Genomic DNA, 47,191 nt, shown 5'->3' on the forward strand with positions numbered 1-47,191 from the left:
TGGCGGAAAGCAGTCTTTCGCTGCGGCAGCCAAAATCGTGAATCGGACCGAGAAACCCGGACGTTCGCAGTAAGGTCTCGAACTGTTTTGTCGCACCTCCAACCCATCCTGGCATCGTGCCATTTCCGCCCAGCGTCCTTCACATCAAGCGTCAAAATCGGTGGCGCTCGTCGCAATACTTCGCTACAGTTTCACGAAAAACAGGTGGTTGCATGGCTCGTGGAGAACTGATGAAGAAGCTGTTGTCGAGCTACGGGCGCGACGACGACTTCCGTGCTGTGGTTGAACAGATTATCGCCGAAGAAGAAAACAAGAATAACCGCGTTTTGGCAAAGTCGCTGCGCAAAACACTGGATGGTCTAACAACGCGCCCGCAGGCCAAGGGCCTTTCTCCGTTGTTGCCGTTCCCGGACGAGGCTGGAGATTTCATCCAGCGGATTGAACCAGTTCATACGCCCAACGACATCATCCTGACACACGAAAACATCGAGTTGTTCACCGGGCTTCTGGACGAATTCCGAAAGTCTGAAACGATCAAGCGACACGGGCTGCCGGTGCGGTCCAAGCTGTTGTTCTGTGGGCCGCCGGGAACGGGAAAAACACTGTGTGCAGAGGTCTTTGCAGGACAGCTCGGATTGCCTTTTTTCTACGTCAAACTTGATAGCCTGATTTCATCCTTTCTTGGCGAGACAGCCACCAATATTCGCAAAACCTTCGAGTTTGCGCGCCGTCAGCCGTGTGTTTTGTTCTTTGATGAATTTGACGCGATCGCCCGGTCGCGGGAAGAAGGCAATGATCACAGCGAGCTTCGCCGCGTGGTCAACAGCCTTCTGATCTTCATAGACCAGATCCAGCCGGGCGGCTTTCTGATTGCAGCAACCAACTTGGACGCTCATCTTGATCCCGCTATCTGGCGGCGCTTTGATGAAGTTGTCTGGTTCGATCATCCCGATGAAGCAATGGTGCGCAGATACCTTGCCAATGCGCTGAAAAATACCGAGACGGAATTCGAAGCAGAGGATTTTGTTCAGAGCCTTGCGGATTATTCCTATGCCGAGCTCGAAAAAATCTGCAACCAAGCCAAGAAAATTTCTCTTCTTGATCGCCGAAAAAGCATTTCCAAGAAAGACTTTCGCGATGCCATCCGTTACGCTGAACGCCGCAGGATGCGACTAAGAAAATTTTCGAACAACCAGTGAGGCCCTAGTTGGCGCAATATGATCATCTGCAACTAATCAGAGCGAAGGAACCTTTTGCCCGCAGAAAAGACGGCAGGCCTCCTCCGGTACCGAAGCCGGGAAAAGGTCATGGCGGGCAGATACGGCGCGAAACCGATGATGCCGTCGCGCGACAACGCGCCATTCGTCCCCCTCAAATTGTCGATCCATCCCTGATCCTGAAGGTCCATATGCACGGACTTGCCATGGAAGGCGACTGGGAACAGCTTGGGCTGACCCTGTTAAATACAGATGATGACAACAATATCATTCTGTTTTCCTCCACTGATGAATTGACCGATTTTCGCAGTCGGCTCGATGCCTATGAAGGGCCAACACCTGCCGGTCAAAAACATCCGAGCTACTCCGGCTTCATCAACCGCATAGGCAGTGTAAGCACATTGGAGCCGTGCGATCGGCTCGGTGTCAGGATCAAAGAAGCCGGCTTTGCTGAGGTCTCTGATTTTCAAGACGGGCAAGAGTACGTGCTCGATATCGAACTTTGGGAATTTGGATCACAGGCGGCGCGGCGCAGGAAAGCAGAAGAAATCATCGCATTTGTCGAGGAGCGGGGCGGTGAGGTGTATGACCACTATTCCGGGCCCTCGATCACGATGATCCGCGTCAATGCTCCCGGGCAGGCAATCAGGCCGGTCCTCTCAGTGCCTGAAGTAGCGTTCATTGACCTCCCGCCCGAACCGGATATCGAGGCCAATCAGATCGTGCAGTTTGCACTGGATGATGTGCCGCCTGTCGCGCCGCTCGATCCCGATCTTCCACTCGTTGCGGTGCTGGATACGGGTGTCAACGATCATCCGTTTCTGGCGGATGCGATTGTCGCGCGGGAGGCATTTCCGAATGAGCTCGGGGAGTCAGATGTTGCCGGGCACGGTACGGCTGTTGCCGGTGTTGCAGCGCTTGGTGATGTAAGGGCTCAGCTCGCCGGAGCGTCTCTACAACGTGTGGCGAGGATAATTTCTGCGAAGGTGGTTACGGACGACCGCAAGTTTTTTGATCGCCGAACGCTCCCGACCCAGATGAGGCAAACGATCCAGAACCTGCATGCGAACTATGGCTGCCGGATTTTTGTTATTTCTCTGGGAGATACGAAGGCGAACTTTGAGCAGGGGCGTGTCGGCCCTTGGGCCATGACACTCGATGAGCTGGCGCGTGAGCTGAACATCCTGATCTTTGTATCAGCGGGAAATCGGTCTCCTCGTGGTGGCACGTCGGTTGAACAAGGCGTGACCCAATATCCGGACTATCTGCTCGAAGTCGCGAACCGGGTATGTGAACCCGCTGGGGGCGCGAACATCGTGACGGTTGGTGCATTGGCACATTCCAACGGCATTGGTCCACAGCATGAGTTTGATGCGCATATTCAGCCCATTGCCGAGCAAGACGAACCTGCGCCTTTCACACGCACCGGACCAGGTGCCGGAGGTCTGACCAAACCGGATTTCGTCGACTATGGCGGGACAATGGTTTTCGACGCCGTGGCGCGGCGTTTGCAGACAGCCCCGCATCTGCCAACGGCAGGTCTTATTACAACAAATCATGATTTCTTACGACAGTTACTTACCAGCAAAAGCGGCACCTCCTTCGCCGCGCCGATGTTAGCGAACAGAGCTGCGCAGTTGGTCAGGCGCTTTCCTGATGTTTCAGCCAATCTGATCAAGGCACTTTTGGCGAACTCGGCGACTGTTCCAGAGGCTTCCACTCAGCGGCTGGCGGGTTTTTATGCGCGCGACCAGTCCAGAGTCCACGGAAATGGCCTTGTGGATACCTCACGCGCAGCGTTCTCGGACGATCACAGGGTCGTCTACTTTGCCGAAGATAATCTGGAGATGGACCATTTCGCAGTCTATCGGGTACCGATACCGGCTGAGTTCCAGACGGGTGGGAAACGAACTATTCGAGTTTCTCTGGCATATGATCCACCGGTGAAAAGAACCCGCGCCGAGTATACCGGTACGCGCATGAATTTCCGCCTCATTCGGGGATGCCCGGTCGATCACGTTTTCGAACGCTTTCGCTCGCGTGTGGGGGAGGGGACCGTTCCACCGGAGATGGCAAAAAAATACGATTGTGAATTGGTGCCCAAGAAGAACGCTCGTGACAAAAATACAATCCAGAGTGCCGCAATCTCGTTTACCGCCGACACAACCCAATATGGCGAAGAGTATCATCTGGTAGTGCGTTGCGTAGGTGGCTGGGCTATGGACCAGGAGATCCGACAAAACTTCGCGCTGGTTGTCGAGCTGGAGCACCAAGCTCAGGTGCAGCTCTATGCAAGGCTAAGGCCAAGATTGCGGACCTAAAAACCCCAATTTTCCTCCGGATTGCTGCGCGTCAATCCCTAGTCTGCAGCCTAACGAACGTCAGCTTCGTGATAGCTGCGCTGCAGCGAAATTCGCGCTCACCGAACGACCGGTTTGGGCCGGAAACGACACCAGTGGAGTCGAGCGGACACGGAAGGCCGATCGTGCCGCCGCATGACTGCTTTGAGCCCAAGCTACCCTCTGCCGCGATAGGGGGGCACGCCTTGGTCTGGGATCCACACACCTTCTGGCATGGGCCCGGTTTGCCAAAAAACATCGATCGGGATTCCGCCGCGCGGATACCAGTAACCACCGATCCGCAGCCATTGCGGATTCAGAAGATCGACCAAACGCCGCGCAATCGAGATGGTACAATCTTCGTGGAATGCGCCGTGGTTGCGAAATGACCCCAGAAAAAGTTTGAGCGATTTGGACTCGACGAGAAACTCGCCCGGTACATAATCAATGACCAAATGTGCGAAATCGGGCTGGCTCGTCATGGGGCATAGCGATGTAAACTCGGGAGCGGTAAAGCGTACGCAATAGGCCACGTCGGCTTGCGGGTTTGACACCCGTTCCAGAACCGCCTCTTCGGGGGAGGACGGCAAATCGGTCTGGCCGCCCAGCTGTTTCAAGTCACTGTAAATCGTTTCCACTCTAGTCTCCTTGAACGGGTCAGACCCCGCGCTTGTTTCCCCAAAGCAGGACATGCAATTGCGGCAAGACCCGCGGTGCAAACCAGCTATCTTGAATTGTCTTTTCGACCAGCCACAGCAGTTTATCGGCCAGTATTTGCGGATCGACTGCGACGGCAGGATCGACCTTGAGGTTTCCGGGCTGAAGGTAGAGCGGCAAGTCAGGGTATTTCTCAGCTGCTGCGCGTGCCCAAGCATAGTCCGCATCGTCGAAGATCACGATTTTCATAACGATCTTGCCTGCACCTTTTGCGACCAGCAGGCAGGTATCAAAGGCCGCCCAATCGACGTTTTCTGTGCTGGAGGGCGGCTTGGGGCTTAGTACCAGAGTGTCGAGGTCGCCGAACCAAGACTTTGCAATCGACCCTTGGGTTTCGCATGCAAAGCGGTAGCCCTGCGCGTGGCCAAGCGCAATCAGTTGCGTGAAATCCTGGATGGCCGGGTTGCCGCCGGACAAAGACACCGTCAACGGATTGCCCTTGGACAGGCGCTGGACTTCTGTCCAAACGGCATCCGTGGACATTGCAACCCAAGTGTGGCGATGGGCCGTATCGACGGCATGCAGGCTATCGCACCATGCGCAGCGATAATCACAGCCACCGGTGCGCACAAAGACGGTGGGCTCTCCAATCAGCGCCCCTTCGCCTTGGATCGTCGGCCCGAATATTTCAGCAATACGCAATTGGCTCATGGCCGGTATTCCGCCCATGTCTTGGGCGTTTCGCTGACTTTAACGGCGCTGGTTTCAGGCCAGCGCGCGACACACCATTCATAGAAATGCCGCGCCATATTTTCGCCGGTCGAGGCCTCGCACATGACGTCATTGAGATGGCGATGGTCGAACGTGTCGTCGATATAAGTCTTAAGCAGTTTTAGCTCGCCGTAGTCGCGTACAAATCCGTCAGGATCTAATGAGGCCGATGCTAATTCAACAACGACGACATAGTTGTGACCGTGCAGCCTTGCGCATTGATGGTCGTCGGGCAGGTAAGAGAGTTGGTGCGAGGCCGAAAAGTGGAATTCTTTTGTAATCCGATACATCAGCCACGGTCCTTTCTTGCGATTGCAGCGATCCAATAATCCGGATCTGCGTATGTTGTGGGATCGGCAACATTTGCCAAATGAAAGGCTTCGCGCCGCTCGACACAGGTGCCGCAACACCCGCAATGAGTCTTGCCACCTTTGTAACAGGACCACGTTTCTGCGAAGGGCGTGTTATAGCGCGCGCCATCCGTGACGATGTCAGCTTTGGTCCGATGCACGAAAGGCGTGTAGAGCGACACATCTGCATAGCCATCCAGCGCCGCCTTTTGCATAGCTTCGAACGCCTGCGTAAAGGCGGGACGGCAGTCGGGATAGATAAAATGGTCGCCGCCATGGACTGCGGCTGCCACGGCCCGGTCGCCCTGTGCCGCCGCCACACCAAAGGCCACGGCCAGCATGATGGCGTTGCGGTTTGGCACGACGGTGATGCGCATGCTTTCTTCGGCATAATGCCCGTCGGGGACGTCGATATCATCGGTCAAAGCCGATCCTGTCAGTGCCGCACCGATACCGCGCAGATCGATAATGTCATGAGGTACATCCAGCCGCTTTGCACACAGGGTTGCGTAGTCCAGTTCCTTGCGGTGACGTTGTCCATAGTCGAAAGACACAAGGCGGGTCAGCTGTCGTTCTTGCGCAACCATGTGCGCGAGTGAAACAGAATCGAGCCCGCCGGAGCAGATGACGATAGTCTTCATTTTATGACCCTTGTTTTGTTATCCGGGTAGGCTGCGACCGGAAAATCGTCTGTACATCCTTTCTGATAGGAGGCCAAGGTGCAGACCGCGCAACAGTAATGTTTTCTCCCGTTTCAGGTTCAGTGCGGCAAGCCGATCTAAATTAAAATAGAAACCGAAAGACGCGCGCGGGCATGCAGCGATGATCGAAGCGCTGAAACTGAAGTTGATCTTTCTAACGGCAGCTTCGTCCCGCACACCGGCCCTTTGACCCAGCTTTGATCACGCACCTGCGGCGAAAGTCCGGTTCGGTGAAGCTGCATTGCAGTAAGGGATGACCCGATGAACGGCAGCAATGGGCCGGAAGCACCATTCAGCCCCGCTCGGTGACCTCGCCTTTTCAAAGGCGGTACCCAGCGCATTGCTGCCTTTGGCACATGCTGCAGCGAAGGGCGGCTTCAAGCCCTTTGTGGAAGATTCTGCAAGTTGTTTAAACGGCTGCTATGTCCGCGTCACCTTTGACCGCCTTTTGGATGCCGATGGCAAAGAATACGTGGCGCATAATGCTTCCGTCCCTGTCGGTGCTTCCGTTCAATAGTTCAAACGATCGCCAGTTCCCCCACGCGATGCTTATCGATAGCGGTGCCGGTGTTCACGCCTGTGGCAGGCGCCAGCAGAACCACCTCGCAGGTTTCTGTGAGCGCGACGGGGCAATGCTCGACGCCATGCGGGACGACGATAAACTCGCCTGCTTCGATCACCTCCTCACGGTCACGGAACCGCATCAGAAGTCGCCCGTCATGGACAAGAAAAAGCTCATCGTCATGTTCGTGGAAATGCCAGGTGGAGGCTCCTTCAAGTTTCGCGAGCTTGATTTGCATGTTGTTCACCTGACCGGCGACACGCGGCGACCAGGTTTCCGAAAGCGTAGTAAAGGCCGCATCGAGCCCTTTCTTTCCAAAGGGCGACAGATGCCCGTTGAGATTGGCAACATCCCGAAGAATAGCGGTGAGTTGGGCTTCCAGTCCTCTGCCGTCGGCCGGGTATTCCTCGTCCAGCGCAGCCGTGCCGATGGTGAATCCGGCCGCTCCGGCCCCGTGAACGGCGGCGATGCGATCCTTATCCGCGATGGAGCCCGCGACGATAACAGGCTTGCCTGCGGCGTCGCAGACTGCCTCGATCAACTCAGGCACGTTCTGATCCGGTGAACGATAGGCGAGTAGATCAAGGCCATGCACGCCATTCCGGGAGGCAAGATCCCGTGCGTTCGCTACGATCTCCTCGATGGTGCCTTCCAGCACACTCGGATGCCCGGTGATTTTTCCAGGGAAGGGGTAATATTCGAGCCCGCTGCCCGCCAGCACCGGCAGAACATCATCGACACGCGTGCCGCCGAGAAGGATATCCATACCTATCTCGACCGCCGCGCGTGCCGATGCAACTTCGCTATCCCGATCGAGCGAGACGACTTCGAGATAGGACGTAGCCCCCTTGGCCTGAATCGCCTTGTTCAGCGCTTTCAACTCCTCGACCGGCAGACCGACATCCTTGAATCCGATGTGGCGCACGCCCAGTGACAGCGCCGTTTCCAGGTGCGTCATGGCATCGGTGACAGTCTTGTCGTTGCGGGTGAGCATGAAAATGAAACGCAACCCCATCAGGCGGCCTCCTCTGAGTTGTTGCGTATCGTAGCAAGCTTGAGCGCGTTGTCGATGGCCACGGACAAGCTGATCGCATCAGCGATGCCCTGACTGGCAATGTCGAACTATTCGATGAGGTCGTCGTCACCATCAGCGTAAGTTTCTTTACAAATTGCCTTACGCTTCTTTGCTTTCTGACGCTCTCGGTGTTCATCCACTAAGTCCTCGCCCCGCTCATACTCCGCCGTCCCTGGCATGAAATCTCGCAGCAAGTAGCCCAGCATCAGTTCTTTATCGTCGATCCCGATCCCGATCTCGCTCTCATTTTCGCCCGCTTGATCAAACCGCTCAAAAATCTCGACCAAACGCTCCTCGAACAGATTTTTATAAGAGCGAAGGTTTTTCTTGTATTGGTCGGTCACTTCCTCACTTTCATGCCCCATGTTCATAGACCAGGCTTTGTGCTCATCGGGCGTCTTGCAGACCTCCAAGCTAAGGCAGCCAATACAGTGCTTCGCTGCATGCGGCGTGATCTGTTTCTCCAGCGGCTTCGAGGCGACCTCAAATGCTTGAGAGATTGCATGCGTTGATGCCATAACGGGGACGCTCCTGCCCTGAACAGAAGACCCACGCACTGCGAGGAAACGCTCCTCGGGGAACATCGCATCCTCGCCAGAGAACCCAAGGCCGAGCAACTCCCCCTTCCAATCACACACGACCTTGGCAAATATCTCGGGTAGCGGGAAGAATTTGACCCGCAGGCTTTTACCGTTTTTCGTGCGGGAGGATTTTGCGTCCTGCACGACAACCCGGGCCGACCGATCAAGATGTTTGACCCGCAAGGAAGTGACAGTATCGGCCCGCAAAGCCGCCAGGAACGCGATGGCCACCATAGCACGATCCCGACGCTCTTTCAGGGTCCAAGCAGGCATTCCTTCGATCATCTCAACAGCCTCCGATACAGACGGGATGTCGCGCTCCCGTTCGCTCAAAACCGCAGCATCGAACTTCTTGGGTAGGGCAAGATAACCAGGCAGAGACTTGTTGAGGCCCTGGTATCCCTTTTGCTCAATCAGCCACTCCAGAAACGACTTGAGATGAGACGCGCGATGGCGAACGGTTGAGATGCTGAGGGGCTTGTCATTGATCACCTCAACGCTCGCTTTGAGAGTGTCGCGGAAGCCGACGACATCCTCCTTGCTGAGCTTCGAAAAGGCCTTTCCACCGCAAAAATCCTCAAACAACCGGATAGTCGCCAGCTTGGCCGAGATGGTTTTCTGATCCCAGCAACCTGCGAACTGAAGCCACTCATGCAGGATGCGGTCATTCACTTTGTTCAGGACCTGAGAGTCAGTATGGCGCTCCTTCCCAATACCAACTAGGATTTGCTCGTTTCCTTCGTCTAACGAGGCCAAGCTCGTATTGGTATCGACGCAGTTCATTATCCTGTCGTGATCCGTCTCAGTCACTCGCTTCGAAAGCGCACCACCGCAGTCAGGACACAAGCCCCAGATGCTGAATTTTCCATCCTTCGAACAGACTTGGCTGAGGGATTGGGGATCCGGAAACACCCGCCCTTTGCAGGAGAAGCATTTGAACTGACCAAGACGCAATTTGACATTGCTCTCTGCACGCCGGTGCTCATGGAAACGCTTCACTTCAGCGCCATTGAACATGTAGGGAACGCCGTTGTCGGATCTCCGCAAGCCGTCCTTCACCCAGTTCGACACCGTGTTGGGGGATACTCTGTAGAGCTTGGAAAGGCCTTCCGTCGTGTATACCCAATCCTTCTTCGGACGGATGTTCTTGTAGGAGCGGCTCATTTGGCTGCTCCCTTGCCTACCCTAGCACCAGAGACGCCTGCTTGGCCCTTGGCTTTGCTCACGCTACGCTTGGCGGCATGGCGTTCAAACGTACGGAGTTGCTCCTCACTCCAGCGGCTCGTCCCGGCGGAAAGCTTGATCGGCTCAGGGAAGTTAGGATCGTTTTTCACCCAGCGCCACACCGTCGCCTTTCCAACACGATAGCGCTGTGCAACCTCATCCACGGTCAGGAACTTGGACGCCGCGTCAGTGACGTCAGGACGTTTCTTGCGCGCGGGCTTACGCTTCTGGAGCTTAGCGACTTGCGGCGGCGGATCCGCCTGCTGGGCTTCGCCAAACATGTCCCGAACAGCGCCCTGCGGATCAATTTTGGAGCGGCCCATCGTCGTTACCCCAGCTTCTCGGGATCAACGCGGTTGGCCGCCAACCAGGCGTTCAGATCAGAACCGCGATAGATGATCTTGCGACCCAGACGGTAGAAGGCCGGGCCTTTCATCTTATGGCGCCACTGCGCCAGTTTCTGACGATCACCGATGATGTCGAGTTCAGGATCGCCAAGCAGGTAGCTGCGATCATCTTCGAAGAGTTTGGGCATCTTTGAAGTTCTTTCCACTGCGTTGAATTTGCAGTGGTCAGATGCTCAGCCGCTCACGTAGAAAGGCAGTCCCCGATTTTGAAATCGGGGACCGTAAATACTTGATTCATATACAAAAGAAATTTGCTCTTCTGGCGACACATAGGGGGTGGAAGTACCCTTCGGGCACATTTGTGAAAGCCTGCGGCGAAAATGCTCAGCCATAAGAAGCACCTCGGCCGGAGACGCGGACAGATCCTCACAAAAGTCCATTGCCATCCCCAGATGAACCACGCCGCGATAACAGCCCCAGCTCTTTCGAACCGTATCCTTGTCTTTCGCACCCCTGATATTGTGCTCCTTGCTGACCTCGGTGAGCTGGTACAGGATCCCGCTATCCGTCTGAACGCCTTCAAATTTTCCATCTTCGATCGACAGACCGATCATCTTTCCGACATGCTCGGCAACGTTCAGCCTGCGTTCGGTCCTGTCTTCATATCGCCTCGAGACCCGCGAGAACTCGTAAATGCCGTCTTCACGCTCACCGGCTGTCTTCGCCACCCATTCCACGAGTTCCCGGTTTGCCGGGTCTTCTTGCCACCCCGAAGACCTGCCTTCCGACAAGCTCTTCAACCGTGCCGCAATCACCTCATGCTTAACGCTGCGGATCGCCGTCAGCCTATCCTCGAGGGTCTCAGCACTCAGGGCGATGCGAAAGAGTTCCAGAAAAAACAGCTCCTGTTCGTTGATCGACACCCTGTGCATTACTCGGTCTCCACCGCACGACCGGATGCAACGTATTGAGACCAATCGCTCATCAATGCACGGCGCTTTTCCAGAAGGTCGGAGCGGGCATAGGCCCGTTCCACGTCATTGCCCACTGCATGGGCCAGGCTTTTCTCGGCCACCTCGCGCGGCACGTTTGCGACCTCCGCCGCCCAATCCCGAAACGTCGATCTAAACCCATGCACGGTCAAACCTTCTGCATTCATGCGGCGCAACAACATCAGCATCGCCATGTTGGACAAAGGTCGATGCCGTTTCTGGCCTTCGAACACATATTCCGACCGCATCGCCTTCAGCGGCTCAATGATCGAAAGCATCTCCTCCGTAAGCGGTACCCGGTGCTCTTCCCCAGTCTTCATGCGGTTAGCGGGACAGACCCATAGCTGGTTATCGAAATCAATCTCCTCCCAGCGCATCCCCAGCACTTCGCCAGTGCGTGATCCGGACAGGCAGGTGAACATCAAAGCTTTCGCGGCCATCGCCTTACGCCCGCGAAGATCGGCATAGAAGGAAGGCACGTCCTGCCAACGCATCGCCTTGTGGTGCTTTGGCTTGGCCTTGACCCTGGGCAGGGCATGTGAGTCCTTGACCACGGTGACGGGGTTTTCCCCAGAACGAAACCCCTTGGAGCGCGCCACATCCAGAACGATCTTGATCCGCTGGGCCAATCGCCTGGCGGTTTCGTGTTTCTCAGTCCAGATCGGTGCAAGACACATCATGACCTCAGGCTGACCAATGCTGTCGATCGGCATGCGCCCGATCTTGGGGAAAGCGTAGTCGCGCAGAGTGTTGATCCACTGCCGCCCATGTTTGGCATTCTTCCAGGTGGGCATGCGGTCGATATGCACCTGCTGAGCGACCTCCTCGAAGGTCGGCACCTCCCGTTGCGCATTGAACCGTGGGTTCAGACCTTGTTTTGCCATGCGCCGGTATTCGAGCGCACGCTCACGTGCCTGATTAAGGGTCACAAGATCTGCGCTGCCCAAACCAAAATCTGTTCGCAGCGGACCACCCTTTTTATTCTTCTGGCCTTTGACCACCACACGCACAATCCAGCGCCGCGCCCCGGATGGATCGACAACAAGATACAAGCCGTTGCCGTCCCCATGGCGTCCAGCGCCGAGATTCTCCACCAGCTTCTTGGTCAGCTTGCCAGAAAGGGCCATCGCATTCACACCACATTTCATACCACTCAAGGAACGAAAATAGATCAAACCGAAAGAAACTCAACAAAAAGCTACACGCGGAATAATTACAATAAAAACAAAGAAAAAGGTCACTCAAAGCGGCCCATTCAAATTTAACAAAATTGGATTATGGCGGAGGAGGTGGGATTCGAACCCACGGTAGACTTTCACCTACGTCGGTTTTCAAGACCGGTGCATTCAACCACTCTGCCACTCCTCCGACCAGACCGATGTAAACAGGTCGTATTGATTCTTAAAGTCTTCTTGGAAGGGAAAATCCGCCGACCGGGTTCCATTTGCTTTCCTTGTGGCGCAGTTGCGGTTAAGCTTCGCTCGAGGTATGCGCCGCCGACCAGGAAGTCAGACCGGAAAACCGGCAAATGGTCGCCCGGCGCGGGAAAAAGGCGAGAGACGGATATGGTCTTGATGACTGATCGAGAATTGAATTTCACCCGTCTGAAACAGGGACTTGTCATTGCCGGTCTGGCCATTGGACTGAGCGGCTGTGAAGACGGTGCGAATTTCAACCTGTTTCAGAAAAAACCCCAGGCCGAAGCCGATGTGGCCCCTGCCCGGTCGGTCAAGCTGATCGAGCGCGATATCGAAGCGCCGGAGGTGTTTCAGAAATCCGAAGCCGGGCTCTGGGACGGGCGGCCGTCGCTGGGTGGCGTTTGGGTGGCGCATCCCGATGTGACAGATCCCGAACGGGTGATCATCCGCAACGACGCCAACGGCAAATTCGTCATCGGCGCGCTGTTCCGGCGCGAACGGGAAATTCCCGGGCCGCGATTCCAGGTGTCGTCGGATGCCGCTGCCGCCTTGAACATGCTGGCGGGCAAACCGGTGGAACTGAGCGTGACCGCACTGCGCCGCGAAGAAGTCGCCGAAGAACCGCCGGTTCCGGCCCCTGAAATCGCCCCCGAAGCCATGGCCGCGCCTGCCGAAATCGAATCCAAGCCGCTGGACCCGGTCAGCGCCGCCAGTGCTGCCATCGCAAAGGCCGAAGCCGCCGAGCCGGCAGCAACACCCGCAGCGGCGCCAAAACCGGCGCCCAAGCCGAAAGCGTCAACCCTGTCCAAGCCGTATTTGCAGATCGGTATCTTCTCGGTCGAAGCCAATGCCAAAAACGCCGCGGCGACAATGAAACGCGCTGGCATGATTCCGACGATCAAGGAATCCAGCCTGAAAGGCAAAACCTATTGGCGGGTATTGGTCGGACCGGCGACATCGGCATCCGAACGCGGTGCGCTGCTGGAACAGATCAAGAAGAGCGGTTTCACCGACGCTTACGCCGTCAGCAACTGATCCAACTGGAAAGAGGACCCGGATGTTTGGCCTGATCCGAACTGTTTTGATCGCATGTATGGCAGTGCTGATGCTGTCGCTGCCGGTGGCGGCGTTCAGTACCAATGCAAGATCTGCCTTTGTGGTGGATCTCAGTACCGGCACAGTTCTGTTGAACAAGGATGCCGATACCCCGCTGCCGCCGGCATCAATGTCCAAGCTGATGACGCTTTACGTTGCGTTCGAAGCCTTGGGCGATGGCCGGCTGACGCTGGATGAAAAGCTGCCGGTGTCGCAACATGCGATGAGCTATGGCGGATCGACCATGTTTCTGGACACCACCGACCGGGTGCGGGTCGAAGACCTGTTGCGCGGCATCATCGTGCTGTCGGGCAATGATGCCTGCGTGGTGATTGCAGAGGCGCTGTCGCCGGACGGGACCGAAGCCGGATTTGCCCGTTACCTGACCCAGCGGGCACAGAAACTGGGGATGACCAATTCGACCTTTGCCAATGCCAATGGCTGGCCCGCCGCCGGTCATCGCATGTCGACCCGCGATCTGGCGCTGCTGGCAACCCACTTGATTCAGGATTTCCCGCAGTATTATTCCCTGTTTTCCGAACGCGAATTCGCCTTTGACGGCCGAGCGCCGCAGAATGTGCACAATCGCAATCCGCTGCTGGGTCTGGGAATCGGGGCCGACGGAATGAAGACCGGCCATACCTCGGAAGCCGGATACGGTCTGGTCGGATCTGCGAAACAAGGCGACCGCCGCATTGTTTTCGTGATTTCAGGGCTCGACAGCGCCAAGGCGCGGGCCGAGGAATCCGAGTCTATCGTCAACTGGGCCTTTCGCCAATTTACTCTCCGCCCGATCGCCAAAGCCGGAACCGTGATCGCCGAAGCCGATGTCTGGATGGGGCGCGAATCCAGTGTCGGGCTGACCGCGTCCGAGGATCTGAACGCGCTGCTGCCGGTGCTGAGCGGCGACGCCATCGGGGCCGAAGTGGTTTACAATAGCCCGATTGAAGCCCCCATCGCCAAGGGTCAGGAAATCGCCAAGCTGATCCTGAAACCCGAAGGGTTGGATGAAACCGCATTTCCGTTGGTAGCCGACCGCAATATCGCTGCGGGCGGATTCCTCACCCGGATAAAAACGGCGGCGATCACGCTGCTGCACCGGTTGCAAGAAGGACCCGAGGGCACTTGAGCGGGACCGGAACCTTTATCAGTTTCGAAGGCATTGACGGGTCCGGGAAATCCACTCAGGCCCGCCTGCTGGCTGACGCATTGCGCGCCAAGGGCCGTGACGTGGTATTGACCCGCGAACCTGGCGGGTCCCCGGGGGCCGAGGAAATCCGCGCATTGGTGCTGCAGGGCGATCCCGACCGCTGGTCGGCGGAAACCGAGATTTTGCTGTTCACTGCGGCGCGGCGCGATCACCTCGAACGTACCATTCAACCCGCTCTCGATGCGGGCAAGATCGTCATCTGTGACCGCTTTGCCGACAGCACCCGGATGTATCAGGGGCTCAGTCGCGGCGATCTGCGCGCGGTGGTGGATCAGTTGCACGCGCTGATGATCGGGCGCGAACCCGACGTGACCGTGCTGATCGACATGGACCCGGCCACCGGGCTGGACCGGGCATTGTCGCGTCAGGGCAAGGATGTGCGGTTCGAAGCCTTCGGCGCCGATTTGCAGGAAAAGATGCGCGCCGGTTTCCTTGCCTTGGCACAGGAATTCCCCGATCGTTTCCTCACCATCGACGGCGCCCGCGCAATCGACGCCGTCGCGGCAGATGTACAGCAACAGGTCGAGGCGCGGCTTTGACATGGCCGATGAACAGCTTCCAGATCCCGACCGTATCGAAGGCGCGCCGCACCCGCGCGAAACCAGCGTGCTGTACGGTCAGAAACGGGCGGAAAATGCGTTTCTCGATGCCTATAATTCAGGCCGCTTGCATCACGGCTGGCTGATCACCGGCCCCAAGGGCGTCGGCAAGGCCACGCTGGCCTGGCATATCGCGCGGTTCCTGCTGACCACACCCCCCGATACCGGTGACAGCCTGTTTGGTGCCCCGCCCAAGCCCGTCAGCCTGGCGATCCCGGCCGATCATCCGATCGAGCACCGGATACAGGCGCGGTCCGAACCGGGGCTGTTCCTGCTGCGACGCGGACCGACCGACAAGGGCGACAGGCTGGCCAGTGAAATTCTGGTTGGCGAGGTGCGTAAACTGAAAAATTTCTTCGGCCTCAGTGCAGCCGATGGCGGCCGCCGGGTGGTGATCGTGGACGCCGCCGATGAAATGAACGTCTCGGCCGCCAATGCGCTGCTCAAGGTTCTGGAAGAACCGCCCGCAAACACCACGCTGCTGCTGGTCTGCCATCAGCCCTCAAGGCTGCTGCCGACAATCCGGTCGCGCTGCCGGGAATTGCGGCTGTCCCCGCTGCAGCCCGAAGATATGGCCTTGGCGCTGGAACAGGCCGGAGCGCAGGACATTGCCGACCCCAGGGCGCTGGCCGAACTGTCCGCCGGATCGGTGGGCGAAGCCGTGCGCCTGCTCAACCTCAAGGGATTGGACATCTACCGCGAACTCATCGGTCTTTATGACAGCCTGCCCCGGCTCGACCGGGGCCGCGCGTTGCAGCTTGCCCAGACAGCGACGGCGCGCGGGGCGGAAACGCGGCTGGACCTGCTGTTCAGCCTGAACGATCTAATAATGGCGCGGCTGGCCCGTACGGGTGCGATCGGTGCGCCCCCCGCCACCGAGGCGGTGCAAGGAGAAGCGGCGCTGCTGCAACGGCTGGCCCCCAATCCGCAAAAAGGCCGGGCATGGGCCGATCTGGCGCAGGAGATCGGGTCACGAACCCGGCATGGGCGGGCGGTCAACCTTGACCCTGCCGCGCTCATCCTAGATACGGTTTTCAAGATTCAAAAAACCGCTGCCGCGTGACCTTGCCCGAGAGCTTCATGACCAAATCCATTCAGATCACCGATAGCCACTGCCACCTCGATTTCCCCGATTTCGACGAGGAACGCGATGCCGTGGTCGCCCGCGCGATCGAGGCGGGCGTGACCCGCATGGTGACCATCTGCACCAAGCTTCGGCTGGAACCCCAGGTGCGCGCCATCGCCGAAAAATATCGGTCCGTCTTCTATGCCGCAGGCACCCACCCGATGAGCGCCGCCGACGAACCGATGGCCACGGTGGAAGAACTCGAAACCCTGGCACAGCACCCGAAATTCGTCGGGATCGGTGAAACCGGGCTGGATTATCATTACAGCGCCGACAGCGCCGAGATGCAGAAACAAAGCCTCGCCATCCATATCGAAGCCGCGCGCCGCACCGGCCTGCCGCTGATCATCCATTCGCGCGATGCCGATACCGACATGGCCGATATCCTGACCGCCGAACACCGCAACGGCGCGTTTTCCTGCGTGATGCATTGCTACACCTCCGGGCCTGATCTGGCCAAGACCGCGCTGGACCTGGGGTTCTACCTGTCGATGTCGGGTATCGCCACCTTCCCCAAAAGCCAGGACGTGCGCGATATTTTCGCCGCTGCCCCGGTGGATCGGGTGCTGGTGGAAACCGACAGCCCCTACCTGGCCCCCAAACCGTTCCGCGGCAAACGCAATGAACCGGGATATACCGTCCATACCGCGGTGATCGGTGCCGAAGTGTTCGGCCTCGACTATTCCAGCTTTGCCGCCCGGACACAGGCCAATTTCGACCGCCTGTTCAGCAAGGCGGCCGCTTACAAGGCGGTGGTGTAATGGCGGAGCTGCGTTTTACCATTCTGGGCTGCGGATCGTCGGGCGGGGTGCCGCGTTTGGGCGGCCATTGGGGCGATTGCGACCCGGAAAATCCGAAAAACCGGCGCCGCCGCTGTTCGATGCTGATCGAACGGATTACCGAAACGGGCAAAACCACCGTGCTGATCGACACCACGCCGGATATGCGCCAGCAGTTGCTCGATGCCGAAGTCGGCGAGATCGACGCGGTTTTGTGGACCCATTCCCATGCCGATCACGTGCACGGGATCGACGATCTGCGCATGATCGTGTTCAACACCCGCAAACGGTTGAATGTCTGGGCCGATGGCGACACCCAGAACGCGCTTTATTCGCGCTTTGGCTATGCCTTCATCCAGCCAGAAGACAGCCCCTACCCCCCGATTCTGGATATGCACACGATCGACGGCGATGTCACAATTACCGGCAAGGGTGGCGATATCACCCTGACCCCGTTCGAGGTCGGCCACGGCTCGATCGACGCGCTTGGGTTCAGGATTGGCGATCTCGCCTATCTACCGGACGTTGTCGAAATCGAAGGCGATGCCTGGGACGTGTTGCAGGATCTGGATTGCTGGGTGCTGGACGCGTTGCGCCGCACGCCGCATCCGACACATTCGCATCTGCAACAGTCGCTGGACTGGATCGCTCAGGTCGCGCCGCGCCGCGCTGTGCTGACCAACATGCATATCGATCTGGACTATCAGACCCTCGAAGACGAAACTCCCGACCATATCACACCGGCCTTTGACGGCATGACGATTTCCTATCAGGTCTAGGACCGGCACAGCCTTTCATCTTGCCCGAAATACTCCCGCCGGAGGCGTCCCGCCCTGTTCACCCGCGCAAAAGGCCCGTTCGATGCAAGACCTTCTCAACGTCGTCCTTCCGGTCTTCCTGGTGATCGGGTTCGGCTATTTCGCGACATGGCGCGGCTACCTGAGCGCGGCGCAGATCGACGGGCTGATGAAGTTTGCACAAAATTTCGCCATCCCCTGTCTGCTGTTTTCCGCCATTGCCACGCTGGATTTGAGCCGCAGCTATCATCCCGCCCTGATGCTGTCCTTCTATATTGGCGCGGCCTCCGGGTTCACTGCTGGCATGCTGGGGGCACGGTTCCTGTTCGGACGGCCCTGGGAAGACAGCGTTTCCATTGGCTTCGTGGGGCTGTTTTCCAACTCGGTCCTGTTGGGTCTGGCGATCACTGAACGCGCCTACGGGACAGAGGCGCTGGCGGGCAATTTCGCCATCGTGTCGATCCATGCGCCGTTCTGCTATATGGTCGGGATCACGGTGATGGAAATCGTCCGCGCCCGCGGCCAGTCACCGCTGCGGGTGGCACGCACCGTGGGCACCGCGATGTTCCGCAACGCGCTGGTGGTCGGCATCGCTTTGGGCTTCATCGTCAATCTGGGCGGCATCGCGCTGCCCGAACCGGTCAGCGCGGCAGTGGACCTGATGAAACGCGCCGCGCTGCCCGCCGCGCTGTTCGGGCTGGGCGGGCTGTTGGTGCGCTATAAACCCGAAGGCGACGGCAAGATGATTGCCTATATTGTCGCCGTCAGCCTGCTGCTGCATCCCAGCATTGTTTACGGGCTGGGCCGGGCGTTCGACCTGCCGGTCAGTGACCTGCGGTCCGCGGTGCTGACCGCGGCGATGGCCCCCGGCGTCAACACCTACCTTTTCGCCAATATCTATGGCGTCGGGCGCAGGATTGCGGCGTCGTCGGTGCTGATCGCAACCGGGCTTTGCATTCTGACGGTCTGGGTCTGGCTGCAAATCCTGCCCTGATCCCCGGCCGCCCCCCGGCAATTCGCCCCATTTTCTGCTTTTTCACTGGCCCCGCCCGGCTATTCGGCTAACCTGAGGTGAATTCAACCCAAGTAGTGTTTTGACAGATCAAGCCCCGATATCGCACCCCGCCTTCACAGCCAAAGGCCTGACCAAAGTCTACGGCGAAGGAACCGCCGCCGTGCATGCGCTGCGCGGGGTGGATCTGACGATTCCGACCGGCGAATTCGTGGTGCTGCTGGGTCCGTCGGGCAGTGGCAAATCCACCCTTCTCAATATCCTTGGCGGGCTTGACCGGGCCAGTGCGGGCACCGCGCATTTCCGTGACCGTGACCTGTCGGCGATGGACGATGCCGATCTGACCCGTTACCGGCGCGACCATGTCGGGTTCGTGTTTCAGTTCTATAACCTGATGCCCAGCCTGAATGCGCGCGAAAATGTCGAACTGGTCACCGAAATCGCCCGCGATCCGATGACCGCCTCCGAAGCGCTGGCGCTGGTCGGGCTGGACAAGCGCGAAACGCATTTCCCGTCGGAAATGTCGGGGGGCGAACAGCAGCGGGTTGCGATTGCCCGGGCGGTGGCGAAACGGCCAACGGTGCTGTTTTGTGACGAACCGACCGGGGCTTTGGACAGCACCACCGGCCGCGCCGTTTTGAAAGTGCTGACAGATGTGAACGAACAACTGGGCACCACCGTGATCATCGTCACCCACGCCGCCGCCACCGCGCAGCTGGCTGACCGGGTGATCCATTTCGCCGATGGGGCAATCCGAGACGTGGTGCTGAACGACACCAAGCTCAAGGCAGAAGACATCGAATGGTAAGCCCGCTGAATCGCAAACTGATCCGCGATCTGGGCCGAATCAAGGGACAGGCGGCGGCGATCGGGCTGGTGATCGCGCTTGGCGTGATGATGCTGGTGATGATGACCGGGCTGGTCAACACGCTGGATGAGACCCGGCGCACCTATTACGACCGGTATCGTCTGGCCGAGGTATTCGCCCCGGTGACCCGCGCACCGGAACGCATGGTGGCCCGGCTGGCCGCGCTGCCCGGTGTTGCCGCAGTAGAAAGCCGGGTGGCTGGGGCGGCGTTGATCGACATGGCCAAGGGCGAATTGCCGGTCCGTGCCCGCGCGCTGTCGCTGCCGGATTTCGGCACGCCACGTCTGAACGACATCTACCTGACCGCAGGACGCCTGCCAGATCAGGGCCATAGCGACGAAATCGTGCTGCTGGAAGGTTTCGCCTCTGCGCGCGGACTGGTGCAGGGCGACCGGATCGTCGCCACGATGAACGGGGCCAAGCGGCAGTTCCGCATCGTCGGTTTCGCGCAATCTCCCGAATTCCTTTACAGCACCGCGCCAGGGGAAATCGTGCCGGACGATACCCGTTTTGCCGTGTTCTGGATGCGCCGCGCCGCGCTTGGTGCCGCCTATGACATGCAAGGCGCCTTTTCCGAAGCGCTGATATCGCTGACACGAGGCACCAATCCGCAATCCGTGATCAACGCCGCCGATCAACTGTTGGACCCTTATGGCGCGGTCGGTGCCTATAGCCTGGTCGATCTGTTTTCAAACCGGTTCATCAGCGAAGAAATCCGCGGGCTTCGGGTGACTGCCAAAAGCATCCCGCCGATTTTCCTCGGGGTGGCGGCTTTCCTGCTTTATATCGTGATTTCGCGGATGGTGCAGGCCGAACGCGAACAGATCGGGTTGCTCAAGGCGTTTGGCTACTCGTCTTGGGAAGTCAGCTTTCATTATCTGAAACTGGTGCTGGTGATCGCGGTACTGGGGGCGATTGTCGGATCTGTTGCCGGGGTCGCGGCGGGCAATTCCCTGGCGGTGCTGTATCAGGAATATTACAAGTTTCCCTTTCTGGTCTTTTCGGTCGATCCGCGCAGTTTCGTGATCGGTTTTGCCACTTCGATCCTGACCGCCTCGGTCGGCAGCCTGTTCGTGCTGCGCAAGGTGTTCAGGCTGACCCCGGCAGTGGCGATGCGCCCGCCTGCCCCGCCGGATTATTCGCGCAGCTACGATCTGGCCGGGGCGATGAAACGCTGGCTGGATCAACCCAGCCGCATGGTGCTGCGACGGCTGAGCCGTTACCCGGGCCGGATGCTGGGCGGGGTGATCGGGATCGCCGCCGGGCTGGCGCTGTCGGTGGCGACGCTGACGATGATGGCGGGGTTTCGGGAAACCATCGACCTGAGTTTCACCGTGATGGACCAGTCGGACATGACGGTGTTTTTCGTTGCCAATCAGCCCCCGAAGGCTTTGCTGGAACTGGGCCGGATGCCCGGGATCGACCATGTCGAACCGATCCGCGTCGCCTCGGCGGTTTTGCGCAACGGGACATACAGTTATCGCGGCGCTTTGGAAGGGCGGCCCGAAACACCGGTTCTGAACCGGGTCATCGGGAAGGATTTCAACCAGATATCCATGCGGCGCGAAGGGCTGATCATCTCGGAATCGCTGGCCGGGGAGCTGCATGTCGGTCCCGGCGACTGGATCGAGGCCGAAATCCGCGAAGGCCGCCGTCCGGTTCTGCGGCTGCCGGTAATCGGCACCGCGCAAACCCTGACCGGCGCGCCCGCCTTCATGGAAATCGGGGCGCTGACCCGGGCGCTGAAAGAACCGCAACAGGTGTCCGGTGCCTATCTGACGATTGATGAAGACTACACCAAGCAGATTTTCGAACAGATCAAGCGGATGCCCTGGATCGCCGGGGCGTCGTTGAAACAAGACGTGCGCAATGCGTTGGTCGAGATCATGAATACCGGCCCCGGATCGGTCCGGTTCGTGATGCTGGCGGTGGCGGCGGTGATCACGTTCGGCATCGTTTACAATTCGGCCCGGATCGCCTTTGCCGAACGCGCCCGCGATCTGGCCAGCCTGCGGGTGATGGGGTTCACCCGCAGCGAAACCAGTTTCGTCCTGTTGGGCGAATTGGCGGTGGTGACTCTGGTGGCGATCCCGCTGGGATCCGTGGCGGGCTATGGTTTGACCTATCTCATGGTCAAAGGCTTCAGTACCGATATCTACCAGATACCGGCAATCTATAGCCCCCAAAGCTATGGCTGGGGGATGATCGCGGTGCTGGTGTCGGCTGCGGTCTCGGGATGGCTGGTGAAACGTGATCTGGACCGGATCGATCTGGTCCAAGCTTTGAAAACGCGGGAGTGAACCGATGGCAGGCAAGACATATGCGCGCCGATTTATCAGCCTGGCGGCGGCGGTGACGGTCACCGGGGCGCTGACCTATGCGTTCTGGCCGCGTCCTACATTGGTCGATCTGGGCAGCGTTACCGAAGCACCGATGCGGGTCACCATCGACGAGGAGGGCCGCACACAGGTGCATGACCCCTACACCGTTTCAACCCCGATCACCGGGCGGCTTTTGCGGCTGGAGGTCGAACCGGGCGACGAGGTCACCGCGCAAAAAACCGTGGTGGCGCGGATGTTGCCGACAACGCCAACCGCATTGGATGCCCGATCGCGCGAACAGGCCCGCGGCAACGTTACCGCCGCCGAGGCCGCGCTGCGGGTGGCCGAAGCGGCAGTCAACAAGGCCCTTGCCGACCGCGATCTGGCCGAGGCCAATCTGGCGCGGACGCAGAAACTGTATGACAGCGACATTGCCAGCCATGCCGCGCTGGACAATGACGCCCGCACGGCGCGGGCGGCCAATGCCGCGTTGGACACCGCGCGGGCGGCGATTTCCATGCGGGTGGCAGAACTGAACAACGCCCGGGCCGCGCTGCAGAATTTCGATGGTCTGGGCCCGGACGGGTCGTCCAACACGCGTCAGGATGAACTCTTTCCGCTTCTCGCGCCGATTTCGGGACGCATCCTTCAGGTTCTGCAAAGATCCGAAACCACCCTACCCGCCGGCACCCAGATTCTGGAAATCGGAGATATCCGGAACGATCTGGAAGTGGTGGCGGAAATGCTGTCCACCGATGCGGTGCAGATCGCACCGGGCGATGAGGTGATCATCGACCAATGGGGCGGCGACAGGCCGTTGAACGGCGTTGTGGCGCGGATCGAACCGCGCGGCTTTACCAAAGTCTCGGCCCTTGGCGTCGAAGAACAGCGGGTACGCGTCACCATCCGGTTTACCGATCCGCCAGAGGACCGCGCCGGTTTGGGTCATGGGTTCCGGGTCGAGGTGCAGGTGGTGACCTGGGCGTCGGATAACGCCGTGACCGTGCCTGCCGGGGCGCTGTTCCGTCAGGGAACGGACTGGGCGGTGTTCACCGTCGATGGCGGTACCGCTTGGGCCCGCAAGGTAAAGATCGCGGCCAATAACGGTTTGCAGGCCGCGATTGCCGAGGGCGTCGCGGCGGGCGACACCATCGTGCTTTACCCGCCCTCGGGATTGGAAGACGGCGACCGGGTGGCCCAGCGCACGGCGTATTGAGGCAGGACATCGGGAGTAATCAGTAACACCGATCCAAAGGCGACCTTCAGCGACTTGGCAGCGAATGGCAGCTTCGAGCCCATTTTGACGGATGCTGCGCGCTGCACGAATGTCCGCACTTCAAGTGCGCGGCCAAAAACGTGACAAAATCAAGGTGAGTTTTGCCAAGGGTTTGTGTCACATGAATTTTCAATGATCTTGGTGATTAGGCCGCTCGTGACAAAAACGACCGTTTTTGCCGAATGGGTATTGTCAGGGGGTTTTTGTCAAAAGTCCTGCTGAGCTGGTCGCGGGGTATCTTCCAACGAGTTTTCTGGTAGGATCATCGGCACAAGTCGCAAGTTTCCAATGGGGCAACCTATGCCAGATTATGTAACGATACCTATTTATGATCGCCCTGATGCTCCTGCTGGAGAACGCATCGTCATAGGTGCTGGCATTTTTGATCGTGACCTAGGCGCCGGTCCTTATGGTCAGTTCCTGGGTCTGATCAGTGACTACCACCCTAACGATTACAATTTCGATGGCGAAGTCTCTCTTTGGGAACGCTTTACATCGACAATCGTCCCAGGGAACTACGCTGAGACACGCTTCACATATCAAGCTTTTACCCAATTATTAGTTGAAACAGCTGATCCGATTTTTCAGAGCCTCAGAACCGGTGTTCTGGTTCCGTACATGCAGGATTTGGCAGAGTGGGGCATCGACCAAGCCTATGGTCTTCCCCCAGATTCCGTCGAAGACCTTGTAAGCGCCCTGGGAAACAACCTCATTGGCCAAATCGTGGATCGCTCAATTAGCGGCTTCATTCCGCAGCTATTTGTTACAGCTGGTTTTGAGTATGTATTTGATCAGATTTTTTTAAACAACGTTTTTCCGGACGATTCTACGAATCTTAACTTTGAGGTTAGGTATATTGGTGACGAAGTTTTCTCGGAATCAGGAACAGAAAATTACTACGTCGTCGCGGTATATGAAAATGCTTCCATTACTATCGGCGGTGGTGATGACACCGTACATGGTCGAATCCAGCTTTCAGACTTAAACGGTGGTGCCGGGATTGATCGCCTTGTTCTGGATTATTCCGGCACATTGCATGACGGGCGGACCGTTAATAGCATATCCTTCACGCGCCTGGATTCTTCTATCCAAGAGAGCGCTACTCTGAGCGATGGAACTGTAGTCTCGTTTCGTCTCAACGGGTTTGAAGCTTTCGACATAACTGCAACCGAGGGCGACGACTGGCTTGCGGGCTTACCTTTTGTTGTTGGCCGCCCGGTTCCTGAGGGCGTCTATTTTCGAGGGTTGGGCGGAAACGACATTCTAGATGGAGGGGCCGGTGCCGATACGCTTGAAGGAGGGGCAGGGGATGATCGTCTACGTTTCATTGGCCTTGGAGACGTTGTTCGTGGCGGTACTGGCACCGACACTCTGGAATTTGACCTGTCCGACACAACCAATCCGATTTTTATCGATTTGATTTCTGGCATCGGTGCCGGAAGTGAATGGTCTGGAGTGGAAGTCGTGTCAGGTGAACTGGGAGCCGGAGACGATACCTTCATCGGAGCTGCTCAACTTTCCGACCTGAGCGGTGGTGCCGGGATTGATCGCCTTGTTCTGGATTATTCCGGCACATTGCATGACGGGCGGACCGTTAATAGCATATCCTTCACGCGCCTGGATTCTTCTATCCAAGAGAGCGCTACTCTGAGCGATGGAACTGTAGTCTCGTTTCGTCTCAACGGGTTTGAAGCTTTCGACATAACTGCAACCGAGGGCGACGACTGGCTTGCGGGCTTACCTTTTGTTGTTGGCCGCCCGGTTCCTGAGGGCGTCTATTTTCGAGGGTTGGGCGGAAACGACATTCTAGATGGAGGGGCCGGTGCCGATACGCTTGAAGGAGGGGCAGGGGATGATCTGATTTCTGGAAATGACGGCGATGATATCCTAATCTATGACGCTGGTAGCGATGGCCTAAACGGGGGGATTGGAAATGATATTGTCCAACTCCATGGAACAACCTACCACACAGCTGGCTATGTCGCTTACAATGTAAGCTCTGACACGCAAGTCGGCACTCAGGCGCGTATCAACCTTGAAGGATTAGTGCGAATTGAGGCCGTAACCGATGGTGGCGCGGATGCCGACATCGCCCAGCTTAGCGCTGAAGGCGATGCATTTTTCTTGCATGATGCCTATTCCGGGTTCCACAGTTCTATCGCTCTGACAGAAGATTATGTCGGCAACGAAAGCACCGCACGTTTTGCCAACATCGAAGAAATCCGTGGTATGGGAGGTGATGACATCATCGACCTGACCAGCCCTGACTACAGCCTTTCAGGCGTTTCCATGATTATTGATGGCGGTGAAGGAAATGACGTGATCTGGGGATCGGATGCCAACGAACATATCTCTGGTGGCAATGGCGACGACACCATTTTCGGCGGTATCGGCACGGACGTTCTGAGTGGCAATCTTGGGGCGGATGTTTTCGAGTTCACCCGCACCTCGACCAATACATCAGTGACCGATTTTGATGTTGGCGAAGGCGATATGCTGCGCTTCTATAACACAGGCGGGGCGGAATTCGACGCCTCAAGTGTGGCACTAACCGCAACCGGAATCATAATTTCCTATACGGATACGGCAACTGGCATCGAGCACGATATTTCCATCGCCCTTGCGCCAAGTGCCGCTGATTTCACAGCCACGCTGAGCGAGATTCAGAGTGCGCTAGAGATCATTTGAAGATAAATTTGATCAGCCAAGGCACGAAGGTTTGGCCAAAACTCATACGTTTTTGGCACTGTCAATAACGACCGTTTTTGACCGGCTAGATTTCCCGAAAGCAGTCCTTGGCGCAACCGCAGCGAAATAGCGCTTTGTCCGCATAATAGACGTTGGGCAATGACACGGCGAAAGGCAGGTTGCCGCCCGCGAACCCGGGCCGGAAACCGCGTCAATTTTCCCCCGCCCCCGACAGCGCGTGGCGCAGATTGGCGCCAAGGCTGATGGCGAGAAACAGCAGCGCCGCAAGGCAGACGATGGTCGGCCCGGTCGGCGTGTCGAAGATCAACGCGCCCTGCAAACCGCCCAGCACCGACACCGCCCCGATCAGCCCCGCGATCACCGCCATCGCTTCGGGTGTGCGGGCAAAGGGACGGGCGGCGGCGGGCGGCACGATCAGCATCGCCGCGATCAGCAACACCCCGACCACCTTGATCGCCACCGCCACCACCAGCGCCAGCGCCAGCGTCAGCACCATCTGTTCGCGCTTTGGGTCAATGCCGCTGGCATAGGCCAAATCGGGGTTCAGCGTCGCGGTCAACAGCGCCGACCAGCGCCATGCGACCAGCCCGACAACCAGAACCGCACCGCCCCAGATCACCACCAGATCGGCCCGCCCCACGGCCAGGATATCGCCAAACAGATAGGCCATCAGGTCGATCCGCACCCCCTGCAGGAACGACACCGCCACCAACCCGAAGGCCAGCGCAGAATGCGCCATCACCCCCAACAGCGTATCCATCGCATAGCCGCGTCCGCTCAGCGTGCTGACGGTGGTCGCCATGATCAGCGCCACGGCCAGAACACCGGCAAAGATCGAAACATTGAAACTGAGCGCCAAAGCCACGCCGAGGATCGAGGCATGGGCAGTGGCATCGCCGAAATAGGCCATCCTGCGCCAGACCACGAAACACCCCAGCGGTGCGGCAGCCAGGGCGACACCCAGTCCAGCCAGCGTGGCGCGGGTCATGAAATTGTCCAGGAAGGTCATTGTGCAGCCTCGTTGCCGTGATCGTGGGGATGGCCGTGATCATGATCGCAGCCGCCTTCGTGGCTATGGTCATGATCATGGCGGTACAGCGCCAGAGCGCCACCGGTGCCAGAACCGAACAGCGCCCGGTATTCCGGGGCCGATGCGACGATATCCGGCGTGCCGTGACAACAGACATGCCCGTTCAGGCAAACCACCCGGTCGCTGGCCGCCATCACCACATGCAATTCGTGGCTGACCATCAGCACCGCACAGCCCAGTTCGGCCCGCACCTCTTCGATCTGGCGGTAAAACGCCGCCGATCCGGGTTGGTCCAGCCCCTGTGTGGCTTCGTCGAGGATCAGCAGGTCGGGGTTATCCAGCAATGCGCGCGCCAGCAATACGCGCTGAAACTGGCCGCCGGACAGCCGCGTCATCTGCCGGTCGGCCAAATCATGCGCTCCGGCCTTGTGCAGCGCCGCTTTGGCGGCAGCGTGCGACACCCGTTTTGGCAACCCCAGAAACCGCGCCACCGTCATCGGCAGCGTCGGATCTATATGCAGAACCTGCGGCACATAACCGATCCGCAGCCCAACCGCGCGGCTGATCCGGCCCGAAACCGGTTTCAAAGCGCCGATAATGGTTTTCATCAACGTCGATTTGCCCGATCCGTTGGGACCGACAACGGTGACGATTTCGCCTTTGTCGATGTGGAAATCGACATGAGACAGCGCCAGAACATTGCCCTGCCGGACGCACAGGTCAGAAATCTCGATCAGGTGGGTCATGCGTTCCGGGGCCCTTTGTTGCGGCAGGCCGGGCACAGACCTTCGGCTTCGACCACGGTCTGTTCGATTTCGAACCCGACCTGATCCGCCGCAGCGCCCAAAGCGCCCTTGGCCGGTTCTGCCGCCGCTTCGACCACTGCGCCGCATTGGCGGCAAATCAGGAAAGCAGGTGTGTGGCTTTCTCCGGGATGGTTGCAGGCGGTGAAGGCGTTGAGCCGCTCGACCTTATGGGCAAACCCGTGCTTGACCAGAAAATCCAGCGCCCGGTAGACCACCGGCGGCTGCGACCCCAACCCTTCGGCGCGAAGCGTGTCGAGAATTTCGTAAGCCCCCATCGCCCGGTGTTCGGACAACAGGATTTCCTGCACCCGCCGCCGCACCGGGGTCAGTTGCAACCCCCTGGCCTGACAGGCCGTTGCCACTGCTTCGACCCCGTCTGCGATGCAATGCGTATGGTCGTGTTTTTCGAATCCCCAAGCCGTCATGCGCTGTTTCCCAAATGATCCGCTTTTCAGCTTGTAATGTTATATTATACCACCTACAAGGCCCATCGTTATGTTATACAATAACACGCTTGGAGGTAAGATGCTGAAACCCCTGTCCGCGCTGCCGTTGATTTTGTTGGCCCAAACCGCCTTTGCCGAGGTGCCGAAAGTGGTCGCCGATATTGCGCCGGTCCAATCGCTTGTCGCGCAAGTGATGGGCGATCTGGGTGAACCCGAAGTGATTGTTGATCCGGGTGCGTCGCCACACAGCTATGCCCTGCGACCCTCGCAGGCGCGGGCGCTGGAACAGGCCGATCTGGTGTTTTGGGTCGGTCATTCGATGACGACCTGGCTGGAAGGGCCGCTTGAACAGCTGGCAGGCAACGCCAATATCGTGGCGCTGATCGACCTGGATGGCACGATCCGCCGCGATATCCGCGATACTGCGGTTTTCGCAGCGGTTGAGGCACATGACGGCATGGAGGAAGACGGGCACGAAGATCATGATGAACATGGACACGATCATTATGGCATCGATCCCCATGCCTGGCTCGACCCCGAAAACGGCAAAACCTGGCTGGCAGCGATGGCCGAGGCGTTGGCGGCGGCCGACCCGGAACATGCCGGCATCTACCGGCAGAATGCCAAATCCGCGCAGGACGACCTGGACCTCAGGATCGGCAGGATCGAAGCGAAACTAGCCCCCGTCTCAGGCCTGCCTTTCGTGGTTTTTCACGATGCTTACCAGTATTTCGAAACCCGCTTCGGCCTGTCGGCAAGCGGTGCGATTTCTCTGAGCGACGCCACCGCCCCCAGCCCAGCGCGGATCACCGCGATCCGGCAGGAAATCAGCGACCATGGCGTGGTCTGCGTATTTTCCGAACCGCAGTTCAACCCCGGACTGGTGAAAACGGTTTTCGAAGGCAGCGCGGCCCGGACTGCGGTGATAGACCCGCTGGGGACCGCCCTGCCCCCGGGCCCTGCGCATTACGGCGCGCTGCTGGACAGCCTGGCCGATGAGATGGCAGGCTGCCTGAACGAATAACAGAGGGATTGCCGGGTGGCACCAGTGGACAAAGCGCGCTTCGTTCCGCCCGGCAATTTGGCCAAACACCAACCGCGGTCAGAGCGGATTTTCGTCAGCCGGACAGTGCGCGCACGATCATGACGACGATGACAAACAGGAACACGATAACTGCGGCGATGATGCGGATTCGGGCATATGGCCCAACCATCGAGACCGAGTCCCGGCGCGAATCGGATTGTTTATCTGTCGTTTTGTCGTCCATTGGATCACCCGTTTCAGATCGTGATCCTAGCACAGATGGAAGATCGGTTCACTATGCCGGGCACACCAAGAGGTACCTGCCTTTTCGGTTTGGACCAAACGCATAGTCCGGCAGCAATTTTCCGCCTTCCGCAAGGACCCGGACGTTTTCCCACCGGCAATGGATGGTGGTCCCGGCGCAAACCTCCTATTCTGGCGTTGAACTGGCTGTCTTAAACAATTGCGAATCCGTTGCGAAATTTTGCTGCCCTTCTGTTCTGCGCCGTCCTGGCCGCGCCCGTCCCGGCGCTGGCTTTGGAAGATGTGACATTCACCCTTGATGGCGAGGTGGAAAACGAAACCTTGCTGAAACAGTTGCGCGGCGCTTCGTTGTTGCGCACCGCACAACGCGAAGAAGTTAGCGATCCGCAGGACCTGTTTTCCACCGCTCTGGCCGATTATCAGCGGCTGGTCGAAACGCTGTATGCCCAAGGGTATTATTCCGGCATCGTCAGCATTCGCATCGACGGGCGCGAAGCGGCCCTGATCCCGGCACTGAACCCACCGAAACAAATCACAGAAATCAAAATCCGCATCGACCCGGGCAAGCCGTTCCGTTTTGACACAACCGAAATCTCTCCGCTGGCAGCGGGTACGCAATTGCCCGAAGGGTTCCGGCGCGGCGAACCCGCCCGCGCCGAGGTGGTGATCAATGCCGCACGCAGCGCGGTGGATGGTTGGCGCGATGCTGGCCACGCCAAGGCAGAGATCGCAGCACAGCGACTGGTGGCAGATCATGCCGCCCAAACGCTTGCCGCCAATATCGCCATTGCGCCGGGGCCGCAGGTCCGGTTTGGCGACCTTGTTCTGTCGGGCGACAGCAAGGTGCGGGCCGAGCGGATCAGGCGTATTGCCGGGCTGCATACCGGCGCGATCTATTCCCCTGCCGAGTTGAAGAAAGTCGCCAACCGACTGCGTCGCACCGGCGCGTTCCGGTCCGTCGCTGTGACCGAGGGCGAGCAGCTTAAACCCGGCGACCGGATGGATATCGGGGTGGCTGTTGTCGATGAAAAGCCGCGCCGCTTCGGGGCCGGGGTCGAGGTATCGACTTACGACGGGCTGACATTGTCGGGATTTTGGATGCACCGCAATCTGCTAGGCGGGGCCGAACGGTTGCGGGTCGATGCTGAAATCGCCGGGATCGAAGGGCAAAACAGTGGCGTTGATTATACGCTCGGAGCGCGGCTCGAAAGGCCGGCGGTATATGGCGCGGATACCAAGGGCTATGTCCGTTTCGATCTGGAAAGCCTTGATGAGCCGGATTACCAGTCCGACGCCGTAAGCGCCGCAATCGGCGCAACGCGAATTTTTTCGGACCATCTGCAGGGTAGCGCTGAAATCGAACTGTCCTATAGCGAAACCGATGATGTGTTCGGGCCGCGCAATTTCACCTTGGCGGCGCTGCCAATATCCTTGGTTTGGGACCGGCGCGACGATACGCTCAACCCCAGTTCGGGCCATTACCTCGATGCCGGTTTGACACCTTTTTTCGGACTGAACGGCGAAGCCCCGGGGGCCCAGTTGACCTTGGACAGCCGGATTTATCGCCGTCTGGACCCGGCTGGCCGGATGGTCGTGGCGGGGCGGCTTCAGTTGGGATCTATCGCCGGTCCTGCCCTGTCCGAGGCGTCACCGACCTATCTGTTTTACTCCGGCGGCGGCGGCACCGTGCGGGGGCAGCCGTATCAATCGCTTGGTGTCGATGTCGGCAGCGGCAGTATCGGCGGGCGCAGTTTTGTCGGGTTGTCGGCCGAACTGCGGGCAAAACTGTCGGACAAAATCAGCGTGGTTGGTTTTGCCGATACAGGTTATATCGGCGCTGAAAGCTTTTATAACGGGTCCGGAAACTGGCATTCAGGGTCCGGGATCGGGTTGCGCTATGACACCACGGTCGGACCGCTGCGACTTGACGTGGCGACGCCTGTTGGTGGCAATACCGGTGACGGGGTGCAAATCTATATCGGGATTGGGCAGGCTTTCTGATGCGCGGCTATATCCTTTCATTGCTGCTGATCGCACCGCTGCCCGTATTTGCACAGGATACGGGTGACGATCGCGGGTATCTCGAAGCCTTGCTGGAAGACAACCTGTCGAGCCCGGGGGCCGAGGTGGATATCACCGGCTTTCGCGGCGCGCTGAGTTCGAATGCCACCATCGACCAGATCAGCATCTCGGATGCCGATGGTATCTGGATCACGCTTGACGATGTATCGTTGATCTGGAGCCGCACCGCGCTGCTGCGCGGGCATCTCGAAGTCGACGAACTGACGGCAGGTGAAATCCGCTTTGACCGGCTGCCTTTACCGGCTGAAACTCAGCTCCCCAGCGCCGAGGCACCGGGATTTGCCCTGCCCGATTTGCCGGTTTCGGTCAATCTGGGCAAACTGGCGATCGACAAAGCTGTCCTGGGCGAAGCGGTCATGGGTCAGGACTTGACACTGACGCTGAACGGATCGGCGCAATTGGCGGCGGGCGAAGGATCGGCTGAACTGTCGATTGAACGGCTGGACGTGGCCGGCAGCGCGCTGGAATTGCAGGCGGGTTTTGCGAATGCCACCCGGTTCCTGTCGATTGACCTGACGCTGAGCGAACCCAAGGATGGGATCGTCGCCAATCTGCTGACCCTGCCCGGTGCCCCCGCGGTCGATATGAAAGTCGCCGGTGCCGGACCGATCGAAGATTTCACCGCAGATCTGACGCTGGCCACCGATGGCCAGCCTCGGCTGACCGGCACCGCCAGCGTGAAATCCGTGGCACAGGAGCCGACGGGCGAGACCTCCGACGGCGCCGACGCGCCTGCCGACATGGCTTTTCATGCTGAAATCGGCGGCGATCTGGCACCGCTTTTCGCACCCGAATATCGCAGTTTCTTCGGGTCTGATATCCGCTTGAACACCGATGGTTTGCGGCGGGCAGATGGCGCATTGCAGTTGGACCAGCTATCGCTACAGGCCGATGCAATCGCGTTGCAGGGACAGGCGCGCTTGTCGCCTGCGGGCTGGCCTGAACTGTTACAGTTTGACGGCCAGATCGCAGCCCCTAAGGGCGGTCCTGTTCTGTTGCCGCTATCGGGTCCGGAAACACGCATAGAGGACGTGCGTTTCACGCTGAATTTCGACGCCGACCGCGACGACAGCTGGCGCCTGACCGGCCGGGTTGCCGGGCTGAACCGCGAAGACATGCAGCTGGACAGCGCCCGGATGACCGGCAATGGCCGATTGCTGCGCGGCGATGGTGCCAGTCTCGGACAGGTAACCGGTCAGCTTGATTTCACCGCCGAAGGATTGCAGCTGGCCGATGCGGCATTGGCACAGGCCATCGGATCGGATCTGCGCGGCGGGTTCGGGTTCGACTGGTCGGAAGACGCGCCATTGCAACTGAGCGGCATCGAGCTGAGCGGCACAGAGTATCGCGCCACGGGCGATCTGCGCCTGTCGGGCCTGACACAAGGGCTGAACATCGTGCTGAGCCCTGATCTGCGGCTTGAAACCGGCGACCTGTCACGGTTTGCCGCGTTGGCGGGCCGCGACCTCGGCGGCAGCGCACTGGTCGCGATCAAAGGTGAAATTCAGCCACTGGCAGGCAGTGTCGACATCGAGATCTCGGGCGAAACCCAGGATCTTGCCCTGGCGGAAGACCGGCTTGATCCGCTTCTGGACGGCAAGGGAGCGTTGTCTCTCCGCGCCCGGCGCGACGAGAATGGCAGCGCGATTGAGGCGCTGCGGATTGCCACGGATCATGCCGAAATCACCGGATCGGCAAAGCTTCAGAGCGATGCCGGGGACGTGGCAATCAACGCCCGGATCACGGATCTTGCACGGGTGATCGACGGGATCGGTGGCGAAGGTCGCGCCAGTATTCAGGCGACCCGGCAAAGCGGCGACTGGCAGGTCGAAGCCGACGCCAGCGGACCGGGCGGCACGCAGCTGTCGGCCCGGGGCAGCATCGCACAGGACGCCGCCCGCATGACCGTGGATGTGACCGGTAGCGCGCCGCTGGCGCTGGCCAACCGGCAAATCCGCCCGCGCCAGTTGGCCGGGCTGGCCCGGATCGATCTGCGCATTGACGGCCCGCCGTCCCTGTCAGCGCTTTCCGGGGCGATCAGGATCAGCGATGCACGGCTCGCCCTGCCCGATCAACGGCTGGCACTGGAGGCAATTCAGGGCACCCTCCAATTGAACGGGACGCGCGCCTCTGTCGATTTCGCGGCCAACCTGTCGTCAGGCGGGTCGCTGACCCTGACCGGGCCGATTGCGCTGACCCCCGGCTATTCCGCCGATCTGAGCGCCCGGCTGATGGGCCTGCGGATCACCGATCCGACATTGTACAACACCAGCGTGGACGGCTCTGTCGCGCTGAGCGGCCCATTGAGCGGCGGCGCCCAGGTCACCGGCACGCTAACGCTGGGGGAAACAGAATTGCGGGTGCCCAGCACATCCGGCCCGCGCTATGCCAACCTGCCCGGTCTGGTTCACCGCAACGAACCGACAGAGGTCCGCCGGGTGCGCCGCTGGGCCGGGTTGATCGAAACCGCCAGCGATAGCAGCTCCGGTCCGGCCTATGGTCTGGACCTGTCGATCCTCGCCCCGGCGCGGATATTTGTCCGCGGCCGCGGGCTGGATGCCGAACTGGGCGGCCAATTGCGCCTGACCGGCAGCACCGCCAATGTCATTCCGCAGGGCCGTTTCGACCTGATCCGCGGGCGGCTGGATATTCTGGGCAAGCGGTTGTCGTTGAGCGAAGGTCTGATCCAGCTTCAGGGGGCCTTCGATCCCTATATCCGCTTTGTCGCCGAGACGGACGCGGACGGCACCAAGGTCGCTATCACCTTAGACGGCCCCGCCAGCAGTCCCGATCTGAGCTTCAGCTCCAGCCCGAACCTGCCGCAGGACGAGATTTTGGCGCTACTGTTATTCGGCCATGGCGTGACCTCGATTTCACCGCTGCAGGCGGTGCGCCTTGCCGCCGCCATCAACACCCTCAGCGGCCATGGCGGTGACGGGTTGGCCGGCAATCTGCGCCGGGGGCTGGTGCTGGACGATCTGGATGTGAGCACCAGCGATGACGGCACCACCCAGGCGCGGGCGGGCAAGTATATCAGTGACAATATCTATTCCGAGGTCACCGCCGATAGCGCAGGCAATAGCGAGATCAACCTGAACCTTCAGATCAACCCGGCCCTGACCGCACGCGGCACACTCAGCTCCGACGGCAATAGCGGCATCGGTATCTTTTTCGAAAAAGATTACTGACCGGGCGAAGGCTCCGGGAGACCGGGTTTGCCTGTGAGGTGTCAAGGTTTCGCGCACAGCCGAACCGGCCGGTCAGTGGCTGATCGAAACAGGCGCCACAAGCCGACGGTCGGAATTTTGTTCAGCACCGTCAAATCAGGCTGTACGGCCCGTTGCGCGGCTATGCCACCAACGCTCCCCATCCCCGGAGACACATCCACGGGTTCCTGACCCCCGACAGGCGGTCTTCGTTACCCGTCTACCAGCGCGCCGCCCAGATCGAACAGAGGGCCTGCGAAAGACCCTGACCGCATAGTCCCAAGGCGGGGCATGTCCACGCTATCGCGGCCTGCCGAAGGCCGGGCCACGATTGTTGCGGGCGGCCAGCAACAGAGCAACACCGCCACGACCGCGCCTAAAGGCGGTTTCCCGGCCTCGAATACCACCAACAGACCCGGTTTCGGCATGGGGCACACAAAACTGTCCACGGCTGCCGGTTTTTTGCAAAATCCCTCTGGACACCCCCCCGCGCCTCGCCTAGAACGCCTCCACCCGAACGCAAGACGTTCACCCGTGCCCGGGTAGCTCAGGGGTAGAGCAGTGGATTGAAAATCCTCGTGTCGGTGGTTCGATTCCGCCCCCGGGCACCACTTTTCCTAAATAAAACAATATCTTGCGTCTGGCTGGAATGCGCCTATCCTACATAGAATCGGTCTTGGGTATCAAACGGGTAGCGTTTTCGCGATCCCAGCACTCGATGAGATTGAAGCGCATATGAAGCTCAGCGCCAACAACCTTTGACCAGAGCACTTTTTCCGGGAAGCCGCTTCTCTGACCTTTAGTAAGGCTACGGGCCGCTAGGCAGGTCACGAAGAAAGATTTCATGCGATGCTGCAGCCACGCGAACTTCAGGGTCAAGCGCCTCATCGCTCATGTAATTTTGTGTAGCGACGCTCGGGTGGATTAGATTTCGCCAGTCCCGGAGTGCGTCAGGTACTTGCGCATTCGAGCCTAGAAGACGGTTTGCAATTTTTACAAGGTTAACTAACCGAAGGCTAGCCGCGTCGCCATAGTTCTCCCACTGATTAAGGTTACAGCCGGTGTGTTGTCCTGCGGTCCTTCGCTCTTGTTCCGTTTTCCCAGATAGGTAATCAATCAAGATAGCCTCAATCGAACAACCGTATCCTGCTAGAGCAAGCCGGTTGCTGCCACCGTTGTACGATGCGACGGCTCCTTGCTGCGCACTAACTGCAATCTCCCTGAGTTGGACATCGTTGACTTTGCTAAAGCTCGTCGGCGGAAGTGGGAAAACTGGCGCTCGTCCAACTGCCGCGTTGTTGTTGCCAAATTGCGGACTAGTTCGCGCAACCTCTTCGTAGATCGAGTTTCGAAACACGATCTGCGTACCGTTTCTTTTTGCGATGCCGCCAGTACACAAAAACGAATAATCCGGGTCGGCAGGTGAATTTGCCAACTGTCCGTCAGCAGCCAGCCTCGAAACCAGTTCAGCGAGTTTGCTTTCCGCTAGGTATCGGGAAAACAGGTTAGCGATATGATCTGTTTGACCAGATTTGAGTTCGTCAAGTGCCTGAGAAATGGCCGTCAGCATGTTCTCGGAGCCAATTGCCTTTCCCAAAAGTCTCTGAACAAGATAGGGTTGGCCCCCGACTGCAGCAAAAATAGCATCGGCGGCGTCTTGAACACCCTGCACTTCGCCAAGTGTGGTCGCGGCGAGGCCGCGCACCTCATCAATGGTTAAATCGATTGTTTCGATTTTTTCGCATACATTGAAAGGGGAGTTTGCTGCATCAATTAGGGTCTCTGGGCGAAAGGTGCCAGCAAACAGAAAAGTCAGCCGTTTAGAGGCATCAGTATCAGCAGCAAAAGCTCTTGCGCTAGACAGACCCCGCAACTGCCCAAAAAAAGAATTCCGCCAATCATCGCGCGAGATATTTGAAGCTTCATCAACGAGAACAACGATTCGTGATGTGCCAGTTGGCAGAATTTGGTTTACCGCAGTTTGCAGGTCGTCCAGACCTTCACTGTGTTCGAATGTTGTACCAAGTTGCTCAGCAATCCTTCTTGAAAACCAATTCACAAAGCCAGAATAGCTATCGACGGGTGGTTGCTGCTGTAGATCAATGTAGACGCAAGATACTCCTGCGTCTGAGATGGCTCTTTTAATTCGGATCAGAGCCGTCGTCTTCCCGTGTTGCCGCGGGCCAAGAAGCAAAACCCAACGTTGACTGAGCAACTCACTAGAAACGTTTCCGACTGCTTCGCGTTCGACGTAGCTCTCGTCGCCGATGGGAATAGGACCTTGGTAAAAGACCATTGAAACTTCTTTCTATTTACTGCCAGGCAGAGCAGTCATTCCATAGTACTCTAGAGCTCTAGGCATCCACTCTGCTCTTAACCTAAACAAGCTATCGTCGACCTCAAGAATTCCATAAAGCTGGAGCATTCGAAGCGCGGTCTCAAAATCCGGCTCCGAGGAATGGTCTAGGTCCGTTTTCACCATTGCTCTGATATCAGATTTTTCTAGAGGGCCTTCGCCAAACCGATAGGCGATAGCACGTTCCAATTGATTTGCTTGGCCCAGATACGTAGTAACATAATGCTCGGCATATTCGAATGTAGAGCACACCCTCTCGACGTCACTTGGCTCCACAGTAAAGGCGGCATTATACCGGCCAATATCGAGAGTACGAATTAATCTATCTCCAAGAAATTGAATAAGTTGGGGGTGCCCGCTCGTGTATTGCCAAGCTAAGTCTGCCGTGTCACTACGCTGTGGAAGATCAATTCCAAGTCCGCCAAGGGGCGAGAGCAGTAGTTCCAGCGCATCTTTTCTTGGAAGTTGAGTTAATTGGATCGGGCGGCAAAAATTCCAATGTGGAGATTGTGGATCCCAAATCTTCTTCGAGATTTCCCGCTCGCCGGTGAAAATGAACTGCGCATCTCCCGACTGTGAGAGTGATCGGCACGCTCTGAAGAATGCTTCTGGCACCGAGTTCTCGTCGTGCTGCATATCCCAAAGCAATAGTTGATCGATCTCGTCTAGCAATATGACAACGCGGTCTTGAGACCCCTTTTGAAGTTGCAGAGCTAAATCGGCTAAATGGCTAGGAGAAAAATCGTTTGGAATGGAAACGTTCCACTCTCTCTTTGCAAGTTTTGCGAAATCGCCCCATGTACGGACAGTTTGGCAATCTCCGAAGAAAGGGGAAAAGTTCGCATCGTTCAAATCATCACGCAGTCGCCGAAGTAACGATGTCTTGCCAATCCGCCTACTTCCAAGAAGTGCGACACTGTTTGTAGCAACCGTGGCAATCGTTGCGGCGGCTTCCTGATCTCGACCAAAGAACATTTGGCTAGGCGTAGCATTAGACAAGACATAGGGGCTGACCTTTGATAGGTCTGCTTGCCGCAGCAACTCATCAACAAAAAATGCGCGTGGAGCGGACGACTTGCTCGCCCGCGCAAGTTGCGACGGTGACAATACTACAATGCTAACAGCTCTAAGCGTTTGTAGGCGTCGATGTTCGCTGAGTTCGGTGCTCTCTAGTCCTTGAGGCGTGATAAGAATAGAAAACCGCGCATCTTGAGCTAATTCCATAGATTTCGAGGTCACTTGGAGAGACAGTTCACTATCATATGCCTGGTTTGCAGCCTTGATATAAAGCCAGTTAGGGAACGGTGCGGACCTTTCTAGCGAAAGAACGGCTTCACAATCGCCATCCACGAGTTGAATTGATGTGATATCTGCGTCAACCGCTTTGGAGAAAATCTTGATCGCCTTTTCAGGATCGAATGACGCATCTAACTCTTTTGATTGCAATACAAGATCGGAATCCTGCCATACGAGTTTCGATGCATCCGAAGACATTTGAATGCTCAAATTCCGGTTGGTTTCCACGAAACGTGCCAGCGACAGGCTTGCCTCCCTTGAGCCGAGGGGCAGGTCCGAAGCGTGAACTTCTCCACGGTCTTCCATCGTGGACATTATGATTCTATCTACTGCGGCGCTTTCCAAAGGAGCTGTTTCTGGTTCGATTTGTGTCTCCAAGAGGGCTTCGGCTAGGTCTCCCTGCTCGGCTTGTTGGATTGTCATTGGGAAGCGAACGCCCTCAAAAAGAGCCTCAAGGGCGCGTTTTGAGGTGTCCTGTATGCCCGGACCGTCAGCAATGAGTACCAGTGAGATTCCGAGTTCCCGCAAATTGCTCTGCAGGTTGGGATAAGTGACAGACAACTCCCGCTGCTGACGCCCGCCTGATTGTTGTTGAAAGACCGTAGCCACACCTGCGATTGGTCGTTCGCCTTGTAGGATGACATAATCCAAAAACCTCGACACCGACGTGTGCCTCAGGATGCTCGGTCCGGCGCTTCTCAGCTCTTGATCGGTCTGCTCGTTGACAGCACTGAGCGCGCGTTTGACAAGCCCCGCAATGCTTCTTTCGAACTGATTTCCGGAACGAAAGCGGCGCTTGAAACTGTCTTTATAAACTTCCGCAATTCTCAATTGGTCGAAAACATTGGAATTTTCCTCAAAGAGGTTTGAGAATCCGATAGTGACAAGGTTTTGCGCGAGTCTTTCGCGCTGTTTGCTTGTCGCTGGAACGGTGTCCGGTAACCCCCACTTCTCAATCTGGGTGCCGGATGCATTGAAGGCTAATAGCGATAGCAGCAAAGGGTATGACGAAGGGACCTCGGAAAGAAATGCAGAAAGGTGTTCTTGGCTGAAATCACCTCCATCGACAAAGTGTTGAAGGGCATCAATGACCTCTTTTTGCCTTGAGATTTCACTCCTTATGGCGGTCCAGTCTACAAAGTCACCGGGAGAAAGAAGGCTAGAAACAGTCGAGTTTCTTAAGTTTTCGATCCGCTTTTCCATATCGACCACTTTCAAGAACGAGCCCCGCATTATTGATCTTAGTTGCCCTCAAAGCTTCTTAACCGATCTTCCTCCGGCACACCATCATCTATGGACGATGCGTAATACTGCCGTGTTGCGGCTTGTGGTGTACGGAACGGTCTCAAAGACTGCCCTCTACCCGCGCAAATCGCTGATGCCTGCCGCCCCGTTCCACCCAAACCTTGAGGGCCGCGCGAGGCGGCCCCTTCACACTGCAACTTTTTCCGGTTCATTTAGCGAGAATCTTTCGAGCCTCCTTCTCGGCGGCGGACCCCTTTACCCACTGCCACGGGGTGCGCGGTTTCCTCGCCTTCGCCAGTTCGGGGTTGGCCTTGGCGTCGCTGGCCGCGGCGCGCAGGCGTTCACGGGCCTCGCGCGGGTCGATCTTGAGTTCGTCACAGATGGCCTTGAGCGTCACGATGTCGGTCATTTCGATCTCCTAAGTTGCTGATGCAGATCGATAAGACGCAAGGCCATAGCGTGTCAGGGATATCCCTAGTTCGGCTTGAAGATTTCCGAGACGTCTACGCCGAGGGCCTTGGCGATGCGCTCGACCACCAAGATCGACGGGTTGCGCTTCCCGGTTTCGACCCCGCTCAGGTAGGTCTGGTGAATGTCCGCACGATGGGCGACCTCTTCTTGCGAAAGGTCCTTCTCCCTCCTGATCCTCTGGATATTTCTCGAAACGCGCGATTGAATTGACATGCGCGGCATGGCGCATGGCGGTCACGCCTTCGGCCATAGACTATAAGTCATATTCGACTTAAGCTCACGGAAGGTCCGAAGTCACTGGCGACATTCAAGAATGCAGGAAGAGGCAGGGGGACGTGCGCCCTCGTGGTTGACTCATAGTCTATATGACAAGGCGAGGTCCGTTCTGTCGCCCGAAGCCCTCCTGCTGCCCGATCATGTCTTGGAGTTCATCGACCAGCACGCGGTCACGCACGGCGTCTATGGGTGGTGGTTCGACCACCGCCTGCCTCTGGTGCCAAGGGAAGAGTGCATTCAGCGCGACGGCAAGCATCTGCTCTACATCGGTATCGCGCCCCCGAAAGAGCGGCCATTGCGGCGAGGTGCGCCGACGCCCGTGAAAAGCCGCCTTTGGCGCAACCACCTGCGGGGCACCGTGCGCAGCTCGACCTTGCGCCTATCGCTCGCGGCCCTTCTCGAACAGGAGCTTGAACTGGCTTTCTGGCGCGACAAGCGAAACCGCGTGAGGATGGATCGCCACCACGAGGACAAACTGACGGACTGGATCGCCGAGCACGCGGCAATCTCGGTCGTGCAGCATGACGAACCGTGGTCCCTTGAGGAAACGCTGATCAGGAACGGGCCACCCTTGCCAATGAACCTGAGCATGTCCCGGCATCCGTTCAGATCGACGCTGAGCGACCTACGCCGCGCGCTGGGGCGAAACTGACATGACCTGCAAGTAACTCCGAGTATCGAGAGCGAAACGCGCGCGCGGCGGCGTTGTATTGAGCCAGGAGTGCCGGGTCGTGCCTCGCGCATGGTGATCCCTCCGCGAACCCGGCTGGCGCGCTGTGCGCCGCGCTGAGGCGTGCTTGACCCGCGCGAGATGGTCGCGGGGATGCGTGTGTCGGCTTGGACGCCAGCGCCTCGGAGGCGAAACGCTTTAGGGCGTGATCCACGCAAAAAAGCCCGCTCGCCCCTAAGAACACGGCCCACCCATCCCGCGCCCGCTACAGGGCGTCTGGCGCACGCTTGCCGCCGCGCAGGGTGACCACAGGGGGGAACCCGATGGGAATACGCCCGTAGAGTAGCGGAGCAGGCCGCAGAGGGTCGACCCGGTATCTTCCGCCGAATGGAGAGGGCGCAAGCACATATCGCCGCTCCAGCGCCTGCTCAAGGGCGTTGCGAGGCCAGCGCGCCTGAACCGTCTCGAAAGTTGTGCAATTGCGGTGCGTCGGCAGGGCTACCCCTGTGGTCTCCCTCGACGGTACGGGAATTACCCTGACGGGCGATGGTCCGCGATCTTATTGCGCTTGCGTCGAATCTGAAAGCAAGGAGACAAAAATGACGATACGCGCGACTTGGGCCTTCAACGGCGAGAGCAAGGTCATACTCGGGACTTGGCACCGGCTATGGTGCTTCATCTTTGGTCCACTATACTATGTATTCAAGGGCATGTGGCTGTGGGCGCTGCTGTCCCTGCTGACGGCCAACGGACTCTGGATTGGGTTCCCGCTCTATAACCGGTCCATCGTATTGCGCCACTTTCACCGCAAGGGGTGGGTGAAAGAATGACCGCCAGCACCTCCACCCAAGCAGTTTGCCACCCGAGTGGAACCCGGCGCGCGATACCGAAACCCAGCGCGAATGCGGACCGCATGAAAAGGCACGACTATTTGGCTCCGGCTCGCATCCGACAGACTGATAGATAGTCAACGGGTCGGCCCGAGGCGCTCCGCGCGGTGCCCGATGCGGCGCTGTCACAAGGCGACCACAGGGGGATGGGGGGAAGGTGTTTTTTTTTAACGCCGCGCACCCTGCGGGCAGACGAGGGGTCATATCGACTGCCGAGATTTTCGGCCCTGAGCCGTTTTCCGTTTCATTCGATGAACAGCGATAACCTCGATAACGCGGTAACCTTGGGCTTGGCCGTTGGTTATCAGGTTACCGAGGTTACTGCGTTCGTCACGTTTCGTCAGCGGCGCAGTATCGACCGCGCCCGCGCTTTTGGATTTCGCCATCTTTGTGCATCTTGAACAGCAGCTGCTTCACGTTGTCCGTCTTCCAGCCCAAGGCATTGGCGATTTCCTTTGGACCCATCGGCTCATCTGCCCCGTCGAGGACTTCAAGGATCGCGCTACGTTCATCCGAACGGCGCACCTCGTCGGCATCGCCCAACACCTTCCACATGCCGCCGACAAACTCGACCGCCTGTTCCATTTCCTCGATTTCACGCCCCCGACCGTAGAGCGTGACGCCTTGCTTGCCGCGATGCAGGACGAAGGCGGCGTCAACCGCCCCCGTCAGCCCGGTGGTGCCAGAAATCATGTCGAACGGGTCGTCCCCTTGCATTTTACGCAGGTGGTGGATGACGAGGATCGCCACACCCATCTGACCGGCCATTTCCTGCAACGGCGACAGGGCCGCATAATCGGCGTCATAGCCCTCGCGCCGCGACTGTGGCCGCACACCGGCGAATGTGTCGATAATGACGAGTTTCGGGCGGTGTGCCTCAATCCAGTCGCGCAAATCGTCAACAAGCCCGTCGCCAAGACGCCTGACCTGCGTGGCGAAGTGCAAACCCGGTGGCCAATGCTCGACATCGCCGTAGAGCTGGCTCATGCGCCGTTTTAGGCGGCGATGGTTGTCCTCCAGCGCGCAATACAGGACGGGGCCTTGGCGGCATCTGACGCTTCCCAGCGCCAAATCTCCGGTGGCGACCGCCATAGCGAAGTCCAGCGCCATCCACGACTTCCCGATTTTCGGCTTGCCCGCCAGTAGTGTGACCCCCTCGGCGAGATAGCCCTCCACTGCATATCGAAGGGGTGGGAACACTCTGGATTGAAGCGCCTCAGCCGAAATTGTCGAAATAGTTGCACCTGACGTGGACTGAGGGTTGAATTTCGCGGTGCGACTGTTCCGCTTCCGGGGGCGCGGTGTGGTCTTGGGGTGAGACTGACGGTGGTTTTGAGGGCGATGCCGTTTCGTCATTGCGCTGCCTCCACTCGTGCGATGATGCGTGAGATTTCGGTTTCCAGCGCGCTCAGGTCTTCGCCATACTTTTCCCGGAAATAGGGGCTGATCCAAAGGACACTGGCGATTTCGTCCAGCGTTGCCCCAGCTTCGTAGAGGCCAGCCACAATCGCAAACCGCCGTGCTGAACGGTCCGATGCCAAAACCTCGTCGTGCCGGATTAGGTGGCGAGTGGACGTGTCCAGTTTCGAGCGGTATTTCTTCAGAACCGCAAGACGATCATGTGCGTGGGGGTTCATGTCCAACGGCTCAATGTCCCCGACCGAAACACCATCTTTTCCGGTCAATGGACGTGGCCGGGCAGTGATCGGTTTCGGGTCGAAATGCAAAAGCGGGATGAACGGCGCGTCATACTCTGGCTTGTGGTTGAATGATCCCGGCAGTCGCAGCAGTTTGTTGGGCGCGTTGCCGCATTTGTCGCCTCCATGTCGATACGCCAGCGCCTTTGAGAACGCTTGAGCTTCTGATGGCGGATGCAGGCGGTCCCAAAACCACAGAGCTTGCGTGTTCCCCGGTGAGGTTTGCCAGACGACAGTTGGCTTTGGTTCGAAGGCGAAAGGATCGGCCCTGTCCACGTCGCACCAACCCAACCGCGTCATCAGGACCCCGCCGACTTTTCGGCTCGGACGCGCATAGACATTGGGACCGAAGTACTGGTCAAAACTGTGGCGGTCGTAGCGCAAGAGGATCGCCTGAATTGCGGTGGAGTTGCCGAGTTCGAAGAACCTGTCACGCATTTTGCTCGTCCCTTTCTTTCGAAAGCAAACATTGACGAACAGAGGCTGGTTCGAATGCCTGGGTCGGTCCCATATTTTTTCAAGAAGCCGCGATTGAGCACGCGCGACTTGGTGCTCAGTTGCGCCTTCGGACATCAGGGCCGAGTATCTGTCTGTAATTCTATTGTTTCTCATTTCCGTAGCTTTCATGCAGGCACACCACGAAGCGCACGCGAAAGCGCGTGGCTGGGCCGTGGATGCTGTTGGGTGAGTTCGCCGATCAGTATTCGGCGTAATGCGTGCGAGCGCGCTCGGCATCGCGTTCAGCGAGCCAGCCCTCAAGGTCTGACACGAACCATGCAACGCTGGTCCCGGCCATCCTTATGCGCCTTGGAAAGCGCCCACGCGCCTCCCACCGGAGCAGGGTCGTGTTGCTCACGTTGATGCCGAGGCGCTTCAAGTCGTCGCGCGTGGCCAAGGTCTTCCGACCGTCTTCGATTTTCATGATGGTCCTCCATCGGTTGATGAAGGGGCGCCCCATTGTTTTACATGCCGTCACAGATTAGCAGCGGAGGCAGGGCGAAGCGCGGGATACAAATTATGGGTTTTCGTCCCAGATCGTTTCAGATTGAACGCCGAGGCTTTCGAGCAATTCAAGAACTGCGATGATCGTGCGGGTATGTGGCGCGTCTGGATCGAACAGGGCCTCAAGCTCGGCCATATCCCGTGTGGTCAAAGACGCGCGGGCCTTGCGCCGTAGTCGATCTTCTAGGCCATCATCGCTGGCTGCGGACCCGGCAAGACTGCGAAAATCCCTAGCAGCTGCCCGAAGCGGCTTTGGATCACGCGCGATTTCCGCCTCCCACTCAGGCGTCTGCAACTCTTTGTTCACCTTGGCAATAGCTTGGCGAAGACCATCAAGTTCGCGCTTTCGATGCGCGTCCAAAATCTTGAAAAGTGCTAGGTCATCGAAGGCAGCGACGCGGCCACGGCCTCGCTTTTCACCGAAAAGAGCTTCGCGCGCTTCGGCAAGCCGCTCCTCCTCGCTTTTACGGTCGGGATGATCGTAGGCGCGAATGATGCTGAGAAGCAGGAGATCAACTTGACGCTTTCGCAATTTGGGCTTCGGTTGCGTCATTTCTCGACCTGACCAATTTCATGACTTGTTCCGACCATGTAGCGAGAGCTTCGCGCTTTTCGTCGGCATATGAATAGACATTGTAGATAGCGGCCACGCCTGAGACCACACCCGTTTTGTGGTTAAGCAGCGCCTCGGTCACGGGCTGTGGAACGCCCAGCATCGCCATGTTCGTGGACATCGTGCGGCGCAAGTCGTGAATGATCCACGGCTCCGTGCCTTCGGGCAGCGCCTTGTCGAGCCGATCCTTCAGGCGACCGAAGCCCGATACAGGCGACTTGCCGGTGGTCGTGAACACATAGTCAGAATTGAAGAACCTCGGCGTCTTGCGCAACACCTCAAGCATCGCGTCGGTGATCGGCACCGTATGTTGCCTGCCGTTCTTAGCCCGCGATGAAGGCAGCATCCAAAGTCGTTTTTCGAGGTCCAATTCTGGCCAGCGCATTTCAGCGACCTCGGCACGTCTCTGGCCGCTGAGCATCAAGAGCTTCATGCAATCCCCGAAAGGATAGCCTTCGTCGCCACAGACCGCCCACAGCGCGCCCAGCTCATCGTCGGTCAGCACGCGCTCGCGCGACCGTTCTTTGGAAAGTGGTTTCATCCCGGCGATGGGGGAGGCATCGATCATGCCGCGCTCGACGCACCAGCCCATCAAGTGCTTGAGGTGGGCCAGCGCCCGGTTCGCGCTGACCGGCGCGGATTTGTGGATCACGTCACAGGCTTTCACGACATCGGCGCGCTTGATCTCATCGATCCGCTTGCCGTGAAGGGTCGTGAACTTCGCCAGCAAGGCTTCCTTGCGTTTCCAGTCGCGGTTGTGAACCTTTGCGTGCTTCTCGATGTAATCGGGGATCACGTCGCCCAGCGTGGGCTTCGTTTCGAACGCAATGCCGGTGCGTTCCTCAAAGTGCCCAGTCTCGATTTCATAGAGAACCTGTTGCACCCGCTTCCGCGCATCAGCCAGTGATATGATGGGGAACCGCCCGATAGTCAGTCGCCGCATTTTTCCGTTGATGCGTTTGTGTAGGCAGAACGACTTGGTGCCGGACGCGCTTATGCGCAGGACAAGACCCGGCATCATCTCGTCCCGAAAATCGAGACGTTTCGACGGATCGGGCTTCTGGCCCTCGATGAATTTGGTGGTGAGTTTGCGTTTCATAAGCCCATCATAAGATGGACGGACAAGCCGCGTCAGGGACAACTCTAGACGGCTTGCAGGGTTTCGCTTCGACTTGTGCCGGAACGAGATACCCGAGTGGTCTTTGGCGTCTGTGGGTATCACTGGGGTAGCAGGAGCGGTGAGCTTGAATGCTCCGGCGTGAGACAGGGCGAGACGATCTGCCAATCGCAAAGGTCAAGTTTTTCAATCGGCTACGTTACGGGTTGAGCGATCCTGAAGCAGTGCGTGCGGATCACAAGGCTAATTGAAAATCCTCGTGTCGGTGGTTCGATTCCGCCCCCGGGCACCATTTAAATCAATAAAAACAATGATTTGATGAGTTTTGAAATCTGGCTCGCAGTTACATCAGCGCGCTGGGTGTCGCAAGGGTGCCAACGTAGACTTACGGATCGTTTTCTTGGGAATTGCCTCCAACCAACGGAACGCGATGCGACGTGTGGGAGGTTTCTTCTCGTTGGAAACCAAGCTTTGATGATTTTCGTGTCGAGTGACGTGCTCCCCTGAGAGTCCTCGATTATAAGTTAGCTCTGTTCAGGTTTTGGTTCTCTTTCGACCGTTGATGATATTCCCACGGGGTGAGCCCGTCGAGGCTCGTATGGGGGCGGTGATAGTTATAGTCTTCGCGCCAGGCGTGGATCAGATGGCGGGCATGGCGCAGATTAGAGAACAGG

43 protein-coding genes and 2 tRNA genes are annotated in these 47,191 nt (G+C 58.3%); 20 read left to right on the top strand and 25 right to left on the bottom strand.

From position 1 onward, the window contains the following. The first annotated feature begins 230 nt into the window (after positions 1-230). Positions 231-1,199 (top strand): ATP-binding protein, encoded by a 969-nt coding sequence (locus VOI23_RS18320; RefSeq protein WP_323786495.1) that lies wholly within the window; start codon positions 231-233, stop codon positions 1,197-1,199. 8 nt (positions 1,200-1,207) lie between these two features. Continuing rightward, entirely contained in the window at positions 1,208-3,538 is a 2,331-nt protein-coding gene (locus VOI23_RS18325) for a S8 family peptidase (protein WP_323786496.1), read from the top strand. Between the two features lie 194 nt (positions 3,539-3,732). Here VOI23_RS18325 and queF read toward each other — a convergent pair whose 3' ends face one another. The 4 genes from queF to queC are packed head-to-tail and all read right to left on the bottom strand — an operon-like array spanning position 3,733 to position 5,975. Further along, positions 3,733-4,194 (bottom strand): preQ(1) synthase, encoded by a 462-nt coding sequence (queF, locus tag VOI23_RS18330; RefSeq protein ID WP_323786497.1) that lies wholly within the window; start codon positions 4,192-4,194, stop codon positions 3,733-3,735. 19 nt (positions 4,195-4,213) lie between these two features. Beyond that, positions 4,214-4,924, bottom strand: coding sequence for a 7-carboxy-7-deazaguanine synthase QueE (queE, locus tag VOI23_RS18335; RefSeq protein ID WP_323786498.1), 711 nt, complete (start codon positions 4,922-4,924; stop codon positions 4,214-4,216). Then, entirely contained in the window at positions 4,921-5,274 is a 354-nt protein-coding gene (locus tag VOI23_RS18340) for a 6-pyruvoyl tetrahydropterin synthase family protein (protein WP_323786499.1), read from the bottom strand. Before VOI23_RS18340 ends, queE begins: the two co-directional genes overlap by 4 nt. Then, positions 5,274-5,975 (bottom strand): 7-cyano-7-deazaguanine synthase QueC, encoded by a 702-nt coding sequence (queC, locus tag VOI23_RS18345; protein WP_323786500.1) that lies wholly within the window; start codon positions 5,973-5,975, stop codon positions 5,274-5,276. Before queC ends, VOI23_RS18340 begins: the two co-directional genes overlap by 1 nt. A 334-nt stretch (positions 5,976-6,309) precedes the next feature. Between queC and VOI23_RS18350 the strand changes: the two genes are divergently transcribed. Next, on the top strand, positions 6,310-6,552 hold the full coding sequence (locus tag VOI23_RS18350) for a hypothetical protein (protein WP_323786502.1): 243 nt from the start codon (positions 6,310-6,312) through the stop codon (positions 6,550-6,552). 1 nt (position 6,553) lies between these two features. Here VOI23_RS18350 and VOI23_RS18355 read toward each other — a convergent pair whose 3' ends face one another. The 7 genes from VOI23_RS18355 to VOI23_RS18385 form a co-directional block, all read right to left on the bottom strand. Beyond that, positions 6,554-7,612, bottom strand: coding sequence for a cupin domain-containing protein (locus VOI23_RS18355; protein ID WP_323786503.1), 1,059 nt, complete (start codon positions 7,610-7,612; stop codon positions 6,554-6,556). A gap of 107 nt (positions 7,613-7,719) precedes the next feature. After that, positions 7,720-9,417 (bottom strand): hypothetical protein, encoded by a 1,698-nt coding sequence (locus VOI23_RS18360; RefSeq protein ID WP_323786505.1) that lies wholly within the window; start codon positions 9,415-9,417, stop codon positions 7,720-7,722. Then, positions 9,414-9,800: a hypothetical protein gene (locus VOI23_RS18365; RefSeq protein ID WP_323786506.1), complete on the bottom strand. Its 387-nt coding sequence runs from the start codon at positions 9,798-9,800 to the stop codon at positions 9,414-9,416. Before VOI23_RS18365 ends, VOI23_RS18360 begins: the two co-directional genes overlap by 4 nt. A gap of 5 nt (positions 9,801-9,805) precedes the next feature. Beyond that, positions 9,806-10,012: a MerR family transcriptional regulator gene (locus VOI23_RS18370; RefSeq protein ID WP_323786507.1), complete on the bottom strand. Its 207-nt coding sequence runs from the start codon at positions 10,010-10,012 to the stop codon at positions 9,806-9,808. A gap of 45 nt (positions 10,013-10,057) precedes the next feature. Next, positions 10,058-10,756 (bottom strand): hypothetical protein, encoded by a 699-nt coding sequence (locus tag VOI23_RS18375; protein ID WP_323786508.1) that lies wholly within the window; start codon positions 10,754-10,756, stop codon positions 10,058-10,060. Next, a complete protein-coding gene (locus VOI23_RS18380; protein ID WP_323786536.1) occupies positions 10,756-11,943 on the bottom strand; it encodes a tyrosine-type recombinase/integrase in 1,188 nt (395 codons plus the stop codon). Before VOI23_RS18380 ends, VOI23_RS18375 begins: the two co-directional genes overlap by 1 nt. A gap of 151 nt (positions 11,944-12,094) precedes the next feature. After that, a tRNA-Ser gene (locus VOI23_RS18385) sits at positions 12,095-12,184 on the bottom strand. A 197-nt stretch (positions 12,185-12,381) separates the two neighbouring features. Here VOI23_RS18385 and VOI23_RS18390 point away from each other — a divergent pair. From VOI23_RS18390 to VOI23_RS18440, 11 genes are all read left to right on the top strand, one after another. After that, a complete protein-coding gene (locus VOI23_RS18390) occupies positions 12,382-13,269 on the top strand; it encodes an SPOR domain-containing protein (protein ID WP_416376550.1) in 888 nt (295 codons plus the stop codon). A gap of 22 nt (positions 13,270-13,291) precedes the next feature. Beyond that, positions 13,292-14,458 (top strand): D-alanyl-D-alanine carboxypeptidase family protein, encoded by a 1,167-nt coding sequence (locus tag VOI23_RS18395; protein ID WP_323786510.1) that lies wholly within the window; start codon positions 13,292-13,294, stop codon positions 14,456-14,458. After that, positions 14,455-15,078: a dTMP kinase gene (tmk, locus tag VOI23_RS18400; protein ID WP_323786511.1), complete on the top strand. Its 624-nt coding sequence runs from the start codon at positions 14,455-14,457 to the stop codon at positions 15,076-15,078. The genes VOI23_RS18395 and tmk overlap by 4 nt, the downstream gene beginning before the upstream one ends. A 1-nt stretch (position 15,079) precedes the next feature. After that, entirely contained in the window at positions 15,080-16,201 is a 1,122-nt protein-coding gene (locus VOI23_RS18405) for a DNA polymerase III subunit delta' (protein WP_323786513.1), read from the top strand. Between the two features lie 17 nt (positions 16,202-16,218). Further along, entirely contained in the window at positions 16,219-17,025 is an 807-nt protein-coding gene (locus VOI23_RS18410; protein ID WP_323786514.1) for a TatD family hydrolase, read from the top strand. After that, the gene (locus VOI23_RS18415; protein ID WP_323786515.1) at positions 17,025-17,822 is read left to right on the top strand and encodes an MBL fold metallo-hydrolase; all 798 of its coding nucleotides are present in this window, start codon (positions 17,025-17,027) and stop codon (positions 17,820-17,822) included. Before VOI23_RS18410 ends, VOI23_RS18415 begins: the two co-directional genes overlap by 1 nt. Positions 17,823-17,904: 82 nt before the next feature. Then, positions 17,905-18,834 carry an AEC family transporter gene (locus VOI23_RS18420; protein WP_323786516.1) on the top strand — a complete coding sequence of 310 codons (930 nt, stop codon included), beginning with the start codon at positions 17,905-17,907 and terminating at the stop codon, positions 18,832-18,834. A 100-nt stretch (positions 18,835-18,934) separates the two neighbouring features. Continuing rightward, a complete protein-coding gene (locus VOI23_RS18425; protein WP_416376551.1) occupies positions 18,935-19,660 on the top strand; it encodes an ABC transporter ATP-binding protein in 726 nt (241 codons plus the stop codon). Beyond that, positions 19,654-22,020, top strand: a complete 2,367-nt coding sequence (locus tag VOI23_RS18430) for an FtsX-like permease family protein (protein WP_323786517.1) — start codon at positions 19,654-19,656, stop codon at positions 22,018-22,020. The genes VOI23_RS18425 and VOI23_RS18430 overlap by 7 nt, the downstream gene beginning before the upstream one ends. Positions 22,021-22,024: 4 nt before the next feature. Then, positions 22,025-23,257: an efflux RND transporter periplasmic adaptor subunit gene (locus VOI23_RS18435; RefSeq protein ID WP_323786518.1), complete on the top strand. Its 1,233-nt coding sequence runs from the start codon at positions 22,025-22,027 to the stop codon at positions 23,255-23,257. A gap of 360 nt (positions 23,258-23,617) precedes the next feature. Continuing rightward, positions 23,618-26,005: a calcium-binding protein gene (locus VOI23_RS18440; protein WP_323786519.1), complete on the top strand. Its 2,388-nt coding sequence runs from the start codon at positions 23,618-23,620 to the stop codon at positions 26,003-26,005. Between the two features lie 211 nt (positions 26,006-26,216). Here VOI23_RS18440 and VOI23_RS18445 read toward each other — a convergent pair whose 3' ends face one another. The 3 genes from VOI23_RS18445 to VOI23_RS18455 are packed head-to-tail and all read right to left on the bottom strand — an operon-like array spanning position 26,217 to position 28,287. Further along, positions 26,217-27,035, bottom strand: coding sequence for a metal ABC transporter permease (locus tag VOI23_RS18445; RefSeq protein WP_323786520.1), 819 nt, complete (start codon positions 27,033-27,035; stop codon positions 26,217-26,219). Then, on the bottom strand, positions 27,032-27,802 hold the full coding sequence (locus VOI23_RS18450) for a metal ABC transporter ATP-binding protein (RefSeq protein ID WP_323786521.1): 771 nt from the start codon (positions 27,800-27,802) through the stop codon (positions 27,032-27,034). Before VOI23_RS18450 ends, VOI23_RS18445 begins: the two co-directional genes overlap by 4 nt. Further along, a complete protein-coding gene (locus VOI23_RS18455; RefSeq protein ID WP_323786522.1) occupies positions 27,799-28,287 on the bottom strand; it encodes a transcriptional repressor in 489 nt (162 codons plus the stop codon). The genes VOI23_RS18450 and VOI23_RS18455 overlap by 4 nt, the downstream gene beginning before the upstream one ends. 100 nt (positions 28,288-28,387) lie before the next feature. Here VOI23_RS18455 and VOI23_RS18460 point away from each other — a divergent pair, with 100 nt between their 5' ends. Then, entirely contained in the window at positions 28,388-29,332 is a 945-nt protein-coding gene (locus tag VOI23_RS18460) for a zinc ABC transporter substrate-binding protein (RefSeq protein WP_323786523.1), read from the top strand. A gap of 94 nt (positions 29,333-29,426) precedes the next feature. Here the strand turns inward: VOI23_RS18460 and VOI23_RS18465 are convergent, their stop codons facing one another. Then, entirely contained in the window at positions 29,427-29,576 is a 150-nt protein-coding gene (locus VOI23_RS18465) for a hypothetical protein (RefSeq protein ID WP_323786524.1), read from the bottom strand. A 230-nt stretch (positions 29,577-29,806) separates the two neighbouring features. Between VOI23_RS18465 and VOI23_RS18470 the strand changes: the two genes are divergently transcribed. From VOI23_RS18470 to VOI23_RS18480, 3 genes are all read left to right on the top strand, one after another. Continuing rightward, a complete protein-coding gene (locus tag VOI23_RS18470; RefSeq protein WP_323786525.1) occupies positions 29,807-31,597 on the top strand; it encodes an autotransporter assembly complex family protein in 1,791 nt (596 codons plus the stop codon). Continuing rightward, entirely contained in the window at positions 31,597-34,866 is a 3,270-nt protein-coding gene (locus tag VOI23_RS18475; protein ID WP_323786526.1) for a translocation/assembly module TamB domain-containing protein, read from the top strand. Before VOI23_RS18470 ends, VOI23_RS18475 begins: the two co-directional genes overlap by 1 nt. Positions 34,867-35,420: 554 nt before the next feature. Beyond that, positions 35,421-35,495, top strand: a tRNA-Phe gene (locus tag VOI23_RS18480). A gap of 197 nt (positions 35,496-35,692) precedes the next feature. Here the strand turns inward: VOI23_RS18480 and VOI23_RS18485 are convergent. The 4 genes from VOI23_RS18485 to VOI23_RS18500 all read right to left on the bottom strand — a co-directional run bounded on the left by VOI23_RS18485 (position 35,693) and on the right by VOI23_RS18500 (position 40,474). Continuing rightward, positions 35,693-37,180, bottom strand: coding sequence for an AAA-like domain-containing protein (locus VOI23_RS18485; protein WP_323786527.1), 1,488 nt, complete (start codon positions 37,178-37,180; stop codon positions 35,693-35,695). 12 nt (positions 37,181-37,192) lie between these two features. After that, positions 37,193-39,748: an ATP-binding protein gene (locus VOI23_RS18490; RefSeq protein ID WP_323786538.1), complete on the bottom strand. Its 2,556-nt coding sequence runs from the start codon at positions 39,746-39,748 to the stop codon at positions 37,193-37,195. A gap of 241 nt (positions 39,749-39,989) precedes the next feature. Beyond that, positions 39,990-40,190 (bottom strand): hypothetical protein, encoded by a 201-nt coding sequence (locus tag VOI23_RS18495; RefSeq protein ID WP_323786528.1) that lies wholly within the window; start codon positions 40,188-40,190, stop codon positions 39,990-39,992. Between the two features lie 65 nt (positions 40,191-40,255). Next, positions 40,256-40,474, bottom strand: a complete 219-nt coding sequence (locus VOI23_RS18500) for a helix-turn-helix domain-containing protein (protein ID WP_011241868.1) — start codon at positions 40,472-40,474, stop codon at positions 40,256-40,258. A gap of 199 nt (positions 40,475-40,673) precedes the next feature. Between VOI23_RS18500 and VOI23_RS18505 the strand changes: the two genes are divergently transcribed. Both VOI23_RS18505 and VOI23_RS18510 read left to right on the top strand, forming a co-directional pair. After that, positions 40,674-41,180: a GIY-YIG nuclease family protein gene (locus VOI23_RS18505; RefSeq protein WP_323786529.1), complete on the top strand. Its 507-nt coding sequence runs from the start codon at positions 40,674-40,676 to the stop codon at positions 41,178-41,180. Between the two features lie 617 nt (positions 41,181-41,797). Beyond that, a complete protein-coding gene (locus VOI23_RS18510; protein ID WP_323786530.1) occupies positions 41,798-42,028 on the top strand; it encodes a hypothetical protein in 231 nt (76 codons plus the stop codon). 390 nt (positions 42,029-42,418) lie between these two features. Here the strand turns inward: VOI23_RS18510 and VOI23_RS18515 are convergent, their stop codons facing one another. From VOI23_RS18515 to VOI23_RS18540, 6 genes are all read right to left on the bottom strand, one after another. Beyond that, complete coding sequence (locus VOI23_RS18515) at positions 42,419-43,444, bottom strand: AAA family ATPase (RefSeq protein ID WP_323786531.1); 1,026 nt, start codon at positions 43,442-43,444, stop codon at positions 42,419-42,421. Continuing rightward, complete coding sequence (locus tag VOI23_RS18520; RefSeq protein ID WP_323786532.1) at positions 43,441-44,412, bottom strand: DNA-primase RepB domain-containing protein; 972 nt, start codon at positions 44,410-44,412, stop codon at positions 43,441-43,443. Before VOI23_RS18520 ends, VOI23_RS18515 begins: the two co-directional genes overlap by 4 nt. Before the next feature lie 70 nt (positions 44,413-44,482). Beyond that, positions 44,483-44,707, bottom strand: coding sequence for a helix-turn-helix transcriptional regulator (locus VOI23_RS18525; RefSeq protein WP_323786533.1), 225 nt, complete (start codon positions 44,705-44,707; stop codon positions 44,483-44,485). Between the two features lie 93 nt (positions 44,708-44,800). Further along, positions 44,801-45,340 carry a hypothetical protein gene (locus tag VOI23_RS18530; protein WP_323786534.1) on the bottom strand — a complete coding sequence of 180 codons (540 nt, stop codon included), beginning with the start codon at positions 45,338-45,340 and terminating at the stop codon, positions 44,801-44,803. After that, positions 45,300-46,685 carry a tyrosine-type recombinase/integrase gene (locus VOI23_RS18535; protein WP_323786535.1) on the bottom strand — a complete coding sequence of 462 codons (1,386 nt, stop codon included), beginning with the start codon at positions 46,683-46,685 and terminating at the stop codon, positions 45,300-45,302. The genes VOI23_RS18530 and VOI23_RS18535 overlap by 41 nt, the downstream gene beginning before the upstream one ends. Before the next feature lie 349 nt (positions 46,686-47,034). After that, positions 47,035-47,191: integrase core domain-containing protein (locus VOI23_RS18540; RefSeq protein WP_323786539.1), on the bottom strand; the 157-nt coding region annotated here is incomplete at its 5' end.

The sequence above is a fragment of the Thalassovita sp. genome (assembly GCF_034670005.1).
In the GTDB taxonomy this organism is placed as follows: domain Bacteria; phylum Pseudomonadota; class Alphaproteobacteria; order Rhodobacterales; family Rhodobacteraceae; genus Thalassobius.

What these genes read in the sequence shown, in the direction of transcription:
- VOI23_RS18410 (WP_323786514.1), top strand. Translation starts at nt 16,219, where the DNA reads ATGACCAAATCCATTCAGATCACCGATAGCCACTGCCACCTCGATTTC.
- VOI23_RS18495 (WP_323786528.1), bottom strand. Translation starts at nt 40,190, where the DNA reads ATGACCGACATCGTGACGCTCAAGGCCATCTGTGACGAACTCAAGATC.
- VOI23_RS18500 (WP_011241868.1), bottom strand. Translation starts at nt 40,474, where the DNA reads ATGCCGCGCATGTCAATTCAATCGCGCGTTTCGAGAAATATCCAGAGG.
- VOI23_RS18375 (WP_323786508.1), bottom strand. Translation starts at nt 10,756, where the DNA reads ATGCACAGGGTGTCGATCAACGAACAGGAGCTGTTTTTTCTGGAACTC.
- VOI23_RS18320 (WP_323786495.1), top strand. Translation starts at nt 231, where the DNA reads ATGAAGAAGCTGTTGTCGAGCTACGGGCGCGACGACGACTTCCGTGCT.
- VOI23_RS18520 (WP_323786532.1), bottom strand. Translation starts at nt 44,412, where the DNA reads ATGAAAGCTACGGAAATGAGAAACAATAGAATTACAGACAGATACTCG.
- VOI23_RS18485 (WP_323786527.1), bottom strand. Translation starts at nt 37,180, where the DNA reads ATGGTCTTTTACCAAGGTCCTATTCCCATCGGCGACGAGAGCTACGTC.
- VOI23_RS18350 (WP_323786502.1), top strand. Translation starts at nt 6,310, where the DNA reads ATGGGCCGGAAGCACCATTCAGCCCCGCTCGGTGACCTCGCCTTTTCA.
- VOI23_RS18430 (WP_323786517.1), top strand. Translation starts at nt 19,654, where the DNA reads ATGGTAAGCCCGCTGAATCGCAAACTGATCCGCGATCTGGGCCGAATC.
- VOI23_RS18360 (WP_323786505.1), bottom strand. Translation starts at nt 9,417, where the DNA reads ATGAGCCGCTCCTACAAGAACATCCGTCCGAAGAAGGATTGGGTATAC.
- VOI23_RS18440 (WP_323786519.1), top strand. Translation starts at nt 23,618, where the DNA reads ATGCCAGATTATGTAACGATACCTATTTATGATCGCCCTGATGCTCCT.
- VOI23_RS18460 (WP_323786523.1), top strand. Translation starts at nt 28,388, where the DNA reads ATGCTGAAACCCCTGTCCGCGCTGCCGTTGATTTTGTTGGCCCAAACC.
- VOI23_RS18395 (WP_323786510.1), top strand. Translation starts at nt 13,292, where the DNA reads ATGTTTGGCCTGATCCGAACTGTTTTGATCGCATGTATGGCAGTGCTG.
- queC (WP_323786500.1), bottom strand. Translation starts at nt 5,975, where the DNA reads ATGAAGACTATCGTCATCTGCTCCGGCGGGCTCGATTCTGTTTCACTC.
- VOI23_RS18415 (WP_323786515.1), top strand. Translation starts at nt 17,025, where the DNA reads ATGGCGGAGCTGCGTTTTACCATTCTGGGCTGCGGATCGTCGGGCGGG.
- VOI23_RS18510 (WP_323786530.1), top strand. Translation starts at nt 41,798, where the DNA reads ATGACGATACGCGCGACTTGGGCCTTCAACGGCGAGAGCAAGGTCATA.
- VOI23_RS18445 (WP_323786520.1), bottom strand. Translation starts at nt 27,035, where the DNA reads ATGACCTTCCTGGACAATTTCATGACCCGCGCCACGCTGGCTGGACTG.
- VOI23_RS18365 (WP_323786506.1), bottom strand. Translation starts at nt 9,800, where the DNA reads ATGGGCCGCTCCAAAATTGATCCGCAGGGCGCTGTTCGGGACATGTTT.
- VOI23_RS18475 (WP_323786526.1), top strand. Translation starts at nt 31,597, where the DNA reads ATGCGCGGCTATATCCTTTCATTGCTGCTGATCGCACCGCTGCCCGTA.
- VOI23_RS18370 (WP_323786507.1), bottom strand. Translation starts at nt 10,012, where the DNA reads ATGCCCAAACTCTTCGAAGATGATCGCAGCTACCTGCTTGGCGATCCT.
- VOI23_RS18405 (WP_323786513.1), top strand. Translation starts at nt 15,080, where the DNA reads ATGGCCGATGAACAGCTTCCAGATCCCGACCGTATCGAAGGCGCGCCG.
- VOI23_RS18450 (WP_323786521.1), bottom strand. Translation starts at nt 27,802, where the DNA reads ATGACCCACCTGATCGAGATTTCTGACCTGTGCGTCCGGCAGGGCAAT.
- VOI23_RS18390 (WP_416376550.1), top strand. Translation starts at nt 12,382, where the DNA reads ATGGTCTTGATGACTGATCGAGAATTGAATTTCACCCGTCTGAAACAG.
- VOI23_RS18435 (WP_323786518.1), top strand. Translation starts at nt 22,025, where the DNA reads ATGGCAGGCAAGACATATGCGCGCCGATTTATCAGCCTGGCGGCGGCG.
- VOI23_RS18355 (WP_323786503.1), bottom strand. Translation starts at nt 7,612, where the DNA reads ATGGGGTTGCGTTTCATTTTCATGCTCACCCGCAACGACAAGACTGTC.
- VOI23_RS18455 (WP_323786522.1), bottom strand. Translation starts at nt 28,287, where the DNA reads ATGACGGCTTGGGGATTCGAAAAACACGACCATACGCATTGCATCGCA.
- VOI23_RS18525 (WP_323786533.1), bottom strand. Translation starts at nt 44,707, where the DNA reads ATGAAAATCGAAGACGGTCGGAAGACCTTGGCCACGCGCGACGACTTG.
- VOI23_RS18420 (WP_323786516.1), top strand. Translation starts at nt 17,905, where the DNA reads ATGCAAGACCTTCTCAACGTCGTCCTTCCGGTCTTCCTGGTGATCGGG.
- VOI23_RS18515 (WP_323786531.1), bottom strand. Translation starts at nt 43,444, where the DNA reads ATGACGAAACGGCATCGCCCTCAAAACCACCGTCAGTCTCACCCCAAG.
- VOI23_RS18340 (WP_323786499.1), bottom strand. Translation starts at nt 5,274, where the DNA reads ATGTATCGGATTACAAAAGAATTCCACTTTTCGGCCTCGCACCAACTC.
- VOI23_RS18465 (WP_323786524.1), bottom strand. Translation starts at nt 29,576, where the DNA reads ATGGACGACAAAACGACAGATAAACAATCCGATTCGCGCCGGGACTCG.
- VOI23_RS18380 (WP_323786536.1), bottom strand. Translation starts at nt 11,943, where the DNA reads ATGGCCCTTTCTGGCAAGCTGACCAAGAAGCTGGTGGAGAATCTCGGC.
- queE (WP_323786498.1), bottom strand. Translation starts at nt 4,924, where the DNA reads ATGAGCCAATTGCGTATTGCTGAAATATTCGGGCCGACGATCCAAGGC.
- VOI23_RS18530 (WP_323786534.1), bottom strand. Translation starts at nt 45,340, where the DNA reads ATGACGCAACCGAAGCCCAAATTGCGAAAGCGTCAAGTTGATCTCCTG.